Annotated in this window: 50 protein-coding genes and 2 pseudogenes (2 of these 52 running past the window's edge); 25 read left to right on the top strand and 27 right to left on the bottom strand. The window is 70.0% G+C overall.

The features are described 5' to 3' along the window. Both ACWC0C_RS15845 and ACWC0C_RS15840 read left to right on the top strand, forming a co-directional pair. A protein-coding gene (locus ACWC0C_RS15845; protein WP_450864516.1) for a GMC oxidoreductase crosses the window boundary here: on the top strand, positions 1-145 show its 3' end. It extends 1,466 nt beyond the left edge of the window; the window shows 145 of its 1,611 coding nt (coding positions 1,467-1,611); its start codon lies beyond the left edge, outside the window; the stop codon is at positions 143-145. A gap of 89 nt (positions 146-234) precedes the next feature. Beyond that, on the top strand, positions 235-1,002 hold the full coding sequence (locus ACWC0C_RS15840; protein ID WP_450864501.1) for a thioesterase II family protein: 768 nt from the start codon (positions 235-237) through the stop codon (positions 1,000-1,002). 55 nt (positions 1,003-1,057) lie between these two features. Here ACWC0C_RS15840 and ACWC0C_RS15835 read toward each other — a convergent pair whose 3' ends face one another. From ACWC0C_RS15835 to ACWC0C_RS15800, 8 genes are all read right to left on the bottom strand, one after another. Next, complete coding sequence (locus ACWC0C_RS15835; protein ID WP_450864500.1) at positions 1,058-2,992, bottom strand: ABC transporter ATP-binding protein; 1,935 nt, start codon at positions 2,990-2,992, stop codon at positions 1,058-1,060. Between the two features lie 3 nt (positions 2,993-2,995). Continuing rightward, the gene (locus ACWC0C_RS15830; protein WP_449196099.1) at positions 2,996-3,412 is read right to left on the bottom strand and encodes a lasso peptide biosynthesis B2 protein; all 417 of its coding nucleotides are present in this window, start codon (positions 3,410-3,412) and stop codon (positions 2,996-2,998) included. 73 nt (positions 3,413-3,485) lie between these two features. Further along, positions 3,486-3,746, bottom strand: a complete 261-nt coding sequence (locus tag ACWC0C_RS15825) for a lasso peptide biosynthesis PqqD family chaperone (RefSeq protein ID WP_450864499.1) — start codon at positions 3,744-3,746, stop codon at positions 3,486-3,488. A 126-nt stretch (positions 3,747-3,872) separates the two neighbouring features. Then, the gene (locus ACWC0C_RS15820; RefSeq protein WP_450864498.1) at positions 3,873-5,726 is read right to left on the bottom strand and encodes an asparagine synthase-related protein; all 1,854 of its coding nucleotides are present in this window, start codon (positions 5,724-5,726) and stop codon (positions 3,873-3,875) included. Between the two features lie 159 nt (positions 5,727-5,885). Then, complete coding sequence (locus ACWC0C_RS15815; protein ID WP_449196102.1) at positions 5,886-5,993, bottom strand: keywimysin-related RiPP; 108 nt, start codon at positions 5,991-5,993, stop codon at positions 5,886-5,888. A 446-nt stretch (positions 5,994-6,439) separates the two neighbouring features. After that, a complete protein-coding gene (locus ACWC0C_RS15810) occupies positions 6,440-6,742 on the bottom strand; it encodes a putative quinol monooxygenase (protein WP_450864497.1) in 303 nt (100 codons plus the stop codon). Positions 6,743-6,757: 15 nt separating this feature from the next. Continuing rightward, positions 6,758-9,319 carry a GH32 C-terminal domain-containing protein gene (locus ACWC0C_RS15805; RefSeq protein WP_450864496.1) on the bottom strand — a complete coding sequence of 854 codons (2,562 nt, stop codon included), beginning with the start codon at positions 9,317-9,319 and terminating at the stop codon, positions 6,758-6,760. Positions 9,320-9,542: 223 nt separating this feature from the next. Then, on the bottom strand, positions 9,543-10,508 hold the full coding sequence (locus tag ACWC0C_RS15800; protein WP_450864495.1) for a carbohydrate kinase family protein: 966 nt from the start codon (positions 10,506-10,508) through the stop codon (positions 9,543-9,545). 223 nt (positions 10,509-10,731) lie between these two features. Here ACWC0C_RS15800 and ACWC0C_RS15795 point away from each other — a divergent pair, with 223 nt between their 5' ends. The 4 genes from ACWC0C_RS15795 (at position 10,732) to ACWC0C_RS15780 (ending at position 14,822) form a co-directional block, all read left to right on the top strand. Continuing rightward, positions 10,732-11,748, top strand: a complete 1,017-nt coding sequence (locus ACWC0C_RS15795; RefSeq protein ID WP_450864494.1) for a substrate-binding domain-containing protein — start codon at positions 10,732-10,734, stop codon at positions 11,746-11,748. Positions 11,749-11,881: 133 nt separating this feature from the next. Then, entirely contained in the window at positions 11,882-12,877 is a 996-nt protein-coding gene (locus ACWC0C_RS15790; protein WP_450864493.1) for an ABC transporter permease, read from the top strand. Continuing rightward, positions 12,874-13,710, top strand: a complete 837-nt coding sequence (locus ACWC0C_RS15785; protein WP_450864492.1) for an ATP-binding cassette domain-containing protein — start codon at positions 12,874-12,876, stop codon at positions 13,708-13,710. Before ACWC0C_RS15790 ends, ACWC0C_RS15785 begins: the two co-directional genes overlap by 4 nt. A 74-nt stretch (positions 13,711-13,784) precedes the next feature. Continuing rightward, on the top strand, positions 13,785-14,822 hold the full coding sequence (locus ACWC0C_RS15780; RefSeq protein ID WP_450864491.1) for a LacI family DNA-binding transcriptional regulator: 1,038 nt from the start codon (positions 13,785-13,787) through the stop codon (positions 14,820-14,822). 113 nt (positions 14,823-14,935) lie between these two features. Here the strand turns inward: ACWC0C_RS15780 and dacB are convergent, their stop codons facing one another. The 6 genes from dacB to ACWC0C_RS15750 all read right to left on the bottom strand — a co-directional run bounded on the left by dacB (position 14,936) and on the right by ACWC0C_RS15750 (position 21,743). Next, a complete protein-coding gene (gene dacB / locus ACWC0C_RS15775) occupies positions 14,936-16,303 on the bottom strand; it encodes a D-alanyl-D-alanine carboxypeptidase/D-alanyl-D-alanine endopeptidase (RefSeq protein ID WP_450864490.1) in 1,368 nt (455 codons plus the stop codon). Positions 16,304-16,403: 100 nt separating this feature from the next. Next, positions 16,404-17,126, bottom strand: a complete 723-nt coding sequence (locus ACWC0C_RS15770) for a L,D-transpeptidase (protein ID WP_450864489.1) — start codon at positions 17,124-17,126, stop codon at positions 16,404-16,406. Continuing rightward, entirely contained in the window at positions 17,119-17,625 is a 507-nt protein-coding gene (locus ACWC0C_RS15765; RefSeq protein WP_450864488.1) for a SigE family RNA polymerase sigma factor, read from the bottom strand. The genes ACWC0C_RS15770 and ACWC0C_RS15765 overlap by 8 nt, the downstream gene beginning before the upstream one ends. 95 nt (positions 17,626-17,720) lie before the next feature. Continuing rightward, entirely contained in the window at positions 17,721-18,728 is a 1,008-nt protein-coding gene (locus ACWC0C_RS15760; RefSeq protein WP_450864487.1) for a L,D-transpeptidase, read from the bottom strand. Positions 18,729-18,954: 226 nt separating this feature from the next. Then, positions 18,955-20,232: a vanadium-dependent haloperoxidase gene (locus tag ACWC0C_RS15755; RefSeq protein ID WP_450864486.1), complete on the bottom strand. Its 1,278-nt coding sequence runs from the start codon at positions 20,230-20,232 to the stop codon at positions 18,955-18,957. Between the two features lie 479 nt (positions 20,233-20,711). Continuing rightward, positions 20,712-21,743 (bottom strand): saccharopine dehydrogenase family protein, encoded by a 1,032-nt coding sequence (locus ACWC0C_RS15750; protein ID WP_450864484.1) that lies wholly within the window; start codon positions 21,741-21,743, stop codon positions 20,712-20,714. Positions 21,744-21,846: 103 nt separating this feature from the next. Between ACWC0C_RS15750 and ACWC0C_RS15745 the strand changes: the two genes are divergently transcribed. Beyond that, positions 21,847-22,791 (top strand): helix-turn-helix domain-containing protein, encoded by a 945-nt coding sequence (locus ACWC0C_RS15745; protein WP_450864482.1) that lies wholly within the window; start codon positions 21,847-21,849, stop codon positions 22,789-22,791. A 178-nt stretch (positions 22,792-22,969) separates the two neighbouring features. On the opposite strand, the gene ACWC0C_RS15740 is transcribed toward ACWC0C_RS15745, so the two are convergent. After that, on the bottom strand, positions 22,970-25,840 hold the full coding sequence (locus ACWC0C_RS15740; RefSeq protein WP_450864480.1) for a helix-turn-helix transcriptional regulator: 2,871 nt from the start codon (positions 25,838-25,840) through the stop codon (positions 22,970-22,972). A 320-nt stretch (positions 25,841-26,160) separates the two neighbouring features. Here ACWC0C_RS15740 and ACWC0C_RS15735 point away from each other — a divergent pair, with 320 nt between their 5' ends. From ACWC0C_RS15735 to ACWC0C_RS15720, 4 genes are all read left to right on the top strand, one after another. Beyond that, on the top strand, positions 26,161-26,697 hold the full coding sequence (locus tag ACWC0C_RS15735) for a hypothetical protein (RefSeq protein ID WP_450864478.1): 537 nt from the start codon (positions 26,161-26,163) through the stop codon (positions 26,695-26,697). A gap of 423 nt (positions 26,698-27,120) precedes the next feature. Then, the gene (locus ACWC0C_RS15730) at positions 27,121-28,578 is read left to right on the top strand and encodes a carboxylesterase/lipase family protein (RefSeq protein WP_450864476.1); all 1,458 of its coding nucleotides are present in this window, start codon (positions 27,121-27,123) and stop codon (positions 28,576-28,578) included. Positions 28,579-28,854: 276 nt separating this feature from the next. Next, positions 28,855-29,706 carry a hypothetical protein gene (locus ACWC0C_RS15725; RefSeq protein ID WP_450864474.1) on the top strand — a complete coding sequence of 284 codons (852 nt, stop codon included), beginning with the start codon at positions 28,855-28,857 and terminating at the stop codon, positions 29,704-29,706. 114 nt (positions 29,707-29,820) lie between these two features. Beyond that, positions 29,821-30,651, top strand: coding sequence for an NmrA family NAD(P)-binding protein (locus tag ACWC0C_RS15720; RefSeq protein ID WP_450864472.1), 831 nt, complete (start codon positions 29,821-29,823; stop codon positions 30,649-30,651). Between the two features lie 427 nt (positions 30,652-31,078). Here ACWC0C_RS15720 and ACWC0C_RS15715 read toward each other — a convergent pair whose 3' ends face one another. Then, positions 31,079-31,702: a TetR family transcriptional regulator gene (locus ACWC0C_RS15715; protein WP_450864470.1), complete on the bottom strand. Its 624-nt coding sequence runs from the start codon at positions 31,700-31,702 to the stop codon at positions 31,079-31,081. 160 nt (positions 31,703-31,862) lie between these two features. Between ACWC0C_RS15715 and ACWC0C_RS15710 the strand changes: the two genes are divergently transcribed. Beyond that, positions 31,863-34,067 carry an MMPL family transporter gene (locus tag ACWC0C_RS15710; RefSeq protein ID WP_450864468.1) on the top strand — a complete coding sequence of 735 codons (2,205 nt, stop codon included), beginning with the start codon at positions 31,863-31,865 and terminating at the stop codon, positions 34,065-34,067. Positions 34,068-34,458: 391 nt separating this feature from the next. Further along, positions 34,459-34,716 carry a hypothetical protein gene (locus ACWC0C_RS15705; protein ID WP_450864466.1) on the top strand — a complete coding sequence of 86 codons (258 nt, stop codon included), beginning with the start codon at positions 34,459-34,461 and terminating at the stop codon, positions 34,714-34,716. Between the two features lie 180 nt (positions 34,717-34,896). Here the strand turns inward: ACWC0C_RS15705 and ACWC0C_RS15700 are convergent, their stop codons facing one another. After that, positions 34,897-35,571: a hypothetical protein gene (locus ACWC0C_RS15700; RefSeq protein WP_449196125.1), complete on the bottom strand. Its 675-nt coding sequence runs from the start codon at positions 35,569-35,571 to the stop codon at positions 34,897-34,899. A 431-nt stretch (positions 35,572-36,002) separates the two neighbouring features. Between ACWC0C_RS15700 and ACWC0C_RS15695 the strand changes: the two genes are divergently transcribed. The 3 genes from ACWC0C_RS15695 to ACWC0C_RS15685 are packed head-to-tail and all read left to right on the top strand — an operon-like array spanning position 36,003 to position 40,522. Further along, positions 36,003-36,830, top strand: coding sequence for an FAD binding domain-containing protein (locus ACWC0C_RS15695; RefSeq protein ID WP_450864464.1), 828 nt, complete (start codon positions 36,003-36,005; stop codon positions 36,828-36,830). Beyond that, a complete protein-coding gene (locus tag ACWC0C_RS15690) occupies positions 36,827-39,544 on the top strand; it encodes a molybdopterin-dependent oxidoreductase (RefSeq protein WP_450864462.1) in 2,718 nt (905 codons plus the stop codon). The genes ACWC0C_RS15695 and ACWC0C_RS15690 overlap by 4 nt, the downstream gene beginning before the upstream one ends. A 6-nt stretch (positions 39,545-39,550) precedes the next feature. Then, positions 39,551-40,522, top strand: a complete 972-nt coding sequence (locus ACWC0C_RS15685) for an antibiotic biosynthesis monooxygenase (protein WP_450864460.1) — start codon at positions 39,551-39,553, stop codon at positions 40,520-40,522. Positions 40,523-40,628: 106 nt separating this feature from the next. On the opposite strand, the gene ACWC0C_RS15680 is transcribed toward ACWC0C_RS15685, so the two are convergent. Further along, positions 40,629-41,708, bottom strand: coding sequence for a S8 family peptidase (locus tag ACWC0C_RS15680; protein WP_450864458.1), 1,080 nt, complete (start codon positions 41,706-41,708; stop codon positions 40,629-40,631). Between the two features lie 253 nt (positions 41,709-41,961). Between ACWC0C_RS15680 and ACWC0C_RS15675 the strand changes: the two genes are divergently transcribed. Further along, entirely contained in the window at positions 41,962-43,233 is a 1,272-nt protein-coding gene (locus ACWC0C_RS15675) for a hypothetical protein (RefSeq protein WP_450864456.1), read from the top strand. 4 nt (positions 43,234-43,237) lie between these two features. Here ACWC0C_RS15675 and ACWC0C_RS15670 read toward each other — a convergent pair whose 3' ends face one another. After that, positions 43,238-43,666, bottom strand: a complete 429-nt coding sequence (locus ACWC0C_RS15670) for a VOC family protein (protein ID WP_450864454.1) — start codon at positions 43,664-43,666, stop codon at positions 43,238-43,240. Between the two features lie 314 nt (positions 43,667-43,980). Here ACWC0C_RS15670 and ACWC0C_RS15665 point away from each other — a divergent pair, with 314 nt between their 5' ends. Both ACWC0C_RS15665 and ACWC0C_RS15660 read left to right on the top strand, forming a co-directional pair. Continuing rightward, positions 43,981-44,553: a PadR family transcriptional regulator gene (locus ACWC0C_RS15665; RefSeq protein WP_449196131.1), complete on the top strand. Its 573-nt coding sequence runs from the start codon at positions 43,981-43,983 to the stop codon at positions 44,551-44,553. Between the two features lie 97 nt (positions 44,554-44,650). Beyond that, positions 44,651-46,375 (top strand): acyl-CoA dehydrogenase family protein, encoded by a 1,725-nt coding sequence (locus ACWC0C_RS15660; protein WP_450864452.1) that lies wholly within the window; start codon positions 44,651-44,653, stop codon positions 46,373-46,375. A gap of 220 nt (positions 46,376-46,595) precedes the next feature. Here ACWC0C_RS15660 and ACWC0C_RS15655 read toward each other — a convergent pair whose 3' ends face one another. Further along, positions 46,596-46,988, bottom strand: a complete 393-nt coding sequence (locus ACWC0C_RS15655; protein ID WP_449196133.1) for a hypothetical protein — start codon at positions 46,986-46,988, stop codon at positions 46,596-46,598. 26 nt (positions 46,989-47,014) lie between these two features. After that, the gene (locus tag ACWC0C_RS15650; protein WP_450864450.1) at positions 47,015-47,836 is read right to left on the bottom strand and encodes an FHA domain-containing protein; all 822 of its coding nucleotides are present in this window, start codon (positions 47,834-47,836) and stop codon (positions 47,015-47,017) included. A 276-nt stretch (positions 47,837-48,112) separates the two neighbouring features. Here ACWC0C_RS15650 and ACWC0C_RS15645 point away from each other — a divergent pair, with 276 nt between their 5' ends. Together ACWC0C_RS15645 and ACWC0C_RS15640 are read left to right on the top strand one after the other, a co-directional pair. Further along, complete coding sequence (locus ACWC0C_RS15645; protein WP_031161015.1) at positions 48,113-48,316, top strand: cold-shock protein; 204 nt, start codon at positions 48,113-48,115, stop codon at positions 48,314-48,316. Positions 48,317-48,403: 87 nt separating this feature from the next. Continuing rightward, positions 48,404-50,134, top strand: coding sequence for a DEAD/DEAH box helicase (locus ACWC0C_RS15640; RefSeq protein ID WP_450864448.1), 1,731 nt, complete (start codon positions 48,404-48,406; stop codon positions 50,132-50,134). Positions 50,135-50,479: 345 nt separating this feature from the next. On the opposite strand, the gene ACWC0C_RS15635 is transcribed toward ACWC0C_RS15640, so the two are convergent. The 3 genes and pseudogenes from ACWC0C_RS15635 to ACWC0C_RS15625 form a co-directional block, all read right to left on the bottom strand. Continuing rightward, positions 50,480-51,301, bottom strand: coding sequence for an SCO6745 family protein (locus ACWC0C_RS15635; RefSeq protein ID WP_450864447.1), 822 nt, complete (start codon positions 51,299-51,301; stop codon positions 50,480-50,482). 3 nt (positions 51,302-51,304) lie between these two features. After that, positions 51,305-52,027 (bottom strand): alpha/beta fold hydrolase, encoded by a 723-nt coding sequence (locus tag ACWC0C_RS15630; protein WP_450864515.1) that lies wholly within the window; start codon positions 52,025-52,027, stop codon positions 51,305-51,307. Positions 52,028-52,094: 67 nt separating this feature from the next. Continuing rightward, positions 52,095-52,250, bottom strand: a pseudogene (locus ACWC0C_RS15625) (alpha/beta hydrolase); the annotation flags it as partial. Between the two features lie 173 nt (positions 52,251-52,423). Between ACWC0C_RS15625 and ACWC0C_RS15620 the strand changes: the two are divergent. From ACWC0C_RS15620 to ACWC0C_RS15610, 3 genes are read left to right on the top strand one after another with little or no spacing between them, the layout of a single operon-like run. After that, complete coding sequence (locus tag ACWC0C_RS15620; protein WP_450864445.1) at positions 52,424-53,623, top strand: acetyl-CoA C-acyltransferase; 1,200 nt, start codon at positions 52,424-52,426, stop codon at positions 53,621-53,623. 42 nt (positions 53,624-53,665) lie between these two features. After that, positions 53,666-54,313, top strand: coding sequence for an HAD family hydrolase (locus tag ACWC0C_RS15615; protein ID WP_450864443.1), 648 nt, complete (start codon positions 53,666-53,668; stop codon positions 54,311-54,313). A gap of 53 nt (positions 54,314-54,366) precedes the next feature. Beyond that, complete coding sequence (locus tag ACWC0C_RS15610) at positions 54,367-55,059, top strand: TetR/AcrR family transcriptional regulator (protein WP_450864441.1); 693 nt, start codon at positions 54,367-54,369, stop codon at positions 55,057-55,059. A gap of 40 nt (positions 55,060-55,099) precedes the next feature. On the opposite strand, the gene ACWC0C_RS15605 is transcribed toward ACWC0C_RS15610, so the two are convergent. The 3 genes and pseudogenes from ACWC0C_RS15605 to ACWC0C_RS15595 form a co-directional block, all read right to left on the bottom strand. Continuing rightward, a complete protein-coding gene (locus tag ACWC0C_RS15605) occupies positions 55,100-55,789 on the bottom strand; it encodes an SDR family NAD(P)-dependent oxidoreductase (RefSeq protein ID WP_450864439.1) in 690 nt (229 codons plus the stop codon). Next, on the bottom strand, positions 55,782-55,925 hold the full coding sequence (locus tag ACWC0C_RS15600) for a hypothetical protein (protein ID WP_450864518.1): 144 nt from the start codon (positions 55,923-55,925) through the stop codon (positions 55,782-55,784). The genes ACWC0C_RS15605 and ACWC0C_RS15600 overlap by 8 nt, the downstream gene beginning before the upstream one ends. Positions 55,926-56,021: 96 nt before the next feature. Next, positions 56,022-56,252, bottom strand: a pseudogene (locus ACWC0C_RS15595) (carboxymuconolactone decarboxylase family protein); the annotation flags it as partial. 32 nt (positions 56,253-56,284) lie between these two features. Between ACWC0C_RS15595 and ACWC0C_RS15590 the strand changes: the two are divergent. Further along, positions 56,285-56,565 carry the 5' portion of a PucR family transcriptional regulator gene (locus tag ACWC0C_RS15590; RefSeq protein ID WP_450864437.1) on the top strand. Its footprint extends 151 nt past the window's final position, so 281 of the gene's 432 nt are visible here — the first part of the coding sequence; the start codon lies at positions 56,285-56,287; the stop codon falls past the right edge of the window.

Below are 56,565 nucleotides of genomic sequence, written 5' to 3'. Positions count from 1 at the left end.
CCGCGTCGCCGGATACAAGAACCTCTACGTGACCGACGGCTCGCTCATCCCCGGCAGCATCGGCGTCAACCCGTTCGTGACCATCACCGCGCTGGCCGAGCGGAACGTCGAGCGGATCATCAAGGAGGACGTCGCGGACTCCTGACGAGCGGCGGGCGGGGCCCGCCCTTCTCCTCCCGGCGAACGCCCCGCCACGGTGGGTGCTCGCACACCGACCGAAAAAGGAACGATTCCGTGAAGCCCCCGCTCACCGAGGACAACGGCCTCTGGATCCGCAGGTTCCACCCGCGCCCCGACAGCCACGTCCGGCTGGTCTGCCTGCCCCACGCGGGCGGCTCCGCCAGCTTCTACTTCCCCCTCTCCCGGGCCATGCCCGACGACGTCGACGTGCTGTGCGTGCAGTACCCCGGCCGCCAGGACCGTCGCACCGAACCGCTCCTGGACTCCGTACCGGCGCTCGCCCACAAGGTCTACGAGGCCATCCTGCCCTGGACCGACCGGCCCATCGCCCTGTTCGGCCACAGCATGGGCGCCTCCCTCGCCTACGAGATCGCCCGACGGCTGGAGCAGGAGCGGGGCATCGCACCCACCGCCCTGATCGCCTCCGGCCGCCGTGCACCGTCCGCGCACCGCGACGAGACCGTCCACCTGCGCGACGACGACGGCCTCGTCGCCGAGATGCGCGGTCTCAGCGGCACCAACCCGCAGTTGCTGGGCGACGAGGACGTCCTGCGCATGATCCTCCCGGCCATCCGGGCGGACTACCGCGCAGCCGAAACCTACACCTGGGAACCCGGGCCGCCCCTGCGCTGCCCCGTGACCTGCATCGTCGGCGACGACGACCCCAAGGTCACCGTGGACGAGGCCGCCGCCTGGTCCGGACACACCGACGGCCCCTTCACGCTGAGGGTCTTCCCCGGCGGCCACTTCTTCCTGGCCCACCACCAACCCGAAATCGTCCGCCTCATCGCCTCCCAGCTGCACGCACCCGACCGGACGTGAGGACCGGCCCGCCCCGTCGCACCGCGAGGGTGTCGGGCCGGCGCAGGTACACCAGCTACTCGTGGACGCTCCCATCGGCGGGCGTCGGCCCGGCGGTGAGCATCTGAGTCATGGCAAGGTCGCGATAGAGGGAATCGGCCTGGAGCAGTTCCGCGTGGGTGCCCACGGCCCGGACCCGGCCAGCCTCCATGACGATGATGCGGTCAGCGGCGGTGACGGTGGACAACCGGTGCGCCACCACGAGCACGGTGATGTTCCGCGCCGCCTCCGCCACGGTCTCCCGCAGCGCTGCTTCGTTGTCGGCGTCCAACTGCGAGGTGGCCTCGTCCAGGAGGAGTAGCCGAGGGTGGCGCAGGAGGGCCCGGGCGACGGCCACGCGCTGGCGTTCACCTCCGGAGAGCCGGCTGCCCCGGTGGCCGACCAGGGTGTCCAGCCCCTGCGGAAGACGGGCGACCACAGGTTCCAGCCGGGTGCGGCGCAATGTCTCGTGCAGGTCGTCGTCCGGCGTATGCGGTGCGCCCAGGGTGAGATTCTCGCGCAGTGTGCCGGACAGGACGGGCGCGTCCTGCTCGACGTAGCCGATCGCTGCGCGCAGTTCGGCCAGTGGCCACTGTGTCAGGTCGCGCTCGTCCACGAGGATGCGGCCGGTGTCCGGGTCGTAGAAGCGTTCGAGCAGGGAAAAGGTGGTGGTCTTGCCCGCGCCGGAGGGGCCCACGAGGGCAGTCACGCCTCGGGCGGGCACGGTGAAGGAGATGCCGTGGTGGACGGCGGGCAGCCAGGGCTGATAGCGGAAGCTCACTTGCTCGAAACGTACCGTGGCCGCCGACTGCTGAGGCCGCCCCGCGGCCTTCGCGGCGCTCGTGGGCGACGTGCCGGGGGCAGACAGTTCGGCGGTCTCCACGTCCATGTGCTGAACCGCCTCGATGCGCAGGGCGGCGGCCGCGCCGACCTGGAGCTGCCCCACGGCTTCGACGAGTTGGTTGATCCTCGGGGCCAGCGCGAACAGGTACAGCAGGAAGGCGACCAGGGTGGACACGCCGATCGTCCCCGAGGCGACCCGGGCACCGCCCACACCGAGCACCGCCAGGAAGGATGCCTGCCCGGCCACGGCAGAGGCGGCCGCCGACAGGGCCTGCCAGCCGGCGGCGCGTACGCCGGTGCGCCGGGCGTCCTCCGCCATGTGGTCCAGCGCGGCTGTCTCCCGCTGCTCGGCCCCGGCAGCCTTGACCGCGCGCACCGCGCCGAGAGTCCGCTCCAGCGCCGCGCCGATCTCGCCGACCGACTCCTGCGCCTGCCGGGTGGCACGCCCGATGGCCGGCGTCGCAGCCCCTACGACCGCCCCCAGGACCGCCATGACGGTGAGCGTGACGGAGAGCAGGACCAGGTCCAGGAGGGCCATCAGCACCAGCGTCACGACCAGCATGACAACGCCTGTGACCGCGGGTGCCGCGGACTGGGTGGCGGCTTGACGCAGCAGCATGGTGTCGGAGGTGGCGCGGGTGATCAGGTCACCCGGTTCGTGCCTGTCCAGCTCGGGCACGGTCAGCCGGAGCAGGCGCCCGGTGATCCACCGCCGGGCGGAACACACGACGGACTCGGCGGTGCGGTGCAGGACGTACTGGCCGAGGGCGGAGAACGCGGCAGCGCCGAGCAGGAGCGCGGCCAGGACCAGTACCGGACCGATGGCCGTGCGCCCCGTGCCCAGGTTGTCGATCAACCACTTGGCGGCCAGGGGCTGGGCCAGGCCCAGGGTGCTGCCGATCGTTCCGAGCAGCGCCCCGGAGAGCCCGGCGCGACGGTGGGGCCGTAGCGAGGCCGCCAGGGCCCGGTAGCCGGATGGGGTCCTGAGGGAGCCCGTGGGGGAGGCAGCGCCTTCGGCTCCGATCGTGGCCGGCACGCCGGGCCGGGCCCCGTCTCCTGAGACGGCCGTCGTGGCCCGGGCCGCCGTCCTGGTGCTGGGGCGTGTGGTGCCGGGCGGCAATCCGGCCATGGGTCAGTCGACCGCGAAGAAGCGCTGGAAGTAATCGGCAGGGCAGTCCTCGCCGACCGGTTGTGCATCCGCCTCCACCCAGGCGTGCGCGGCGAACGGCGGCTGCATGCGCACACCCACGCACCAGGTGGGCCACTGGCCGCGCATCCGGCACAGCAGAACCGTCGCCAGCGACCTGGGCAGGCACCCCTTGCGGCCACCGGCGGTCAGGCTCACGGCCATGACGGTGTCCAAGGCGGCCGCGGTCTGTGCCACCGAGGCCGGGCGTGCGCCACGGCGTACCTGGCGCAGCAGGGTGCGTATCCGGGCGGGTGGTTGAGTCGCCAGCAGGTGGGCGCACCCCACGGCGAGGCGGGCCGCCAACCGGGTGGGCAGCGGTACGGAACGAGGCCGGTAAGGGACCGCTTCGGGCGTCGACATGGCTTTCCTCTCTGCACGTTCGGACGTCGTGAGGGGGTGCTCCGGCTTCCTGGGCCGCCGGCCGCTGTGCCTGTCAGGTCCCGCTGACGAGCCCGGCCGACCGCAGTTCCGTGAGGATGCGGTCGACGTCCTGCTGGGCGAGGCTGTCGCTGACGTCGTACCGTTCGGTCAGGGCATGCACCGCCTCTTCCGTGCCCCGGCCCGCCAGCATGGTCTCCAGGACCACGGCGGCGGTGGGGTTGAGGGTCCAGTACTCGCCGCTGTTCTCGTCCAGCAGGGCAAGTCCGTACTCGGTCTCGGCCATCAGGATGCCGCCGCGCAACTCCAGGTTCATCGGAAGACCTCCGTAGCGAGGGACGTTCGTCGGTGGTGGCAGGGGTTGACGGATGCCACGGGTGTCGGTCGGTGGCGTCCGGGCCGTCGAAGGCCACATGGCCGGTGGCACGTGGCAGCTGACGCATCAGCCGTCCGAGTGGCGGTGCAGCGTCTCCCGAGTACGCAGCCACACCTCGCAGCCGACGGTCGGGTGAAGGAGTACGTTCTCATGCTCCGCCGACACCGGACCGGAGCACCATGTGCGCCACGCGTCCGCGTCGATCAGGCCCAGCCCGGCCAGCCGCGAGTCCTCGCACAGCGCCAGCAGCGCTTCACGGTGCCGCCGCAGCCCGACCTCCTCCTCCAAGGTGGCGTTGGCCTTGGTGGCGCGGGTGCGGCTGGCCTCGGGGACGACGCCGCGCATGGCCTCCACAACGAGCGGCTTGTACCGCCACGGAGTCACCCGTTCCTCCGGGCGCACCGCCAGGCCGGTTTCCACCACACGGTCGTCGTAGAAGGGGGAGGCGAAGAGGATGCCGCGCTGACGTGTCATCTGGTTGAGGTGTCGGGCGAACCGGGACACCGCCTGCATCGTGGCCAGTTCGCGGTGCTCTCCGTGCCCGGGGCCCAGGGGCCGCGCCTCGGCAGCCTCCTGCCGGATGAGTGCGCGGACGGCCTCGACGGCGTCCGCGGTGGCCCACGGCGGCATCCGGGCGGGCGAGCACCACTGGAACAACGGCTCCTCCAGCGAGGGCAGCGGGCCGGTCAGGTCGGTTGCGATCTGCTCCAGCCACGCTCCGTACGGACGCCGGTCCATGAGCTGGCGTGCGGCTCGCCGCCGCGACCAGCGATACTTGGCCAGGTATCCGCGGGCGTGGCGGACCGCGGTGCGCGGGTGGCGCAGCAGCAGGTCGTGAACGCGGGCGGAGGCGCCCGCAAGCAGCTCGTCACCACCGAAACCGCTCAGGTGGACGGTGGATCCCCGATCTGCGGCAAGGTCGAGAAGACTCATCCGCCGGTTGCGGTCCACGGCGTACAGCGACGGAGCGTCCAGTACGTCGGTCAGCGCGTCCACGCCGTCGAAGGTGAGGGGAAAGTCGTCGGCCGGAACGATGTGGTGCTCGATGCGCCCCTCGCCGCCCGCCGATGACAGCTCTTCGACCGTGCGACGAGCCCAGTGGACGTCGTCGCCGCGAGGGTCGAGGGTCGCCGCGGTGTAGGCGACGACCTTGGCACCGGCACCTACCGCGGTGCACACCACGGCGGTGGAGTCCAGACCGCCCAGATCGGCGGTGACCACATCCCGGTCCCGGACACGGATCTCGACGGCTCGGCGCAGCTCCTTCCTCAGCATCGCCGCGCCCTCGGCCAGGGGCACGTCGCGACGCGGCAACCACCACCAACGCTTCTGGTGTGCCCGGCCGTCGCGTTCCAGAACCAGGTAGTCGTGGCCGGGCAGGGCTTCCACTCCGCGCCACAGGGGTCGCGCGGACAGTGGGTGGAGCACGCCCAGACTGAGCATCTGGAGGGCGAGCCGACCCTCGTCGAGGGGTGCCCCGATCAGGTCGGCCAGGACATCGGCCCGGTCGGCCGCCAGGTGAGCCGGGTGCGCCCCGCCATGGAACAGAGACCGGACACCGGTCACCGTGCCCTGAGCACGTACCTGGCCGTGCAGGCTGGCCAGTAGGTGGTAACTGCCGTGCCAGGAACGGGCGAAGCGGTCAAGGGAGGCCGGATCGGTGGCCGCGGCCGCCGCGCGGGCCGCTTCCTCGGAGGTGACGGCGTGCTCACCCAACACCGCGAGACGCACTCCGCCGCACTCGCCGACAGCCAGCTCCGCTGGATTCCAGCGTCCCATCAACCACGGCCGGCCGGACGCATGCGGGTGGCTTTCGGCGGCGTGCGGAAGAGCCCTCGCCGCCACGGCTGCCGCTTCGTCGGTGTCAGGCAGCACCACGAACCAAGCGGGCACCACGGCGAGTAACGCAGGGCTGTTCATGGACTCACTTACCTCCGGTCGACGGCGCGTCGGCGGGTGAGGGAAGGGCAGGCCGGGTGGGAGCGGCGGAGGACAGGGGGTGACCGCCCTCCGCCGCCATGCACGGGCCCCGGTCAGCTCACGCCGAAGGGACGAGAGAAGGGCCCGGTCGCCTCGCGGTCAGATGAGCTGGTGACCGCCGGCGAGGTCCTTGGCCGTTCCGCCGGCCAGGCCCGTCGTCTTGCGGAAACCGCCGGCCTTGGTGAGGGTCGGACGCTCGTACGTCATGGCCACACATCCTTTCGTCTACGACGACTTCAGCTGTCGCCGTTTCCGTCGGTTGAAGGGAACGTTGGCACAGGTACCTGCTCGAATCAGCCTGCTTTCACCGCGGTTCCGGACACGCGGACGGCCAATTCGGAAGTCACCCTAGGGGCGGTAATCAGATCATCACAACAGTGCACGGCGGGAGCGCTGAACCACACGAGAAGCGAACTCTGCATCTTTTCAGAGGCGGATGCCGCCGAAAGTGCCAGAACGCGGGCCATGGAGACGGGGCTTGCGGGTACATGGAAAGGTTTTCCCGCTGTCCCCGAGCGAAATCGGCAGCGTCCGAGGCGCGCAGACCACCTCGCCGCGACCATTTGCGCAGGTCAACTGCTGTCCCATGACTCGGTGGGCATGTTTATGGCTGGACCGGAAACGGCCCCAGCCATCCAGGACGGGTTTCCGGGTCACCTACCGTGGGCCAAGGGGTCGAGGAAAGTCAGGACAGAGGTGTCCTCCTCGATCAGCGGAGCGAGGGCGGCGTTGAACGGGCCGCCGTACGGGGCCTTCAGATGGGCCTGGAACGCGTCCTCGTCCCGGTAGACCTCGTAGATCCAGAAGGCGCGCGGGTCGGACTCCTTGGTGTACACGTCGAAGGTGAGGTTGCCGTCCTCGTCGCGTACCTTCTGTGCGTACTCCCGTATCAGGCGGGCGACTTCGCCCTCTGCTCCCTCGCGGGCGGTGAACTCGGCGAGCAGGGTTTTCTTCACGGGCTTGTGTCCTTGTCAGTGGTTCGCGGAGCCGAGGTGCCAGACGACGGCCTTGTCGAGACGCACCGAGCCGTTCTCGGCGAAGACCCGCACTCCCTGGCTGTCGGGGCGGGGGAAGATCTGGTCGGTGATCACGGCCTCGCCGCTGCCGCCGAAGACCTCGACGGACGACCGGTCGACCAGGATCCGCAGCTTCACCTCGCCGTTCGTGGCCTTCAGCGGCGCGGTCTGGATGCCGGGGAAGGCGCTGCTGAAGTCGACGGCACCGGAGCGGGTGCGGTCGACGTACAGCTCCTGTGTGGTGGTGTCGTATCCGATGACGGTTTCCTCTCGCCCGGTGCCGGTGCGCACCTTCAGGCCGAAGCGTTCGGCGTCGTTCAGGGTGAACGTCGCCTCGATGTCGAGCGCCTGGCCCTCGGCCGCGGGGCCGATCAGGGGCTGTGAGGTGTTCGTGACGGTGACGTCGGTCGCCGTCGCCGCGGATCCCTCGCGCAGCGAGACCAGGCTCGGCACCGGCTCGCTGGTCAGCCGGATACGGCCGCCGATGGTCCGCAGGGCCGTCTGGCGGGGGATGCTCTGCGCGCCGCGCCAGGGCGAGGTGGGGATGGACGCCCCGTACTCCCAGTCGTTCATCCAGCCGATCATGTACCGCTTGTCGCCGGGAACGTTCTCCCAGGACACGGCCGCGTAGTAGTCCTTGCCGTGGTCGGCCCAGTCGGCGCGTTGTACGACGGACTCGGCGGGGGCGTCGGCGGTGGTGAACTGGTCGGCGAGGATGTGGCCCCAGCCGCCGGTGTTGCTGTCGACGATCTGGATCCGCGCCTCCTTGCCGGCGTAGGGACGCATGTCGAAGGAGGCCCAGTCCAAGGTCTCGCTGTTGGAGCCGGTGGCGCTGCGGACGACCTCGCCGTCGACGAGCAGGTTGACGGACGTCTCCCAGGAGAGCGGCCGGGCCTGGGTGTCGGACAGTGTGATCCGGTCGACGTTGATGTGGCCCCAGCCACCGGTGTTGTCGTCGACGATCCTGATCCGCGCCTTCTTGCCGCCGAGGTCGCGGACGTCCCAGGATGCCCAGTCGAGCGCCTCGGCGTCCTGTCCGGTGGCGCTGCGGACCACCTTGCCGTCGACGAGGAGTTCGACGGCGGTGGGGTTGTCGTAGCCGGCGGGGTGGTGGCCGCCGCCGATGAGGAAGTCGACGTAGTCCTTGTCGATGGTGAACTCGGGCGAGGTGAGGGTGCCGGTGGTGGAGTCGCCGTTCAGGTAGGTGTTGACCAGGCCGCTGCCGCGGAAGCCGGAGACCTCCTGCTGGTCGGGGAGGGTGCCGGTGGCCGGTGCGGTGCCGAAGGCGTCGCCGGTCGTGGTCCAGTCGCCGTAGGTGCCGCCCTCGAAGTCGGCGAGGACCGTGCCCGCGGGCGGCGGGCCCTGCTCCAGGACGGTGCCGGTCTCGTGCGGGTGCCGCCCGCCGCCGACCTTGAAGTTCAGGTACTTGCTGTCCACGGTGAAGGGGGGCGAGGTGAGGGTGCCGGTGGCGGAGTCGCCCGGGTGGAAGCTGTTGGCGAGGCCCTTGCCGTCGAAGCCGGTCACCGTGCTCTGGCCGTCCAGTGCCCCGGCCGCCGGACGGTCGCCGAACGCGGTGCCGGTGGTCGTCCAGGTGCCGTAGTCGGCTCCTTCGAAGCCCTGCACGACCTGGCCGGCGGGCGGGGTGTAGGTGCCCTTGTCGTCGGCGGTGAACGTCTTGCCGTCGAAGTCACCGACGAAGTACTGGGCGCCCGAACCGCCGGTGATCCCACCGGGGTTGATGTTGACGACCAGGACCCACTTGATGTGCTTCTTGTCCCCGTCGACCGCGAGGGGGAACAGGTCCGGGCACTCCCACACACCGCCCGTCGCGCCGGCCGGCCCGAACTCGCTGAGCGGCTCCCAGTCCTTGAGGTTCTTGGACGAGTAGAACCGCACCTTGTGCTCGGTGGACAGCGACACCGTCATCAGCCAGCTCCTGGTGGGGGCGTACCACTGGACCTTGGGGTCGCGGAAGTCCTTGGAGCCGATGTCGATGACCGGATTGCCCTGGTACTTGGTCCAGGTACGGCCGCGGTCGGTGCTGTAGGCGAGCGACTGGGCCTGTGTGCCGGTGGACTTGGAGTAGCTGGTGTAGATCGCCACCATGGGCGGGTTCCGCTCGCTGCCGAAGCCGGTGGTGTTGTTCCAGTCGACCACCGCGCTGCCCGAGAAGACCATCTCCTTGTCGTCGTACGACAGGGCGAGCGGGAGCTGCTTCCAGTGCACGAGGTCCGTGCTCACCGCGTGGCCCCAGGACATGTCGCCCCAGGTGTTGCCGTTGGGGTTGTACTGGTAGAAGAGGTGGTACTCACCCTGGTAGTACACGAGGCCGTTGGGGTCGTTCATCCAGTTCCTCTCCGGGGTGAAGTGGAACTGGGGGCGGTAGGTCTCGGTGTACGGCGGGGTGTCGGCCGCCACGGCCTGGGGGCCGAGCGGGGCCGCGGACAGGGCGCAGGCGGCCGCCACGGCCGCGATCGTCCGCACACGGGCATGCCGGAACACACGTCGAGAGCTCATCGGGTCTCCTGTACCGCGACCGTCCGTGCAGCGGAGAGTGCGACTCTGACACGGACGGACCGAAAGGTGGCGTCCCCGGCCGGCGTCGTCGTCCACGCCACCGACCAAGGGTGTCATCGTTGACTTGTGTCATCGATGACATCAAGTGGCCCGATGATGCGCGCAATCCGGTCAACGCGTCAACAGCCGGGGCGTGGTTGACCCCGCGCGGGTCCCGGTCGCGTCAGCTGCCGCCGACTGCCGTCAACCGGTCCAGGTGGCTCTGCCAGGGCGGGTTGGGACCGGCGACCGAGCAGGTCAGGGCCGCGACCCGAGCCGCGAACCGGCATGCCTGGGCCACCTCGCCGAGATCGAGGCCCGTCAGCCGACCGCCGAGGTGTCCGCGGGTGCCGAGGTGGTGCAGCAGGCCGGCGGTGAAGGAGTCCCCTGCCCCGACCGTGTCCACCACCCGCGTCGCGACCGCCGGCACCTGCAGCCGTTCGCCGTCGAGGGAGGCCAGGGCGCCGTCGGCCCCGCGCGTGATCACGACGAGCCGGGCTCCGGCAGCGTGCCAGATGTCGCAGGCCCGCTCGGGCGGGGTTCCGGGCAGGAGCAGTTCCAGGTCGTCCTCGCTCAGCCGCAGTACGTCGGTGAGGGCGCACCAGTGCGCCAGGCGGGCGCGGTAGACCTCGGGGCGCACCAGCAGCGGCCGTACGTTGGGGTCGATGCTGATGGTGGACCGGGCGGAGGCCGTCGCCAGGAACTCCTCCACCACCGCCGCGCCGGGCTCGCGGACGAGCGCGAGGGAGCCGGTGTGCACACAGGCGGTTGCGGACAGAGCCACTCCCGCCAGTTCCTGAGCCGTCCACTGCCAGTCGGCCGTGTTCTGCGCGTGGAAGGAGAACGCGGCCTGCCCCTGGGCGTCCAGCTCCGCCACGGCCAGCGTGCTGGGTTCGGCGGCCGGGACGGCGTACGAAAGGTCCACCCCGGATTCCTCCAGGTGGGCCCGGAACAGGCGGCCGAACACATCGCCGGACAGACGCGCGAGGAGCCGGGCGCTGGTGCCGAGCCGGGCCAGGGACACGGCCGTGTTCGCAGGTCCGCCGCCGGGCAGCACCCGCAGGGCGAGTTCGTTCGAGGCGCCGGCGGGTTCGGCGAAGGCGTCGGCGACGCACTCTCCCAGGACGGTGATCTGACGCGGGCTGCTCATGGGCGGCTCTTCTCTGCGAGCGTACGAACGAAAGCGGGCACGAAACGGGCAGCCGCCGGGCACGTTACGGACTTGTGTCCTGTGCGGGGCATTGACGTTGCCGGGACGCGGAGTCCATCATCCTCGCCATGCAGTGTCAACGATGACATAAGTCAACGATGACATCCCGGGACGGCATCCTCCGATGCCGACCGCGCCGCTCGTGATCCCGCAGGAGTCGTTCATGTCGCGCACCACTCGTCTGACCTCGTCCCTCCTCAGAGTCGCCGCCTGCACGGGCATCGCGGCCCTCACCCTGACGGCCTGCGGATCCGGCTCCGGATCGGGCTCCGCGGGCTCCGGATCGGGCAGTGTCAAGGTCGGTCTGATCACCAAGACCGACACGAACCCGTTCTTCGTGAAGATGAAGGAGGGCGCGGAGAAGGCCGCCAAGGCGGACGGCGCCCAGCTGATGACCGCCGCGGGCAAGTTCGACGGGGACAACTCCGGTCAGGTCACCGCCATCGAGAACATGGTCGCCGCCGGAGTGAAGGGCATCCTCATCACCCCGAGCGACTCCAAGGCCATCGTGCCCGCGATCCAGAAGGCCCGTGCCAAGGGTGTCCTGGTCATCGCCCTGGACACCCCGACCGAGCCGCAGAGCGCGGTCGACGCCCTCTTCGCCACGAACAACCTCACGGCAGGCCGGCTGATCGGCGAGTACGCCAAGGCCGCCATGAAGGGCAAGACGGCGAAGATAGCCACCCTCGACCTCGCGCCCGGCGTCTCCGTCGGCGTCCAGCGGCACGACGGCTTCCTGAAGGGCTTCGGCGCCACCGACAAGGACGTCGTCTGCGCCCAGGACACGGGTGGCGACCAGGCCAAGGGCCAGACCGCGATGGAGAACTGCCTCCAGAAGTCGCCCGGCATCAACCTCGTCTACACCATCAACGAGCCGGCCGCCCTGGGCGCGTACACCGCGCTGAAGGCCAGGGGCCGGGAGAAGGACGTCCTGATCGTCTCCGTCGACGGTGGCTGCACCGGCACCCAGGCGGTCAAGGACGGCAAGATCGCCGCGACCTCGCAGCAGTACCCGCTGAAGATGGCCGCCGAGGGCGTCAAGGCGGTGGTGGCGTACGCCAAGAACGGCAAGAAGGCGTCCGGTTACACCGACACCGGCGTCACCCTGATCACCGACAAGGCGCAGACGGGCGTCACGTCCAAGGACACCGGCTACGGCTTGGAGAACTGCTGGGGCTGAGCCGCCCACGAGGACCGTAATTCCGCCGCCTCTCCCCTGAGCCGGGCGGCCGGCCCCGCACCTCCCCACCCGGGACGGCCGCCCCCCCCATGTCCTGACGACAAGGACATCTGTCTTCCGACAAGGACTTCGCATGACAGCCACGACGACGCCGTACGCCGAGCTCAAGGCACCGACCACGGTCCGCAGACTGCTCACGGCACCGACCACCGGCCCGCTGGTCGCCCTCCTTCTGGCCTGTGTCTTCTTCTCCCTCTCCACCGACCAGTTCCTCACCGGCGGGAACTTCTCCCTGATCGTGCAGCAGGTGATGGTCGTCGGCACGCTCGCCATCGGCCAGACCCTGATCATCCTCACCGCCGGCATCGACCTGTCGTGCGGTGCCGTGATGGCGTTCGGCAGCATCATGATGGCCAAGATGGCGGCCGAGGGGACCCTGCCCCCGCTCCTCGCGATCGCGCTGGGCCTGGCCGTCTGCGGCGGCTTCGGCCTGGTCAACGGGCTGCTGGTGCAGAAGATCCCGCTGCCGCCGTTCATCGTCACCCTCGGCATGCTCAACGTCGCGTTCGCGCTGACGCACATCTACTCCAAGGAGCAGACCGTCACCAGCCTGCCCGGCTCGCTGACGGCCCTCGGGCAGACCTTCCCGCTCGGCCACACCGACATCACCTACGGCTCCCTGGTCACCATCGCCCTGTTCCTCCTCCTCGCGTACGCGCTGAGCAGCACCGGCTGGGGCCGGCACGTCTACGCCCTGGGCAACAGCCAGGAGGCGGCGCGGCTGAACGGCATCCGTACCTCCCGCCTGACCATCGGCATCTACACCGTGGCCGGCCTGTTGTACGGCATCGCCGCCCTGCTGCTCATCTCCCGCACCGGCGTCGGCGACCCACAGGCCGGGCAGACCGACAACCTCGACAGCATCACCGCCGTGGTCCTCGGCGGCACCAGCCTCTTCGGCGGACGCGGCTCGGTGCTGGGCACCTTCATCGGCGTCCTCATCGTCGGCGTGTTCCGCAACGGCCTGCAGCTGATGGGCGTCGCCTCCATCTACCAGACCCTGATCACCGGCGTCCTGGTGATCCTCGCGGTGACCGTCGACCAGATCTCCCGGAAGAAGGCACGATGACCGCCACCACGCCCCCCACCCCTGTCCTCCAAGCCCGCGGCCTGGTCAAGCGCTACGGCCATGTCACCGCCATCGACGGCGCCGACTTCGACCTGCTGCCCGGCGAGGTCCTCGCCGTCATCGGCGACAACGGCGCCGGCAAGACCAGCCTCATCAAGGCCCTCACCGGCGCCCTGGTCCCCGACGCCGGCGAGATACGCCTGAACGGCGAACCCATCACCTTCTCCGGTCCGCAGAGCGCCCGCGCCCACGGCATCGAGACGGTGTACCAGGACCTCGCGGTGGCCGCCTCCATGGACATCGCCTCGAACATGTTCCTCGGCCGGGAGCTGCGCCGCCCCGGTGTCCTCGGCAGTGTCTTCCGCATGCTCGACAAGAAGCGCATGCGCCAGGAGGCCGCCGAGCACATGGCCGACCTGAAGATCGGGCTGCGCTCGCTCACACAGGCGGTCGAGACGCTCTCCGGCGGTCAGCGGCAGGCCGTGGCGGTGGCCCGTTCCGTCGCCTGGGCCCGCAGCGTCGTCGTCATGGACGAACCCACCGCCGCCCTCGGCGTCAAGGAGTCCGGCCAGGTCCTGGACCTCATCCGCCGCGTCCGCGACAAGGGCATGCCAGTCGTGCTCATCAGCCACAACATGCCCCACGTCTTCGAGATCGCCGACCGCATCCACGTCCACCGGCTGGGCAAGCGCGCCGCTCTGATCAAGCCGTCCGACTACTCCATGGCCGAGGTCGTCGCCATCATGACCGGCGCACTCGGCGTCGACGAGGCCGGAGGTACTGTCGTAGCGGATTCGGAGGCCGCGAAGGCCGCCGGAGTCCAGGCCACCTGACAACACGACTCAGCTCTCACACCTCCGGCCGAGGCCGCGGCCGGAACCGAGGGCTCACAGGAGACGGTTTCTCCATGGCAGCGAACCGCCGCCCTACCCTGGCCGACGTCGCCCGCGAGGTCGGCGTCAGCGCGAAGACGGTCTCCCGCGTCCTCAATGAGGACGGACCCGCCTCTGCGCAGACCAGGGAACAGGTACTCGCCGCAGTGGCCAAGCTCGGCTTCCAGCCGAACCTCATGGCCCGCAACATCCGCGTCGGCGGCCCCGACACCACCATCGGCCTGGTCATCCCCGACCTCGCAAACCCCTTCTTCGGAGCCGTGGCCCGGGCCATCGAGGACACCGTCCGCGAACGCGGACTGACCCTGCTCATGGGCTCTTCCGCGGACGACCCCGACCGGGAACGCGCCCTGACGGACAAGTTCCTGGCCCGGCGCGTCAGCATCCTGATGATCGTGCCGTCCGTCGGCGCCGACCACTCCCATCTCAAGAGCCACCGCACGGCGGGACTGCCCGTGGTGTTCCTCGACCGTCCGGGAGCCGGCCTGTCCGCAGACAGCATCGTCAGCTCCAACCGTGCGGGGGCCCACGACGGCGTGGCCCACCTGATCGCCCACGGCCACCGGCGCATCGGCTTCGTCGGCGACCTGCCCCTGAAGCTGTACACCCGCCGCGAACGCCTGGCCGGATACCGTACGGCCCTGCAGGAGGCCGACCTGCCCTACGACCGTGCGCTGGTCACCAACGCCCACGACCAGCAGGGGGCGGCGACCGCCACCTCCCAGCTGCTCGGCCTGGCCGATCCGCCGACCGCCCTGTTCGCCGGAAACAACATCGTCGCGCTGGGCATAGTCGCCGAACTCGCCCGCAGCAAGCGGAAGGACATCGCCGTCGTCGCCTTCGACGACGTACCGCTCGCCGAGGCACTCGAACCCGCCCTGACCGTCGTCGCCCAGGACCCCGAGGAAATCGGCCGGGAGGCCGCGGCCATCGCCCTGGCACGACTCGACGGCGACCGCTCCCGCGCCCGCACCATCACCGTTCCCACCCGACTGATCGTCCGCGGATCGGGCGAGCAGCCCGCCCCTGCGCTGCAGGAGGCTGCCTCGTAGAACGGATTCGGAACCATGGAGGCCAGCTCTGATGCCGCCGCAGATCGCAAACGGTCGGCAACGATCTGGCGAGAGTTGAATACCCGAGCCCACCAGCACCGAGGCTGAATGCCTTACGCGTAGCACCCGTTGACCGTCGCCGCGAGGTCGTCCATGGCGTCCTTGATGGCGTTCGGGTCGGCCGTGGCGCCGTTCTCGACGAAGGAGAACACCTTCCACTTGCCGTCCTTGCCCTGAGTCAGACCGCTCAGCGCGATGGCGCCGGTGAGGGTGCCGGTCTTCGCGCGCACCTTGCCCACCGCGCACTTGGAGTTGGCGTCGTCGAAGCGGCCGTACTCCGGGCCGAGTGTGCTGCCGGCCTCGCCGGAGACGGGCAGGCCGTCGAGGACGGAGGCGAGGGTGTGCGCGTAGCGGGGCAGCGTCGGCAGTTCGAGGATCTGCGCGAGGGTGGCGGCCGGGATGCGGTCGGCCCGGGACAGGCCGCTGCCATCGTAGAGCTCGAAGTTCTCGAGCGAAACGCCGTACACCCGGCTCAGTACCTGCCGCACGACCTTGGTGCCGCCCTCGAAGGTGGCCGGGCGGCCGGCGCCAAGGGCGGTCATCCGCAGCAGGGTCTCGGCGATGTCGTTGTCGCTGTGCTTGAGCATCGTGTAGACGATGTCCGACAGTGGCGCCGACTTGTGCTGGGCCACCGGAACGTCCGTCGGGCGTGCCGTGGCGCGGGTGACACCGCCGGTGACGGTGACGCCGTCCGCGGCGAGGTGTTGGGCGAAGACCTGCCCGGCGTCGATGGAGGTGTCCTGGACGCCGTGCCCGTCGACGACCAGCGTGCGGACCGGGGCGACGGTGTCGGGGTAGTAGCCGTCGTTCCAGCCCTTGGCCAGGGTCGGCTCCGGGAACAGGCTGTCGTCGACGGTGACCTTGACGGTGGTCCGGCCAGCGGCCTTGAGTCCGGCGATCGCGGTCTTCGCCAACTCTGCGAGGTCGGCGGTGGTCAGGGTGCGGTCGCCGCCACCGACGAGGGTCAGGGTGCCGTGGCCGTAGACGACCTTCGTGGTGAACCGGTGCTGCGGGCCGAGCACGGTCAGGGCGGCGGTCGAAGTGGCGAGCTTGGCGTTGGACGCCGGCATCAGCGTGGTGGAGGCGTTGTGGCCCCATACGGTGGTGTTCGAGTCGGCGTTGAGGACCACGCCGCTCACGTTCGAGCCCAGCCGCTGATCGAATACCCGGGTCTCCAGGTTCTTGGCCATCTGCTGGTCGCCGGTGTCCAGGTCGTGGGTCCTGGCCGTCGTACCGACACCCTTTGGGGCGGCGAAGGCGGACGGACCCGCCAGGGCGGCGGACGCCGTGGGCACGGCCATGGCGAGGACGAGGGCCCGGCGAATGCCGGTTCCCGCGCCACTCTGTCTGGGCTTGCGGTGCCGTCGTCGGCCACCCGGAAGGAAGGTCTTCTCGGATGTGCTGGCAGCTATTTCGGTCATCGGGATTCGAAGCTTTCAGGAATGGGGCCTTGGCTAAAGGGGAGTCAAAAGCGCGCTGCATCAGCCATCACGCATGACCCTGGCCGTCACCGGCGTGGCATCAGTGGTTACCGGTGACCTGCCGGCGGTCGTAGCACACGGAGTCGGGGTCCGCGCTCGCGGCCTGCCGGCCCTTGATCTCCACTCGCGCGCCGGGCTTGATGGCGTCGTACACCCACTTCCCGTCTCGCGGTGACAGGGCGATGGAGCCGGAGCCGGAGTCGTTGCCGATGCTGTTGAGACCGGCGGAGGGGTCCAGCGCCCACATCAGCAGCCGCTCGTGGTGACGGCGGTCGGTGAAGGTGACGGCCCACTGCCTGACGTCCACATACTTGCTCAACTTGATGTACTTGTTGGGGGGCATTGTCAGGGTGGGGTACTTGGCGGTGACCGTGACCGTCGTTTCGCCGATCGGGCAGTTGTCCTGCAGCCCGCTGATGGGGAACCTCCTGCCCTTGACGGTCAGTGTGTAGGCGTCCAGGTCGATCGTCACCCGCTGGACGGGCGCCCGGGACGGGGCGGGTGTGGGGGTGCGGGACACGGACGCCGCAGGGGGTGCGGCCGCCTCGGTGGCGGAGCCGAGGGCGCCGGAGGCGACGGCGGTGAGGGCCGCCGCGGCCAGCGCGGTGGTGGAGAGCACAACGCGCTGGTTGCGGCGGCGGCGTTGCGCCCGGCTCCTGGCCTGTGCCCCCGTGGCCGGTGCCGCGCCGTGCGCGGCCAGGCCACGGAGCCGGGCCGACAGCTCCGCCTCGGTCAGGGGATGCGGTGGCAGCTGGTCAGACACAGGCTTCCTCCGTGGAGTGGGTTTCCTCGCTCACCAGGTGAGCGGCGAGTGCCGAACGGCCGCGTGACAGGCGTGCCTTGATGGTGCCGACGGCCGCACCGGTCTCGGCGGCTATCTGCTCCACGCTCAGATCGCACAGGTGGTGCAGCACGATCGCGGTCCGCTGGGCTTCCGGCAGGCGCCGCAGAGCGGCGACCAACGCCACATGGTCGGGGTTCGGTTCGGGCACCGGCCGCGGCCCGGACTCACCCCGGACCAGCTCCCACCAGCGGCGCGCCCGCCGCCAGCGGCTCATCGCCAGACGGTGTGCCACCGTGCGGATCCACGCCTCGGGATCCCGGTCGCCGCTCAGGACGGACGAACGCCGCTCCCAGGCCCGTGCGAACGCCTCCTGCACCACGTCCTGGGCTTCGGCGTAGTCACCCGTCAGGGCGTAGAGCTGACCCACCAGACGCGGGCAGGCAGCCGCGTAGAAGAGGTCGAACTCGTCCTCGGTCACGTTGTCGTACTCTCTTCTCACGGCGCCGGGCGCGTGCGGCGCGGGGCCGGTGCGGCGGGGTCATGCGGTGGGGTCATGCGGTGGGTGGGCAGCGGTCACGCGGTCGTGGTGACGCCGGCGGCGCTGTGCGCGAGCCACTGCTTCCAGGTCAGGTTCCAGTCGCCGTAGCCGTTGCCGGCGGCGACGGTGTCCTTGTCCGCCCCGGTGACCGTGACGACGTCGCCGACCCGTACCTGGTCGTAGAAACGCTGGGCGGTGCCGTCGGTGGCGAGGCCGACACAGCCGTGGGTGACGTTACGGTGTCCGGCCTCGGTGTCCGCCCGCGGGTTCTGGTGCACGTATGTCCCCGACGTCGTCAGGTGCACGGCCCAGAAGTAGTCGCCGCGGTACTCGTTCCCGAGGCCCACGGTGCGGGAGTCCATGAGCACCTTGCGCTGCTTGTCCATGACGACCATCGTCCCGTTCCAGGTATCCGTCCCCGGCGCTCCGGTGGTGACCGGGATGTGCCGCGTCGTACCGCCGGTGCGGACGGTCATCATGTGCGTCTTCGCGTCGACCGTGGCCACCAGCGACCGGCCGATGGTGAAGTGCCGGGTGCCGTGCGAGCCCAGACGGAGAGTGACCCGGGTGCCGGACTGCCAGTAGGTGGTGTCAGGGCGGAAGTCGACACGTTGCCCGTCCAGGAGGCTGCTGTCCTTCACCCAGCTCCACGCCCCCCTCGTGCCCGACGAGGTCTGTACGCCCAGCCAGCTCTCCACACCCTTGCGCTCGGCAGTGGGCACCGACCGGGAGAAGGTGACGGATATGGGCATGCCCACCCCCACCGTCTGCCCTTCGGATATGTTCACCCGCGCCTGCGCAAGCACGGCGGGCTCCGGCATGGACGGAACCGGGCGCGCGCCGGACGTCTTGTCGGCGCCGTCGTTGTCCCTGCCCGCGGCCTTTCCGGCCGCCGCGGCGGAGGCCCGGGCGTCCGGCGGGCCAGCGGCCACCCTGACGCCGGAACCCGCGTCCGTCGAACAGCCGGCGGCCGAGAACAGGGCCGCACAGGCCACGACAACAGCGCCGAAACGGCCGACGGTCCGACCGGTTGAACGGTCCACGTACATGCAATCCCCCCGGATGAGGTGCGGTATCGCCTCTAATACGCGCGGGCTCAAAGGCAGGTTGCATCGGAGTGAAACCTTTTTGCCGGGCAGCTGGACGCGGGAGGCACAGCATGCTTGCTACCGGTGCTCCGCCAACCAGTCCACCACTCCATGCTCGGCATCGCCCGCCTGCACAACCCCCTCCAGGCTGCGGCGCATGGATGTCACCCGGTGCGGACGGTCAGAGCTGACCTGCCACGAAGTCGGCGACACGCGTGCCGAGTTGCCGGCCGACGTTGTTGTCGAGAGAGGTGTGCTGGCCGGACCAGATCCTGCTGAGCCACGCCTCGGTGGCGGCGTCCTGGAGGCCGGTGAAGGTTCGGGTGCTGCCTTTCGATGTCACCGAGAGGCGATGCCGCGCACCGTAGAACCCGGCGAGAGCCGTTGCCGCCGCCTGGCTGAGGGCGGCGTGAGCGCTGGGATAGGACGGATCCGGGGCGGTCGTCAGCAGGGGGGTCCAGGCGGGATCGCCGACGATGCGCGGGTTGTAGTGCGTACCGCCGAGCCGTATGGCGGTCACGGGCCGCCACACGCGGTAGGTGTACTTGGCGTCGTACATCGCGATCGTGGTGTCGGCGAGGGACAGGTCGAGCCTGGCGAAGACCTTCACCGTCTTGTCCAGGCTCGCGTTCTGGGAGGTGAGAAGGTTCTGCGCGATCTGGTTCCAGACGTTCCAGACGGGCGCCGCCGCCCAGAACCTGGCGGCCGCGGTCTGGTCGGAGGTGCGGGTCGTACTGGTCTTGCTCCCCAGGCCCTTGACCTCGTTCAAGGCGGTGGCGTACGCGGCGCTGCTCACGGCGGGCGGTGCCGCCGGGCGGAACTGGTGCCCGCTGGCCAGCACGAACGGCTTGACCGAGCCCCAGTTGGTGAACACCGGTGTCGGGAAGTCAGGAGGGGTTGGCCGGTAGTCCCCGGCCTTGTCGCCGGCCCGGAAGCGCGGCGGCTTCGTCGAGGATCCGTCGTGGGACCGCAGGCTCATCAGCCGACGGGCGACCGCGGCTCCCACCGTCATACCCGCCTGCTTGCCCGGGCCGCCCGGAATCGCGGACAACTGGCTGCTCAGCCGCTTGTCCACGCCCGCGCGCTTGGCCGGGTACAGGGCGACCAGCACATCATGGGCTGCTTGGTCCGCCGCGGCGTCCGCACGAGCGCCTCGCGGCGCCGCCACCGAGAACATGTATGCGGGGCCGGCCCGGGTGATCGATACCACCGCGTCGTACTCGGCAGCCTGCAGGAGCGCGAAACTGCGCGTGGGGTGGACGGTGGCGGGCTGCGCCTTCGGATCGCCGAGGATGGTGATGAGCTCGCGGTTCCATTCCACGACCGACGCCCCCGGCCCCGTGGCCGCGGTGGGCGGGGCCGGCGAGTGAGCGGTGCCGACACCGAGGGCGGGGCTGGTGAGTCCGGCTGCCAGCGCGGTTCCGGTCAGTATGGCGAGTGTCCTCTGCTTTCCTCCCATGCTCCGTGGCTCCTTGTCGGTGGCTCCTTGTCGCTGGTGGCGGGCTGTGGCGACCGTGGTCGTACACGTCACCATCTGGGCTACGGCGGACCACAGCGTCAGCGGACACCACGGATGGGGCAGGGAGTCCGCAGCGCGTGCCAGCTGGACTCACCGGGATATCGGCACATGAGGCGGCACGCGTCACTCCCGCCAATGTTTCCGAGGGCTGACCGGGCGCGCATGGTCCTGCAACCCGACCGGATCACCTCTTCATGTCATCAAGGTCGTGCCAAACACAGCCTGCCGGGACCCGATCCACGCCGCAACTCCGGCAGCGTGGTCATGGGCGCGGGTCGCATACGGCGGTAGCGCGCAGCAGCAAGGCCGGCGTGTGACCACCAGGGCCGATACCAGGGCCCACCACACCACCCCGCGGCGAGCGGCCGCTTCAGAGCTCTCCGGCCGTTCAACCTTGAGGAGCGCACGACCTGGCGCGGTTACGGGCGCAGTTCCAGGGTGATGTGCGGGGCCAGTGCGCCCAGGAAGTCGGGTGCGTCGAAGATCTCGCCGGCGGAGGCCACGCCGACCGTCTTGGTCTGCCCGGCGAGGATGCGGTCGACCGCTTCCACCGCGAGCGGTGCCGTGACGGCGTAGATGTCCTGGCCCCGGGCTACGGCGCGCCGTTCGGTGTCGCCGGAGCGCACGACGACGTCGACGAGGAAGGTCTGTGCGGACCGCCCGTGCTCGTCGACCGCGGTCGGGGTCGGCGCGTCCGGCGCCACGACGCCGTCAGCCGCTTCGGTGGTCATGTACGTGCGCACCTCGGGGATCGACAGGTGGCTGGGGATCGTCACGACGTCGGCCATCGTGAACTCGCCGATGACCGCCCTGGTGCCCAACGGGTCGGGGAAGGACCAATCCAGGGTGGGCAGTTCGTCGTCGTGGTACTCCAGCTGCCCGTTCGCGAAGCGGACGCGGCGGCCACCACGCCGTTCGACGGAGACCTTGCCCGCGGCGCGCGTCCCCTCCGTGGGCTCCCAGCTGTTCAGGCCGTACGCGATGTGCGCCTCGTCGGCCTCGGTCCAGTCGCCCATGGCGGCGGTGGCCAGCAGGTCGCCGAGGCCGCCGTAGAAGGCCATCGCGGGGACGATCACCGTGCCCGCGTCGCGGGCACGGTCCGCGAAGTGCGTGAAGGTGTCGGCGTTGGCCTCGATCTCCGCCGCCACATCGACGTAGGGGATTCCCGCGCGCAGGGCTGCTTCGATCACGGGGGCGGCCGTCGTGGCGAAGGGCCCCGCACAGTTGATCACGGCTGCCACGCCGTCCAGCGCGCGGTCGAGCGAGACCGGGTCGTCGACCGACGCAGGACGGACGTCGAGTCCGGGGTGCTCGTCCGCCAGCGCCTTCAGCTTGTGGACATCGCGCCCGGCCAGGACCGGGACGAATCCGCGCTCCTGGAGGTGTGCCACAACGAACCGGCCGGTGTGCCCGTACGCGCCGTACACCGTCACTGTCTGCCCCGTTGCCATGACTTCTCTCCCGTGCTCCGAAACGATCAACTGCGACCATCCTGGCGTGGTTGAAGCATCAACCGTGAGCGTCTGGAACGACATGCTCCGTACACTTTCGGACATGAAAGCTGTCGCGCTGGCCGTCACCGACGGGATGCTGCACTTCGAACTGTCCGTGGCCCACGAGGTCTTCGGCTCCGCCCCGGCTGCGGTCACCGTCCCCTGGTACGACCTCACGGTCTGCGGCCCGGACATCGTGCCCTTCGGGCGGTTCCGTCTGGAGCCCGACCACGGCCTCGACCGCCTGCAGAGCGCCGACACCGTGATCGTCCCCGGCTGGGCCGACATCGACGTGAACCCGCCCGCCGAACTGGTCGACGCGGTGCGCGCGGCCCACGACGCGGGCGCCCGTGTGGCCTCCCTGTGCACCGGCGCGTTCGTCCTGGCCGAAGCCGGCCTGCTGGACGGGAAGCGCGCCACCACCCACTGGGCGCACACCGAAGTCCTGGCCGCCCGCTACCCCGAGGTGGAGGTTGACCCGGACGTGCTCTACGTGGACAACGGGAGCGTGCTCACCTCCGCCGGCAAGGCCGCCGCGCTGGACCTGTGCCTGCACCTGGTCCGCCTCGACCACGGTTCATCGATCGCCAACGCCGTCGCCCGCCGCTTGGTTGTCCCACCGCACCGGTCCGGCGGCCAGGCCCAGTTCGTCACCGCACCGGTGCCCGCCCAGGGTGAGCACCCGCTCACCGCCCTGTTCCCCTGGATCATCGAACGGCTCGATCAACCGCTGACCGTGGAGGACCTGGCCCGCCAGGCCCGGATGAGCTCACGCCATCTGGGCCGCCACTTCCGCGCGGCAACCGGCACAACTCCCCTGCAATGGCTGCTGGCCCAGCGGATCCGTCACGCCCAGGAACTGCTGGAGAAATCCGACGACAGCATCGACACCATCGCAGCGGCCACCGGCATGGGCACCGCCACGACACTGCGCCGCCACTTCAACCGCACCCTCGGGGTCCCCCCGGACACCTACCGCCGCACCTTCCGCTCACGAACCCGCTAGTCGCCGAACTCCGGCAACCGCCCCAGCAGCGCGGGGTGGGGAGGGGCGGCGGGCAACGGCAAGTCTGCCCGTGGCCTGGCGGCCGGGGAATCCTCGAGGAGCCGGTGCAGGCATGGCCCCGCAGTGTTCTCCGCAGATCCCTGTGCACGCGGGGCAGCCCCTCGTACACGAGTCGGTTCTATAGACCGAGGCGTGTCATGAGGCTGGCCAGGGCGGAGCGGGACGGCACGGACGTCTTGCGGTAGATGGCGGAGAGATGGGTCTCGACGGTGCGCCGGCTGAGGTGGAGCCGGGCGGCTATGTCCTGGTTGCTCAGGCCCTGTGCCACCAGCTCGGCCACCTCCCTTTCACGAACCGTCAGTTCGGCCAGCTCCGAAGGGACCTCGGGCACCTCGTTCATGATCTGAGGGCGAAGCAACTCGGCCAGGTCCACCAGCAGGCGCGCGCCGCCGGCGACAGCGGTCCGGTGCGCGTGCTGCCACATCGCCACGGCCCGCGCGCGCTGCCCGGTGCGCTGTACCAGCGGTGCGGCACGCAGCAGGCAATAGGCCTCCCACAGGCGCTGCCCGCAACGGGCGTACTTCCGGGTGGCCCCGTCCAGCAGGCGTACGGCCTTGGCGAGGTCGCCGCGGTGCTCGGCCAGCGCCGCTTCGGCCCGCAGAGCGGCTGCACGCTGGCCGTCGAGACCCAGCCGGTTCGCCTCGCGTGTCGCCTGTGTGGCCCAGTGTCCGGCCTGCTCGACGTCCCCTTCGGAGAGTGCGGTTCCCACAAGGGTGTCCAACTGGCCCGGCCGGACGGATGGTTGCAGCAGCGGCAGTTCCGGACCGCCACCGGCGGTCATGATGGCCTGTTGGGCGCGATGCGGGTCACCGCTCACATGGGTGGCGTGGCCGAGCATGCACCAGGCCAGGGCGGCCCACCATCCCTTGCCGCCACCCGCTGTCGCGACCGCTTCCTCGCCGGTGGCCAGGGCTGAGCCGTCCCCGAGCGGACGGCTCAGCAGAAGGACCAGAGTCTTGATCGCGAGCGTGAAGGCCAGGAGTTCGCCGCTGCCGGCCGTGCGGGCGATGGTCTCTGCCTCCTCGGCGGATTCCAGCGCGGACGGCAGGCGACAGGTGTGGACACAGAGGAATGCCTGACACACCAGCAGGTGAGGCAGGACGTGGAGTTGTCCGCTGCGGCGGGCGATGTCCAGGCCACGGATCAGGTGTCGTTCGGCGTCGGCGTACTGTTCCAGCAGCGCTTCGGCCCAGGCCAGCCAGACCAATGCCTCGCACAGATCGGTGAGGTGAGGATCGGTCAGTGAGTCGGTGAGGGCGCGGGCGGCGTCGGCGAACCGGGCGGCCGCTTCGGTCTGGCCCTCGTAGGCCTCGCCCAGAGCCGCCAGCGCAAGGGCAGCGGCCTCGCCCGTCGCGTCGTCGTCCGAGCGCGCGACCGAGATGGCCTCGCCTACACCCGCGCGTGCCTGCGGGTAGGACGCCGTCAGCAGGGCGGACATGCCCAGGGCCAGCCGCAGGGAGACCGCCTGGGCGGGGGACGGGCCCGGCGAGCGGGCGAGCTCCCGGCGCAGCAGGGCGGTGGCCTCGGGGGAGTGGCCGAGATGCCGCTCCATCACGGCGCACTGGGCGACGGCCTGCGTCCGTAGTTCGGGATGGTCCTTGCCCGCCGACTCGATCAGGGTGTGCAGCAGGTCACGACTCTCCCGGAGGCTGCCGCTGACGCCGAGTGCCCGCGCTCGCGCCAGGACGAGTTCGCCCCGTCGCCGGTCGTGGTCGGATGTCTTCGGCATGTGGTCGAGGACGACGCCCAGCAGGTGAGCGGCGGAGGCGGGCGCGGTGGAGGCCCGCTGAGCGGCGGCCTCGCAGAGTACCTCGGCGGCCTGGGGATCCCAGCCGGTCAGCGACCGTTCGACATGATGGGCCCGCTCGGTGGGCGAGGCATGACCGCGGGACAGTTCCCGCGCGGCTCGGCGATGGAGGGCGCCCCGCACGGCGGGTGAGGTGTTCTCGTAGACCAGGGCACGCACCAGCGGGTGCCGAAGCACCCAACGGCCGCCCGGTGCGGCACGCAGCACATCGCGTCGTGCCAGAACGGAAGTCTGCTCCTCCACGTCGTCGACGGGAAGCTCGGTCGTGGCGGTGAGCAGGATGCTCGTGGCGTGGTCGCCGAGCGCCGCCACGGCTTCGACGACGCGCAGTTGAGGATCCGTCAGAGTGCTCAGCTCGTCGAGCAGCAGCGCGGTGAGCCCGCTGGGCACCCCCACCTCGTCGGTGCAGCCGGCTGGGGTGGTGATGCCGTGCAACGGTGCCCCGTTGCGATAGGCGTGTACAAGTGCGAGCAGGTACAGGGGATTGCCCTCGCTGGCGGCGTAGAGCCGCCGGGCGTCCTTGTCGGGGACGTCGTGGGCCAGCGCCTGCAGGGACTCCTGCTCCGGCAGCGGCTCCACGGGGAGATGGAGTACCGCGCGGTTGTCGGCACCACGCGTCAGCGTCGCCGTCAGGGACGTCGACGTCTGGCGGGTCCTGCGGGCCACCACCAGCAGGACCGGGCCGCGGAGGGGATGCCGGATCAGATGGTCCACGAGCTCCCGCGAGGCGGGGTCGGCCCAGTGCAGGTCGTCGATGGACAGAACCAGACCTCGTGTACCCCGCTCACCGAGGCGTGTGAGGAGTGCGGCGACGGCGCGGTGCAGTCCGAAGCGGGCCGCGGCACCCGTCGACGATCCCGCGGAAGCCGCCCGGAGGGTCTGCAGTACCGTGCCGGCCGTGGCCAGGGCGGGATCCGTGGACGACAGGAGGGGGTCGGCGTCGGCGAGTGCATCGCTGAACGCCTGAAAGGGCACGTGCTGTTCGTACTCCGTGGCGCGGCCGCTCAACACGGTGAATCCGGCCCGCCGGGCCCGGGCGCACAGTTCACCGAGCAACCGGCTCTTTCCCATGCCCGGTTCACCGGCGAGGTCGACGACCGTGGGCGCGTCCGGCCGGCCCACCTCGGCGAGCAGGGCGTCGAGCAGGGCGAGTTCCGATGACCTGCCCACCAGTGGTGCCATGCCCGCCCCCCGTCGTACGTCGCCTTTCACTCGTCACTCTACGATCACGCACTGACAGGGGGGTGCCGCCGCGGCCCCGGCGTCCACCCTGACGCGCGTCGGCTCGGCTACGTGGCGGACTGCGTGCTTTCACGGAGGTGCCGCGGCGCGCGATGAGTCAGGGTGTTCCTGGCTCTCGGGTGTGCCTAGGGGCGGTGGGCCATGAGGCTGGTGATCGCAGACGTCTTGGGGGCAGTTGTCCGTCCGGGGGCAGACGTGTGCCGCGAAGGCGGCCGGCAGGACGCTCTTCCCCGGGCCGCCTGGTGATGGAGGAACCACGCATGACTCAGCAGAAGTTCGATGGGGTACCACAGGTCGAGGCGCCCGGCGCCTACCTGGAGGTGGTCCGTGAGCGGCTGGCGGCCGACGGATGCAGGCTGACCGCGACCACGTGGGCCGGGTACCAGGTGCTGATCGGCAGTCGATCGGACCGCAGGCTGCGCTGGTTCGGCACAAAGGTGGAACTGATCGTCCTGGCCACCGCTGTTCCGGAGGTCGACAAGGACTCAATGGTCGAGTTCACCAGGTGGGCCATGAGCTACGTGAAGGGACTCCAGGGCGGCCTGCCCGGCGCCCGCAACGCCGCGATGGTCCTGCCCGCCCTGGTCAGCGGCAGCGTCCAGGCTGCTGCCAGGGAGTGGGCCACCCAGGACGCCAGGGTCGTCGGGATGTCGGTGGTCGGCTGGCCCGTCACGGCACAGACATCGGCATCACGGGCCACCCTGGTCACCATGTACCGGGGCCGGGTTGCGTACGGCGGGATGTTCAAGCGCCACGTACTGGAGAAGGCATCGCTGTATTTCCCCTCAGTCTCCTAGTTCGTGACTGTCGGTCCTCAGGCACCTTGCTCGGGCATCGGTGTTTCCGCGGAGAACGGGGCGGGCCGGAAGGTGTCGAGGGGCCGCCCTGTCCGCATCACGCCTTCCAGTTGGCGGTGTATGTGCTCAGCGGCGTCACGAACCCGCGCGGGCACGTCACCACGCTCGGCGACGAGCTTGTGGTAGATCGGGGCGTCTTGGAACACGTGGCACGAGACCTTTCCGTCGGTGAAGTCACTCCGCATTGCAGCTGCCGAGTGTACGCGGCGGTCGCGGCCGCCCATGGCCACCTACGGGTGAACTGGCAGCCGGCAGGGCGAAGTCGACGGAGGTGAAGGGGGACGCACTTGCGCATACCCCAACCAATAGAATGCGCGCCGGCCTGCCATGGCCAGGAGAATCGCCTTGGCCTGGGAGGCCTGCATGAATCCAGTGGTCAGCACTTCCGCGGGGAAGGTCCGCGGGAGCATCAGGGACGGGATCGCGTGCTTCAAGGGGATCCCCTTCGCCGCGCCGCCCGAGGGTCGGCTGAGGTTCCAACCGCCCACACCGCCCGAGGGGTGGGACGGGATCCGGGACGCTGCCGTGTTCGGAGCCGCGCCCCCGCAGACGGCCCCTGCCTCGGGAGCCCCGGCGATGTGGCGGCCCGGCGACGGGCTGGACTGCCTGACACTGAATGTGTGGACCCCCGACCCCGGTGACGCCGGTCTGCCGGTCATGGTGTGGATCTACGGAGGCCTTTGGAAACACGGCGCGGCACGCATGCCGCACTACGAGGCCACCACGCTCGCCGGCTCCGGAGTCGTCGTGGTGACCTTCGACTACCGGGTCGGCTTCGAGGGCTTCGGGCACCTACCGGGTGTCCCGGACAACCGCGGGCTGCGCGACCAGGTCGCCGCCCTTCAATGGGTCCGGGACAACATCGCCGCCTTCGGTGGCGACAGCGGCAACGTGACCGTCTTCGGCCAGTCTGCCGGAGCCGCCTCCACTGTCCTTCTCATGGCCGCACCGGCAGCGCAGGGCCTGTTCCGGCGGGCGATCGCCCAGAGCGTCCCAGCGGGAGCCCGCACCCGCGCCGAGGCCGAGACGGTCACCGCCACGATCGCGCAGGCCGCAGGCGCCGAGGCGTCCTGGGAGGCGCTGGCCGGCCTGCCGCCCGAGGCGCTCCTGGCGGTCCAGGACGCGCCGCTGCGCGGCCCCCAGGACGGCTTCACCGCCTTCGGTCCCGTCGTCGACGGGGACCTGGTGACGGGGGAGCCCTGGGCCGCTCTCGAAGCGGGCGCGGGCCGCGATGTCGACCTGGTCTGCGGGTTCACCCATGAGGAGTACCGGGGCCAGGGCTCAGTCCCTGCCGAAGGAGTGGACCTCCGGCTGGTTGCCGAGGCGATGGCCCTCGGCAGCCACGCGGCTACCGCCTATCGGGAGAGTCACCCTGGGCTCACCGACACGGACCTGTTCACGGTGATGCTGTCCGACGCGCTCGTCCGAATGCCGACCACCCGGGTCGCCCGCGCCCACGCAGGTGCGGGAGGCCACACCTGGCTGTACGACTTCACCTGGCAAGGCCCCACCCTGGGGGCCGCCCACGGCATCGACGTCCCGTTCGTCTTCGGTGATGCCACCAGCCGTTTCGCCACCCGGTTCCTGGGCTCGACGGCGCCCCGCGACTTCGCCGACCTGTCCGGGCACCTACGCACCGCCTGGACCTCCTTCGCCGCAACCGGCGACCCGGGATGGCCCCGCTTCACCCTGGACCGACAGACCACCAGACTCTGGGACCTCCCACCCACCGACACCGCCTACCCGCTGGAAGCATCCCGACTGATCTGGGACCGAGCCGCTTCCGAACAGCACCGAGAACGCCCCCACCGGCCATGCTGACCCCGAAGGCGACAGCGCGTGCAGCGGGTTTTGCGGCGGACTTGCGTAGGGGACTGCGTGATTGCACGGATGCGGGGCCGTGCCTTGCGCTGCGTACTGTGCACCGGTGAGATTCACGCCCTTCAACGTGCAGTGGCCGAAGCCATCGTGTCGCTGGACGCCGACACCCTGGCGCTGAAGGGCGATCTCTATCGGTTGTCGACCGATTCGCACACGTCAACAGGCCCGGCCGGAAGGTACTTCGGCGGGCCACTCTCGATACCAGGGGGGATTCACATGCGTATGCATGCCACGGCCGCCGTTGTTTCCGGTGCCATCGTTGTGTCCGCGCTCGCTCTTCCGGCAGCCGCTCAGGCAGCGGAGCGTCCCGGTGCGTCCGCGAGGCTCGGCGCCTTCACCGCGAGGACCGCCCACCCGGACACCTCGCTGGGCAACATCACCTTCTCGAAGGCCGTCATCAACGGCGGCAAGGACATCGTCCTGGGCGCCACCACCAAGAAGACCGTCATCGTCACGTACACCGCCACGAGTTCGAGCGGCGTCGCGCTCACGGAAGCCTTTCTCTGGCAGGGCACCGACAGCTCCAGCACGGACACCATCACCGGTTCTCTGGGTACCGGCGACGACCCCGTCTGCACCGAGTCGACGACCCGGACCGGCGTCTACAGCTGCAAGGCCGTCTTCCACATCAACGCGGCTTCCGATCTGAAGAACAACGGTGTCGCCGGGACCTGGAAGCTGTTCCTCGGCGGCTACGACCTCTACGCGAACGCCAGCTACGACGACGACGTCGCCACCACCAAGATCAAGGAGGCCTCCCAGCTGACCCTCGACGCCACCCCGGAACCGGTGAAGAAGGGCAAGACCATCACCGTCACCGGCAAGCTGAAGCGCGCCAACTGGAATGACGGCACGTACGCGGGCTACACCGGACAGAAGGTGCTGCTGCAGTACCGCAAGAAGGGCAGCCAGACCTACACGACCTTGAAGACGGTCACCAGCGGCGCCGTCGGCGCGCTCAAGACCACCACCAAGGCCACGGCCGACGGCTACTACCGCTTCTCCTTCGCGACCAACACCACCACCGCTGCCTCCACGTCGGCCGACGACTACGTAGCCGTCAAGTAGCGCCCGGCGCTGCAGATCGCTCAGGACGTACATTTCCCACGCTGGACGATGACAAAGGCAGTTGCGACGTTCTCCCATGGATCGTCTACATGCCCTTGGAGTTGGCTGGACGGCATGAAGAACATTCTCGTCCTCGGCGGCACCGGCAAGACCGGCAGCCGCATTGCCCGGCAGCTGAAGGCCGCCGGACAGCCCGTCCGCACCGCGTCCCGCACCAGCGGTGACATCCCCTTCGACCTGGACGACCCCACGACCTGGGAGCCCGCGCTCGACGGGGTCACCGCCGCCTACCTCGTGGAGCCCAACCTGCGGGTCGGCATGGACCGTCAAGCGCGCATCCCCCAGTTCGTGACCGAGGCGGTGACCGCGGGCGTGCGGCGGCTGGTGCTGCTGTCCGCCCCGCGCGCCGGTGAAAAGGATCACCCCCTGCACGCCGCCGAGCAGGCCGTGCGCGGCTCCGGCGTCGACTGGGCCATCCTGCGCCCGAACTGGTTCTCGCAGAACTTCAGCGAGGGCCCCTGGCTGCCCGGCATCCTCGCCGGAACCCTGGCTCTGCCCACCGGCCACGGGCGCGCGCCATTCGTCGACGCCGAGGACATCGCCGAGGTCGCGGCGTCGGCGCTGACCGAAGCCCGTCACAGCGGCCACATCTACGAGCTGACCGGTCCGCGGGCGATCAGCTTCGGTGAAGCGGCGAACCTCATCGCCAAGGCAACCGGGCGCACGATCCAACACGTCGACGTCGATCCGGATGTCTTCGTCCAGCGCCAGGTCGCGGCAGGCGCGTCACCCGACGTCGCGCGACTGCTCGCCGACATCCTCGTGGCTGTCGGCGACGGCTCGGGAGCCGGGCTCTCCGACGGAGTGGAACGCGCCCTCGGCCGGCCGCCCAGGACCTTTGAGGACTTCGTCACCGAGGCCGCTGCCATGGGCCGCTGGAGCTGAAGGTTCCCGCAGCACCGACCACGCCGACACTGAGGTCCGAAGGGAGGCCGCTGACGGGCGGCTGACCCCGTGGGTCCTGCGGACCGGAGCGTCCGGGGCGAGGACAGCCTGTGGGGCGAACAGGGGGGATGTGTCCGCTGCCGACGCTGGTCACCCGCGATGTGCGAACACCCGAGTCGGCCGGCTACGGGTTCGGCGTCGGCGTCCTCTCGGCGGCGATGCCGATCGCGATCCGCGACATCGCGCGGATACTGCCCTCCAGATGTGCGGCCGACCTGATCTCCGGGCACTGGCGACTACTGCTCCCATTCGCACACGGCCCGGGGGAGTTGGGAGATGTGTGCCGATCGTGGCCCGGCTGCGAGGAGGGCCGGCCGTGCGTCCGGGCCCCGGCCGAGGCTCCTCTCCTCCTCTCCGCCGCCCGCCGTCACGGGCGTTGGGGGGAGCCGATCTCGCGCAGGATCCCGAAGGCCCGCAGCAGGGGCGCCGGGCCCGTGTCCGCGATGCCGGACGCCCGGCGCGCCCGGCGTGTCCTCAGCACGGCACGCACCGCGGAGAGGGCCGCGCAGGCGATCACGGCCGCTTTGAGGTCGGCGTCGGGTGTGTCCGGGGGCAGCCTGCGGTGCACCAGCGCGGTCAGCCGCTCCTCGAAGTCGGAGAACGCCTGGACGAGGCGGGCCGTGATGACGTTCTCGATGTCTTCGAGCGGATGGCCGAGGGCGGTCAGGGTGGAGGCCGAGAACGGTTCGGCCGCCGCCAGCAGGGCGTTGCACACCGCGTCCAGGGGCTCCTCGTCGGCCGGACGCTGCGACAGCGCGTTCTCGACGTAGGCGAAGATTTCGACGCCGTCGGGCAGCAGCAGGGCTTCCTTGCTGTCGAAGTAGCGGAAAAAGGTGCGCACGGAGACGTTCGCGTATGCGGCGATGTCCGCAACGGTGGTGGCCTCGAAGCCGCGCTCTTTGAACAGGCGCGCGGCCCCTTCCGACAGCAGGCGCCGCGTCTCCTCCTTCTTGCGTTCGCGCAGTCCAGCGGGGGCGATCTCACTCGGCATGTGTCGAAGCCTCTGCCATTGGTGTCGCGACTGTCAATTGGCACGCATGTCAGGTGACCGAGGGGTGCGACTGCAAACTGGCATGCATGCCAATTGTCATTCATGCCATTTCTTCTCTAGAGTACGTGTCACTCGTGACACTTTTTCTTGGGAGACCACGGTGCCCCGACCCTCGCAGCACCTCCTGCCGCAGGCCGCAGCGCACGCCGACGCCCGACCTTCGTCGGATGACGCCCCGACGCACGGCGGCCTCGGCCGCCTCGGCGGCTTCTGCGCCCGGCATCCGGCCGCGATCATCGCCGCCTGGCTGCTTGTCCTCGTGGCGGCCCTGGCCGGGCGGCACATCGCCGCACCCACCTTCAGCGACGAGGTGAGCCTGCCCGGCACCGCCTCCCACACCGGCGCCGACCTCCTCGCCACCTCCATGCCCCAAGCGGGCCGGCCCAACGGCAAGGTGGTCTTCCACATCGACTCCGGCACCGTGGCCGAGCGGCAGTCCGCACTCGACCGAACGCTGGCCGACCTGCGTGACCTCCCGCACGTCACCGCCGCCTCCACGCTCGTGACCAGCGACGACGGGCGCACCGCGTACACCACCGTCTCCTTCGACGAGCAGCTGAAGAATCTCGGCCACGACTACACCGCGCGACTCGATACGGCGACGCAGCCCGCCAGGGCGGCCGGGCTCGGCGTGGCCTACGGCGGCGACCTCGAACAGGTGGTCAGGGAACCAGCCGACGACAAGCTGAGCGAAGGCGTGGGCGTCGCCACCGCCCTCGTCATCCTGCTGCTGGCCTTCGGCAGCGTCCTCGCCGCGCTGCTGCCGCTGGTCACCGCGCTGATCGGCGTCGGAATCGGCCTCGGCGTCGTGGGCATCGTCGCCACCACCGTGTCCTTCGCGACGTCCTCCACGACCCTCGCCGGCATGATCGGCCTGGGCGTGGGTATCGACTACGCCCTGTTCCTGACCACGCGCTTCCGCCAGGACCTCGTCGACGGTCACGATCCGGTCGAGGCCGCGGCCCGCACGGCGCACACCAGTGGACGCGCCGTCCTCATCGCCGCCCTGACGGTCGCCGTCGCCATGCTCAGCCTGTATGCGTGCGGGCTGAGCTTCATAGGCAAGATCGGCCTGGCGGCCACCCTGGCCGTCGTCGTCACCGCCGGTGCCGCCCTCACCCTGGTTCCGGCAGCCCTGGGCCTGGCCGGTCGGCGCATCGACCGGCTCCGGCTGCGCCGCCCCGTCGCCGAGAGCGCGGGGGCGCACGACGGCTGGCACCGCTACGCCGGACTCGTCTCGCGGCGCCCCTGGACGTTCCTGGCCATCGGCCTCGCCGTCCTCGGCATGTGCTCCGTTCCGCTGCTGTCGATGCGCCTCGGCCACGTCGACGCCGGCGCCGACCGGCCCGGCAGCAGTACCCGTACCGCCTACGACTGGATCGCGCACGCCGACGGGCAGGGCTTCGGAACCGGGGCGAACGGCCCGATCCTCACCGTCATCGATGTGAGGAGGACCAAGACCCCGATCCCCCGGATCTCCGACGACGTGACCGACGCTCTCCGGGGCACCCATGGCGTGGCTTCCTTCACCCCTGTCGAGCCGAGCGCCGACGGGAAGGTCCTCGTCACCACGGTCACCCCGACCACGGGCCCGCAGGACGCCGCGACCGACGCTCTCCTCGACACCCTCTCCGGGCAGACGCTGCCGAAGACCCTCGACGGCACCGGCGCCCAGGCCTATCTCACCGGCAGCGTGGCCGGTCAGGCCGACTTCCGCGACACGGTCGGCGAGCGGCTGCCGATCGTCATCGGCATCGTCCTGGTCCTCGCCTTCCTGCTGCTCATGACGGTCTTCCGCAGTGTGGTGATCCCCCTGAAGGCCGTCGTCCTCAATCTGTTCACCACAGCCGCGTCCTACGGCGTGCTCGTCGCGGTCTTCCAGTGGGGCTGGGGCGACTCGCTGCTGGGGCTGTCAGAGCCGGTGCCCATCGAGTCGTACGTCCCGATGATGATGTTCGCGATCGTCTTCGGCCTGTCCATGGACTACGAGATCTTCCTGCTGTCCCGCATCGCCGAGGCCTGGCAGCGCACCGGTGACAACCGGGTTGCCGTGGGCGAGGGGCTGTCCGCGACGGCGCGCGTCATCTCCGCCGCGGCGTTCATCATGACCGCGGTGTTCCTCTCCTTCACCGCCTCGCCGACCGTGGTCGTGAAGATGCTCGCCCTGGCACTGGCGATCAGTGTGATCGTCGACGCCACCGTGGTCCGCCTCGTCCTGGTGCCGTCCGCCATGTTCCTCATGGGCAAGGCGAACTGGTGGATCCCCCGCCGACTCGACCGGCTTCTCCCGAAGGTGTCTGCCTGACCCCCTCACCCGCCCGCCCTCGTGTGCGCGACCGACCTGCTCATCGAGCACAGGACCGAGGAGCGCAGCGCGGCCCGGGCAGCGACCCGGCTGAAACCGGACGGGCCGGTGCACGCCGATCTCACCACGCCGCTCTCGGGACTTCGGACCCTCGCCGGGGACGTCGGCGACATCGAGGTCAGCGCCAAGGGGGTACAACGTCAGCACACCGTCATGGACGTGTCCGTCCGGCTGAAGGACGTCACCACGGGCGGCGAAAGCGCCGGCGGCACCGGGACCGCCACCGTCGGATACGACCAGGTGACCCGGCGCCTGGGCGCGCTGGGCGACGACGGACTGACAGCCGGCGGTCAGGACGGCGCCCTGCTCCTGAGTCACCGTGCGGGCCGAGGTGTCCACGACCGCGCACGCGCTCACCATCACGCCCACGACCGTCAGCGTCCTCGGCCGCAGTGTGGCGGTCGACGACCTCGCGGCCCGCCCCGGGGCCTTTGGGCTGCGCGACGAGTTCGCGCCCCGGACCCTGCCCGTCACCGGCCTGCCCCGCGGCGTCGCGCTGACCTCGGCACACGCCACCGACCACGGCCTCGTCCTCGCTTTCTCGATCGCGGCCGGCCCAACAGGGGCCGCGGCCAGGGGAGCCGCTTGACAGTCCGGTCCACCGTCCGCTGCCCCTGTCCCGACCGCCGGGCAGACCGGTGACGCCCACATGGGGGATGTGACCGGCGGCCGCGATCTCAGGACCATGTCCAGCACGAACCACAGCGCGCTGCCCCGGCTGCCTCGCGGGTATACGGACCGCGAGGCAGCCAGGCGCGCGTTCGGTGGATCAGCCTTGGACGACGAACGTCCGGGCCTTACGGGAGCGGCCGGCGCAGGACCGCTTCTCCTCAGCGGTCATCTTCCTGGACTTGACGACGACCGCGTTGCTCTGGCCGTCCGTCCCGTTCGGGGCGGGCCCGGTGATGACGTCGGGGACGAACCAGAAGTAGTGACCCCACTTCCGGCTGTCGTAATGGGTCTGCCACGTGCCGGAGACGGTCTGCATCACCTGCGCACGGGAGATCCAGCCGACCTCACCGGGTTTCACCGTCATGTTGACGGAGCTGGTCTCCGAGTGCGTGCTCGACCAGGTGTGGCTGTAAGTCGCCGTCACGCTGAGGTCGATGATTCCGGCTATCTTGCCGCCGGCGGTCACGGATACGCCCGCCGAGTCCGTGGAGCCGACCGTGTCGGACCAGGTCATCGACTGGGTGGCAGGCGAGGTGCTGCAGTTGTAGAGCGAGTCGGAGACCCGGTGGAAGTCTCCGAGATACGCCTGACCCAACTGTGGGTCGTTGAAGGTGCACTTTCCTTCGCCCGAGTCGCAGTCGGCTATGAGCTGTGCTCGGGTGGGCTGGTCATCGGCCGAGGCCGGAACGGCTATCGCCGCGACCATGCCCAGGGCAGCCGCTGAGAGCGCCAGCGTTCGTCCGCCGTAGCGCATCATGCGGTTGTTCGCCATACATGTGCCTTTCGCTGTGCATGAGGGGGGTCGGCGATCGCAGGAAGAGCGACTGAAGTTGCCGCGATCACCGCCTGTCGCGATCTAGGAGTCGCAACAACTGACCTATTTACACCACCAGTTGATGAAATCCCAGCCGTGGCCGGCCTTCCGCCCGTAAACGGGCGCCGGACCCGACATCTCACGAGGCGGCAAGCGAATTCCATTACGGTCCGGAGCGTGTCGGCTACTTTCAGCTGTCTTCTGCCGGGTCCTCATCCGCGTGCTGCGATAAGCTGTGACCAACGTGTCTGTGCCCTCCGGCCCTCGCGGCCCAGCCGCCCCGAGCGGTGCGGCATGGCGGCCAAACCTGCTCGGTCAGCGGGAAATCCACTCAACAACGCCAGGGGACAGTGCCTTCTCTAGGCCCGTTCTCCCGTAGGTCGGTTTTCATGGACCTGAACACCATCACCGAAGTAATCCGGCGACCGTCCGAGCGGCCAGGCATGGACTGGCACGAGGGCGACGCCTGGCTCGCAGGCGGAACCTGGCTCTATTCCACGGAGCAGCCGGACCTGCGACGGCTGATCGACCTGACGGAGTTGCGTTGGGAGCCCCTTGTTCCGACGGACGAGGGCCTGGAGATCAGCGCCACCTGCACCATTCACGACCTGTATGCCTTCCCCTGGCCGAAGGTCTGGACCGCCGGAATCCTCTTCCGGAAGAGCTGTGAGGCATTCCTGTCGTCGTTCAAGGTCTGGAACGCGGCGACCGTCGGCGGAAACATCTGCATGTCCCTGCCCGCCGGCCCGATGATCACATTGACGGTCGCGCTGGAGGCGCGTTACGAACTATGGGCGCCCGATGGCTCCGTGCGTTTCGTCGACGCCCTCGATTTCGTCACCGGCGACCACCGCAACATTCTCGCCCCCGGGGAGATCCTCCGGCGCATCACCGTTCCGGAGCACGCGCTGCGCAAACGCACCGCGCACCGTCGCTTCACGCTGACCCGGCTCGGCCGGTCGACGGTGTACCTCGTCGGCACGCAACGGCTGGGAGCGAACGACCTGTTGCTCACCGTCACCGCGGGCACCACGCGGCCGGTCCGCATCGCCTTCGACTCGTTGCCCGATGCCCGAACCCTGCGGCAGAGCATCGACGCCGTGCCGGCCGACGTCTGGTTCGCCGATCCCAACGGGACCCCCGACCACCGCCGGCATCTGACCCGCCACTTCGCCGAAGAGATTCGCCGCGAACTCACGGCTGGGGACCTGGCATGAGCTACATCGTGAACGGCAAGGCGTTCGACCGGGAGCCGGCCCCCGGCCAGTGCCTGCGCACCTTCCTGCGCGAACTCGGCCACTTCGGCGTCAAGAAGGGGTGCGACGCGGGCGACTGCGGCGCCTGCACGGTGTGGCTGGACGGCGTACCGGTACACAGCTGCATCACCCCCGCGTTCCGCGCGGATGGCCGCGAGGTGACCACGATCGAGGGCCTCGGACGGCCCGGCGCCCCGCACCCCATGCAGCGGCAGTTCGAGGACGCCCCGGGGTTCCAGTGCGGTTTCTGCACCGCAGGGATGATCATGACGTCGGCGACCTTCACCGAGGAACAGAAGGCGGATCTGCCCAGGGCGTTGAAGGGCAACCTCTGCCGCTGCACCGGATACCGGGCGATCGAGGACGCCGTGAAGGGCGTCAGCGCGGTGGAGACGGCGGCACCGGGCAAGGCCGTCGGGACGAGCGTCGCCGCTCCCGCGGGCCACGACGTGGTGACGGGCCACGCCGAGTTCACCATGGACACGCACATCGACGGCATGCTGCACCTCAAGGTGCTGCACTCACCCCACGCGCACGCCCGGATCCGCTCGATCGACAAGAGCGCCGCGCTCGCGGTGCCCGGCGTGCACCGGGTCTACACCTGGGAAGACGTACCCCGCAGACGCTTCACCACGGCGATCCACACCGACCACCTGGTCGACCCGGACGACACCTACGTCCTCGACGACACGGTCCGCTTCGCCGGCCAGCGCGTCGCCGCGGTCCTGGCCGACACGGTCGGGGCGGCCGAGGAGGGCTGCCGGCGTCTCACGGTCGATTACGAGGTGCTGCCGGCGGTGTTCGACCCCGAGGCGGCGATGGCCGACGGCGCACCCCAGCTGCACGGCTCCCACGATCCGTTCGTCCGTGACCCCGTCCACAACATCCTGCTCGAACTCCACTCGCACATCGGCGACGTCGACGCGGGATTCGCCGCGGCCGACGTGATCCACGAAGGCACGTACTTCTCACCACGGGTGCAGCACGCACATCTGGAGACCCACGGTTCGATCGCGTGGATGGAGGACGGACGGCTGAACGTCCGCACCAGTTCGCAGTCACCGTCGATCGCGAAGGTCAAACTGGAGTACCTGTTCGCGCTGCGCCCGGACCAGCTGAGGGTGTTCTGCAAGCGCGTCGGCGGCGGATTCGGCGGCAAGCAGGAGGTGATCGCGGAGGACCTGGTCGCGCTCGCCACCCTGGACACCGGGCGGCCCACCTGCCTCGAGTACACCCGTGAGGAGGAGTTCACCACCGCCTCGCCGCGGCATCCGATGACCCTGACGGTCAAGCTCGGCGCGAAGGCCGACGGAACGCTCACCGCGTTCCAGGTGCGCAACGTGTCGAACACGGGCGCCTACGGCAACCACGGCGGCGAAACGGTGTACGCGGGCGGAGCCGCCGTCATGATCTACCGCTGCCCCAACAAGAAGTACGACGCGTACTCCGTCTACACGAACACCGTGCCGAGCGGGGCGCTGCGGGGTTACGGGATGACGCAGCCGGCGTTCGCCGTGGAGTCGGCGATGGACGAACTGGCCCGCGCCCTTCACATCGACCCGCTGGAACTGCGCCGACGCAACATCGTGCGGCCGGGTGAGCCCCTGGTCGCCATGGACGACGGCCCCGACGACGTGCTCTTCACCGAGGACGGACTCGCCAAGTGCATCGACCTGGTGGGCGACGCGTTGGCCCGCACCGCCGACCGGCCCCCTCCCGGCCCCGAGTGGCTCGTCGGAGCCGGCGTGGCCAGTTCCCTGCACGAGACCGCGCCCCCGACGGAACACCTCTCCGAGGCCTGGGTCACGCTGGGCGACGATCTCATCTACGAACTGGCCGTCGGGACCCCCGAGTTCGGGGAGGGAACCTCCACGGCCCATGTGCAGATCGCGGCCACCCAGCTGGGCACGACACCCTCGCGGATCCGTCTGGTGCAGTCCGACACCGACCGCACGGGATTCGACACCGGTGCCTTCGCCAGTGCGGGCCTCTTCGTGGCGGGCAACGCGGTCCTACGGGCGGCCAACGCTGTACGCGACCGCATCCTGCACTTCGCCGCGGCACACACGGGCGTCCATGTCGTGATGTGCACGATGGACGACGACGGTGTGGTCTGCGGGGACCGTCGGGTGTCACTGGCCGAGCTCGTCGCGCTGGCCCGGACGCGTGGAATCCGATTCACCGCCGCACGCAAGGCATACGGCTCGCCCCGGAGCGTCACCTCCAACACGCAGGGGTTCCGGGTCGCCGTGCACCGCGTGACGGGGGAGATACGGATCCTGTACAGCGTGCAGGCGGCGGACGCCGGAGTGATCATCAACCCGGCGCAGGTACGGGGGCAGGTGGAGGGCGGTGTCGCCCAGGGAATCGGCTTCGCGCTGACCGAGAACCACCAGGTCGACGACAGCGGCGCCATGATCAACCCGAACCTCCGCAACTACCGTATCCCCACCTACGCCGACGTGCCCCGTACCGAGGTCCTCCTGGTGGGCTCGACGGATTCGGTGGGACCCATGCGGGCGAAGGGGATGGCCGAGTGCTGTATCAACCCGGTGGCCCCCGCGCTCGCGAACGCGGTGCACGACGCCACGGGCGTCCGCTACCGCGCGCTGCCGCTGACTCCGGAACGCATTTACGGCCGGCTCCCAGCGGAGCAGTCGGTGTCGACAGGTTGAGCCACCATGAACACCGCGAAGAACGTAGCCGCCGCAGCGACGGCGATCATCGGCCAGAAGGTCCTGCCCGGGATGGAACGGGAGTTCGAGGCATGGCAGGGCGACCTCAACGCCGCGGCCGCCTACTACCCCGGCTTCCTGGGCGCCGAGGTCTCCCCGCCGACCCCGCTGCAACCCGACTGGGTCGTCGTGTACCGGTTCGACTCGGTGGCGCATCTGCAGACGTGGATCAACAGCGCGACCAGGCAGACGTATCTCGACGTCGGCGCCAAGTACTTCGACGGCCCGGCGACCCAGCAGGTGGTCAGCAGCGGCACCCAGTCACTGGATCCGCTGGTCACCGTGGTGGTCACCCACCGCGTCGCCCCGAACCAGGTCGACGACTTCCTCGCCTGGCAGCACCGTATGGTCCAGGAGGAGAGCAAGTTCGAGGGGTTTCGCGGGACGGAGCTCTTCCGCCCCATCGAGGGGCTCCAGGAGGAATGGACCACGCTGTACCGTTACGACAGCGCCGAGCACCTGGACGCCTGGCTGACGTCGCCAGAGCGGCAGGAGATCCTGGCCGAGGGCGAGAGGTTCAGCGACTTCAAACTGCGCACCATCGACAACTCGTTCGGCAGCTGGTTCGCCTTCGAGGGCAACGGCAAGGAGGCACCGCCGCCGCCCTCCGAGACCAGGACCTCCCTCGCCGTCTGGGTCGGCCTGTACCCGACGGTCGTGCTGCTGACGCTCGCTCTGTCCCCGCTGCACATGCCGCTCTGGATCGGCCTGCTCGTGGGCAACCTGCTGTCGAGTTTCCTCATGAGTTTCCTGACCATGCCCTACTACGTGAACCCATTGCTCGGGCGATGGCTGCGGCCATCGCCGGACGAACCGGCGAGGGCCAACCTCCGTGGCATCGGTGTCGTGGTGGGGGCGATGGCCTTCTGGGCTGTCGTCTTCTACCTCGTCACGGTCCGGTTCTGGACGCTGCCCTGACCGGCGACCGTGATCGCCGGAAGCTCCTGTCCGCCGAGCCCGATGGGCCTCCCGAGCAGGGGACGCCGCGTGGGCACAGGGCTGCTGGCGCTGCGGCTGCGGCAGGTCAGAGGCCGCCGGTGTTGAGCAGCCGGTTGGGGGTGCCGGAGGGGACGCCGCGCACGACACCGCGGGTGGCCGTGTGGTCGAGCCAGACGTGGACCTCATTGGCCGTGGCGTGGGGGTGTGCCGACAGGTACAGCGCGATCACGCCCGTCGCATGCGGCGCGGCCCAGGACGTCGCGCCGCCCTCCTCCGTGGTCGTACCGCCGCCGGCGAGGGCGGAGGTCACCTTCTGGCCGGGGGCGTACAGGTCCACGCACCGTCCGTAGCCCGATCCGTAGGAGCTGGTGTCGCTCCATGCGCGGTCGTTCGAGGTGGAGGCCGCCACCACGATCGTGCCGGGGACGCCGGCCGGGGAGTGCTTGCAGGCGTCGTCATGGAAGTTGCCGGCCGACACCACCGTCGGGATCCCCGCGTCGACCATCTTCTTCACGGCGGACTCCAGGGCCGCCGACCGGTGGTCGAGGTTGAGCGACATGTTCACCACCGCAGGCTTCTGCGCGTGCGCGGTGACCCACTTGACCGACTTCACCAAGGCCGCCTCGGCCGCCCCCGGGGAGCCTTCGCCCTCGCTCTCGCACAGGATGCCCTGGACCCGTACGAGGTCCGCCTTGGGCGCCACCCCGTACCTCGCGCCGCCGATGATGCCCGCGACGAACGTGCCGTGGCCCATCCCGTCCTCGCTGAAGCAGTCACCGGAGTCCTTCGCGCCCACGAAGTCGGCGCCGAGGTGGGCGCGTCCGCCGAACTCCTTGTGGGTGATGTCCATCCCGGTGTCGATCACATAGACGTGAACGCCCTTGCCCGTGGCGGTGGTGGTGAACTTCCCGTTCAGCGGCCGCGACCGCTGGTCCAGAATGTCCAGGTTCCACGGCACGTTCCGGGTGATGGGCGAGGACCCGGTCCGTGCGGCCCCGGACAACTTCCCCACGGTGCCGGCAGACGTCAGGGCCGAGTCGGACGCGGGGAGCTTCCCGCCGCTCCCCCCGGCCGCCGCGCCGGCTTGTCCGCCACAGGCCGAGGCCCCGAGCACCGTCGCCATGGCCAGCACCACGAGACCGGCCTTCGTCACGTTCCGCGTCACAACGTCCCCCACATCCCCGCTTCGTACACAGTCAGCGCACAAGACGTTCACCGGGGGCGGGCGGTTGCAGCGGGGTGTGCGGGTGGGTGGGTTCGCTGTGGGCGACCGGGGTACGCGGGGAGCGATCCGGGCCGCGGGCGCTGCGGCAATTTCGCTTGTTCGTCATCTTCAGGCCGCCCCGGGGACCATGGAGCGCTAGCTGTGGGCCAGTTCACTGGAGCGCCCCCCTCAACCGGACCTGAAAGAGGGACGCATGTCGAGACGCATGCCAAGGCGCGGGCTGGTCACGCTCGTTGCCGTCGGCCTTGCCTCCTCCGTGATGTCGACCACCACGGCATCGGCGGTCGGCACCCCGCTGACGCTCGCCGTGTTCGGAGACTCGCCGTACGGCCGGTCTGCGTACGCACCCGCGGGCCAGGGCGCCGACACGGCGCAGTTCCAGAAGACCCCGGCGTTCATCGGCACCATCAACGGTGACCCGACGATCGGCGACGTCATTCACGTGGGTGACATCCACTCGGGCAAGGAGTTCTGCACCGAGGACTACGACGCCTCGATCGCGTCCACGTGGCAGACCTTCACGAAGCCGCTCGTCTACACGCCGGGCGACAACGAGTGGGCCGACTGCCACAAGGCGTCGAGCATCACCTCACCCGGTCAAGGCGGCGGCTTCTACGACAAGGCCTCCGGTGCGATCAACTACATCGGGACAAGCGGCCTGTCGACCAACCCGGCGGACTGCGTCAGCTACCACTGCGGCGACCCGCTCGACAACCTCGCCGAAGTCCGGAAGGACTTCTTCGCGCGGCCCGGTCACACCCTCGGCAGCGGGACACTGAACGTGGTGTCCCAGGCCACCGCCTACGACCCGAGCCACCCGGCCGACGCGCAGTACGTCGAGAACGTGAGGTGGGAGCAGAACGACATCGTCTTCGTCACCATCAACGCGCCGGGCGGCTCGAACAACGACACCGACCCCTGGTACAAGGCGCCGGCCGCGACTCAGGCACAGACCGACGAGCGCACCAACCGGACCGCCGCCGACGTCCGCTGGCTCGATGCCGCCTTCGCTGACGCGCAGGCCGAACACGCCAAGGCCGTGGTGATCTCGGTGCAGGCCGACATGTGGGACCTCGACGGCAAGTCCAAGGACCACTTGACGAACTACGAGCCGGTCATCAGCGAGGTCGCCGCGAAGACGACCGCGTTCGGCCGCCCGGTGCTGATGCTCAACGGTGACTCACATCTGTACCGCTCGGACAACCCGCTGTCGCCGACGGCGCCGTGCACCGGCGAGACGGATCCGGCCACCGGCACCGGCGTGTGTGCCCACGACCCGGACAACAGCGCATGGAACGAGCACCCGTACTACAACGTCCCGAACTTCCACCGGATCGTCGTGCACGGCAGCACCACCCCGCTGGAGTGGCTGAAACTGACCGCCGACCCGAACGCCAATCACCCCGTCACCGACACAACTTACGGCCCATTCAGCTGGCAGCGCATGCAGCAGCCTCAGCTGTGATCCGCTAAGGGCGGACGTAAGGCCGCGTCATGATCTCCATGTTGTGGCCGTCCGGGTCGTCGAAATATGCCCCGCGACCGCCGAACAGGCGGTTGATCTGTCCGGGTTCGGTGTGGCCGGGGTCGGCGTAGTAAGTGACCCCGACCGCCTCCAGACGGGCGATCATGGCGTCGAACTGCTCGTCCGGCACGAGGAAGGCGTAATGCTGCGACTGGATCGGCTCGTCCCGCTTCTCGTAGTAGTCGAGCGTCACGCCGTTGCCGAGGTCGACGGGCAGGAACGGCCCGAACGGGGCGCCGACCTTCAGGCCCAGGATCGCGCCGATGAACTCGGCGGACAGGTGCCGGTCGCTTGCGTAGACGGCAGTGTGGTTCAGCTGGACGCAGGCCGCCGGCAGCTCGGATTCATGTGTGTACCGCTGGTCATAGGACATCGGTGAGGTGTCTCCGGTCTTGGGATCCGCAGGAAGGCGGCGCCGCACGCGGGCGCCGGGAACAAAGACGAGGAGATGGGGGCGGGCCTCTTGCCCGCCTCGCGCTCACGCGGAGGCCGGGGAGCTCACTCGTGTATGGCCCAAGGCCGACCCGGCAGTCACCCGACCGACCCTAGTGACCGCCACGGACCGGGGCAACACCGTTTCTCGGCCGCGCTTCGACGCCGGGCTCTCGCCCCGCCGCTGGGGTGAGCCGTGTCGCATCGGGGCAGGCGAGGTTGCTATGCAACGAGTTGCATAGAAGGATCGGCGTCATGGCGCTCGAACACGCGATCTTGGTGTCGCTTTTGGAGAAGCCGGGATCCGGCTATGAGCTGGCCCGGCGCTTCGAGCGGTCCATCGGCTACTTCTGGACCGCGACCCACCAACAGATCTATCGCGTGCTCAAGCGCATGGAGAACGACGGTTGGATCGACGTCCGGGACGTCCCGCAGCAGGGCCGGCCGGACAAGAAGGAATACAGCGTCGCCGACCTCGGCCGGGCCGCGCTGTCCTCCTGGTTGCACGATCCGATCGAGCCGGAGAGCGTCCGCCACGACCTGGCCGTGAAGATCCGGGGCGCCGCCTTCGATGACCCGGCCGCCCTGATCCGCGAGGTGGAGCGGCACCGGCAGGCGCATCGGGACCGGCTGGCGCACTATCTCGCAGGAGAGGTGCGGGACTTCACGGGGCCCGAGGCGAACGCGGCCGGTCCGCAGTCACCGCTCGACGCGGAGCGGGAGCTCCAGCACGTCGTACTGCGCGGCGGCATCGCGTACGAGCGGATGATGATCGACTGGCTGGACGATGTGCTGGCCACGCTGGCCCGGTTCGGTCCGGGCCGCTGATCACCGCCGCACCCGCCGCCGGTCCTCCCCATGCGGCCACCGCGGCCGCCAGACCTCCCGATTCCCACCCGTCCACCAGCCGAAAGGCGTCCTGACCATGGCTGACCAGCTGCTGTTCAACCCGCGCACATACGACCCCGCCCACTTCGACCCCGAGACGCGCCGCTTGCTGCGCGCCACCGTCGACTGGTTCGAGGAGCGTGGCAAGGGGCGGCTGATCGAGGACTACCGGACCCGCGCGTGGCTCGGCGACTTCCTCGCCTTCGCGGCGAAGGAGAACCTGTTCGCCACCTTCCTGACGCCGTCGTCCGCCGCGGGGGAGGGGGAACCGGACAAGCGGTGGGACACCGCCCGGATCGCCGCGCTCAACGAGATCCTGGGCTTCTACGGCCTGGACTACTGGTACGCCTGGCAGGTCACGATCCTCGGCCTCGGTCCGGTCTGGCAGAGCGACAACGCAGCCGCCCGCTCCCGCGCCGCGGAACTCCTCAGCCAGGGAGAGGTGTTCGCGTTCGGTCTGTCCGAGAAGGCCCACGGCGCGGACATCTACTCCACCGACATGCTGCTCGAACCCGACGGCGACGGCGGCTTCCGGGCGACCGGCTCCAAGTACTACATCGGCAACGGCAACGCCGCCGGACTCGTCTCCGTCTTCGGCCGCCGTACCGACGTCGAGGGCCCCGACGGCTACGTATTCTTCGCCGCCGACAGCCGTCACCCGGCCTACCGCCTGGTCAAGAACGTCGTCGACTCGTCCAAGTACGTCAGCGAGTTCCGCCTGGAGGACTACCCCGTAGCGGCCGAGGACGTCCTGCACACGGGCCGTGCCGCCTTCGACGCCGCCCTCAACACCGTCAACGTCGGCAAGTTCAACCTGTGCACCGCCTCGATCGGCATCTGCGAGCACGCGATGTACGAGGCGGTCACCCACGCCCACAACCGCATCCTCTACGGGCGCCCCGTCACCAGCTTCCCGCACGTGCGGCGCGAGCTGACCGACGCGTACGTCAGGCTCGTCGGCATGAAGTCCTTCAGCGACCGCGCCGTCGACTACTTCCGCTCCGCCGGCCCGGACGACCGCCGCTACCTGCTCTTCAACCCGATGACGAAGATGAAGGTGACCACGGAGGGTGAGAAGGTCATCGACCTGATGTGGGACGTCATCGCGGCCAAGGGCTTCGAGAAGGACAACTACTTCGGCCAGGCGGCCGTGGAGATCCGCGGTCTGCCGAAGCTCGAGGGCACCGTCCACGTCAACCTGGCACTGATCCTGAAGTTCATGCGCGGCCATCTCCTCGACCCGGTCGAGTACCCCGGCGTGCCGACCCGCCTCGACGCGGCCGACGACGACTTCCTGTTCCGGCAGGGACCGGCCCGCGGCCTCGGCTCGGTACGCTTCCACGACTGGCGGCCCGCCTTCGACGCGTATGCGCACCTGCCCAACGTGACCCGCTTCCGCGAACAGGCCGACGCACTCTGTGAGTTCGTCGCCACGGCCGCTCCCGACGCGGAGCAGAGCCGCGACCTCGACCTCGTCCTCGCGGTCGGCCAGCTCTTCGCCCTCGTCGTGCACGGACAGCTCGTCCTGGAGCAGGCCGCCCTGACCGCGCTCGACGAGGACGTGCTCGACGAACTCTTCGCCGTCCTCGTGCGGGACTTCTGCGCACACGCCGTCGAACTGCACGGCAAGGACTCGGCAACCGAACAGCAGCGGGACTGGGCGCTGGGTGCGATCCGGCGACCGGTCGTCGACGAGGCACGTACGGAGCGGGTCTGGCAGCGGGTCGAGGCGCTGTCCGGAGCGTACGAGATGGCTCCGTAGCCGCGCCTGCGCAGCACCGGTGGCCGGGCCGTGCGGGCCCGGTCACCGGTCGGTCCGGCAGGGTCGGCACGCCCTTGGTCGCGGCGCTCGCTCCGGGCTGTAGGCGGCCCGCTCGGTGCCCGAGGCCCCCGACATCGGCGACTCCCCGCTGGCCCAGCGACGTCCGGCTCTCCTTCCGGAGCTGGGTCTACGACCCGGCCGCCCCGCTCGACAGCGGCGTTCAGTGGTCGAGGAGCCGGAGGATGGGCTCGCCGAGGACGCCGAGCCAGCCGGCCAGGGCGGACAGCGGGGTCAGCAGGCCGGTCGCGGACGCGACCAGGGCTCCGGCCGAGGCCAGCAGCCGGGTGATCCGTGTGAGGCGGTCGGCCGCGCGGCGCTTGTCGGGTTCGGGCTGGGCCAGGTCGGTGTCGAGGGCTTCGAGCTCGCCGTGCACCTGGGGCGCCACATCCGGTGGCAGGGGCAGCTGCCGGAGCGCCTCACGCAACTGGTCCACCAGGTCACGGGCCTGCTGGTCGCCCGCGGCGAGGACACCCTGCTGGCCGCCATGGACCGTCTGGTCGCCCTGCACGTTGTTGATGACCCCGGCATCCTGTTTGCCGATGTTGAAGACCATGACCAGCTCCGCTCACTAGTGCGCTCTCACCCGATCCGTGGGGGCCAGGTCGGCGGCGGGGGTGGCAGGGGCCGCTCGGCTGCGACCCGGCGCCGCCGCGCGGTCGCGACGGCATGGAGCAGGATCCCGACGATCAGGAGGACGAGGCCGATCCCCGCTGCGGCGAACCCGATGGCCCCGATCGGCACGCCGTTGATGTCGGGCCCGAAGATCTTCGGGAGCGTCTGGGGAGGCGCCTCGGGCGACGACAGGTTGTTGACCTGGACGACGTACCGCACGATCACCCACGCGTACACGGAGCCGCCGGCCAGGAACAGGAGAAAGCCGATCCAGATAAGCCACCGGGCCCGCGTGCGGGCTGCGGCGATCTCCCGCAGGAAGCTCTCCCGCTCCACGGCTACTTGGTGGATGTACTCGTTGTACTGGTCGCGGCCGACGTTGCTGATCACGTCGGCCCGCTGGTCCTCGACATCGAAACGGGCACTGTGCGACTGGGTGGTGTGGGTCTGCGTCTGGACTTCGGGCCGCGCGCTGCCGGCCTCCTCGTACTTCGCCTCCACGGATCCGAACCCGACGACGTCACCGGACTGCAGTACCTGCGGTCCCTGGACCCGTGAACCGTTGACCAGCGTGCCGCTGCTCAGGTCCTCCACGGTGATCTGGTCGCCGGAGCGCCGCAGGACAGCGTGTTGGTGGCTGACCCCAGGCACATCCACCTGGAGCTGGTTGCTGCTGTCGCGACCCAGGACCTGGACCTCGTCGACAAGAGGCAGGACCGTTCCCGCAAGGGGGGCCGGGCTCCTGAGCACCAGCCTGGGCATGGCCCCGGAGGCTGAGGACGGGGTCATGGTGACCTCCCGCCGATCGCGGTCGCGGCGACGGAACGAATGCTTCCGCCGTCTCTTTCCAGTTAACCCGGAACCCTCCGATCAGTCGACGGGTGCTTGCGTTGCCTACACATCGCAATGGATCAGTGACCCAGTGATGTGTGCTAGGCTTTCGGAGTTGCAGTTGTGGTACCCATGAACCTATGTGCGCCTGACAGGAATGTTTTCCCCTCAGGCGCATTATTTGTTTTTCCGGCATCTCCGGATGGGGCCTCTGCCTACAGAACGGAGAAGGTCATGGCACAGGGAACCGTGAAGTGGTTCAACGCTGAAAAGGGTTTCGGCTTCATCGCGCAGGACGGCGGCGGCCCCGACGTCTTCGCCCACTACTCGAACATCGCGACCCAGGGCTTCCGTGAGCTCCAGGAGGGCCAGCGGGTCTCCTTCGACGTGACCCAGGGCCAGAAGGGCCCGCAGGCGGAGAACATCGTCCCCGCCTGATCGCCGGACGCGTATCCGCTCACCGGGGTCCGCACCGTCATGGTGCGGACCCCGGTTTGTGCTGTTTCCAGGAAGGCAAATAACTGCATGTCCCGCAGGCCCCAGAAGCCCAACCGGCGCGCCTCGTCGCCCCGACCGTCCGCGTCGTCGCCGAGTGAATTCCGGCTGCCGGAAAACACGACACCCGCACTTCCCGCTGTCGAGGACTTCGCCGGTCTGGACATGCCCGCGGGGCTGCTGAAGACCCTCACCGCGCAGGGCGTGACCACCCCCTTCCCCATCCAGGCCGCCACGCTGCCCAACTCGCTCGCCGGCCGTGATCTGCTGGGACGGGGACGCACCGGCTCCGGCAAGACCCTCGCGTTCGGGCTGGCCCTCCTGGCCCGCACGGCCGGACTGCGGGCGGAGCCCAAGGCGCCCCTCGCCCTCGTGCTGGTGCCCACCCGGGAACTCGCCCAGCAGGTGACCGATGCGCTGACCCCCTACGCGACGGCGGTCAACCTCCGGCTGGCCACCGTGGTCGGCGGGCTGTCCATCACCAAGCAGGCCGGTGCGCTCCGGCGCGGCGCCGAGGTACTCGTGGCGACCCCCGGCAGGCTCAACGACCTCGTGGAACGCGGGGACTGCCGGCTCGACCAGGTACGCATCACCGTGCTGGACGAAGCCGACCAGATGACCGACATGGGCTTCCTGCCGCAGATCACCAAGCTGATCCAGCAAGTACGGCCCGACGGACAGCGCATGCTCTTCTCGGCCACCCTGGACCGCAACATCGACCGCTTGGTGCAGCGGTTCCTGACGGACCCCGTGGTGCACTCCGTGGACCCGTCCGCGGGGGCGGTGACCACCATGGAACACCATGTGCTCCACGTCCTGGACGAGACCGACAAGAAGGCCGTCACCACGCGCATCGCGGCCCGTGACGGCCGGGTCATCCTCTTCCTCGACACCAAGAGGTCCGCCGACCGTCTCACCAAGGGGCTCCTGGCCGTCGGTGTCCGCGCGGCGGCACTGCACGGAGGCCGCTCCCAGCCGCAGCGCAACCGCACCCTGGAACAGTTCAAGAACGGCCAGGTCACCGCGCTGGTGGCGACGAACGTCGCGGCGCGAGGCATACACATCGACGACCTCGACCTCGTCGTGAACGTCGATCCCCCCACCGACCACAAGGACTACCTCCACCGGGGCGGACGCACGGCCCGGGCCGGCGGCTCCGGCAGCGTGGTCACCTTGGTCCTGCCCGACCAGAAACGGGACGTCACCCGGCTCATGTCGGACGCGGGCATCCGCCCCCGAACGGCCCGCATCAAGTCGGGCGACGCGGAACTGGCCACCATCACCGGCGCCCGCGAGCCCTCCGGCGTGCCCGTCACCATCGAGGTCCCCCAGCCGGCGACACCGGCGGTGTCCCGCTCGGACCGGAAGACCGGCACCGAGCCCGGCAGGCGATCCGGCCGCCGACGCCGCAACGGCGGCGGGGCACAAGCGGCGACAGCTGCCGCGGCCACGACGGGGAGCGGGGGCTCCGGCCGCCGGGCCGGGGCCGGGGCGACAGCGTCCGGTGGCGCGCCCGCCACCGGCGGGCGCGGCTCTGCCCGCCGAGCGGGATCCGGCGGGGCCACGGGAGGTGCCGTCGGAGCGGGCGGCCGCGGTTCCGACCGCCAGCCCGCGACCGGCGCGGCGACCGGCGCTGCCTCCGGCAAGGATGCCCGCGGATCCCGCCGCCGAACGGCGGCCGGCGGAACCACGGGCGGCGCTGCCGGCACCGGCGGCCGCGGTTCCGACCGCCGAGGCGGCCGCCGCACCTCTGCCACCTAGGCCGCAACAGGCAACTTTGGCCCTGGTGAGGACTTTTCGGCCGGAGGCCGTGTGCCAGTCGCCGCGTTCGGCACACTGGCGGTCCGGGTGGGACTCGAGGGTGAGCGAGCCGAAGTCGTCCAAGCGGACAACGACTTCTGACTCGCCGTTCTCGGGTGCGTGCGCGGGCCCGCCGGCGTGGTCAGCACCGTGTCCTTGGCATTCCGGTTGCCGACCGTGAGCCGGAGTCCCTCGCCGGGGTAGTGGCGCGCCTGGACACCGGCGTCGGTTCGCGCGCCGAGCGATCAGCGATGCGTGAGGCAGCTCATAGGACGGCGCCGGGGTGCGGAGTCGAGCCGTCCCGGGTCAGCCGAGTGTGAGAAGGCCGGCTTCGACCACGGCGCGGCCGAAGGGGCTCGCGAGTTCGGCGAGACGCTCACAACCGGCGTCGCCCAGGGCGGCGTAGGCCGGAAGGGCCAGCCGGTCGGTGCGGTCCTCGATGCGCTTGCGCAGGAGTGTGCCTTCCGAGCTGAGACAGTCGCCGTCGAGAAGGCCCCGCTCGCGCAGGCGCTCCCGGGTGCCGGCCCACTCGTCCTCGGGCCAAGCGCGGCTCACCTTGAGGAAGTCGACGGGAATCTCACCGGTGGCGGCGTGCAGGACCAGGGCCTCCAAGCCCCCGACGCCCTCGCTCAGCAGGCACGCGACATGGCCGTCGCCACGGAACTCCCGGAGCAGCGTCTGGGCGTGCCACAGCTGCAGCACCGGCTCCTTCGGCCAGGGCAGCGCGGCGTGCGCGGCGAACAGCGGGCGGCCCTCCGCGTGTTCGCAGGCCGCCTCGGCTGCCCGGCGGACCAGCGTCAGGACCTCCGCCAAGTCGGGCTGCTCGTGGATACCCGCCCGCCGCAGGGCTTCGTCCGCAGCGGCGTACCGCGCGTCCAGCACCTGCTGCGGCGTCGTAGCGTCCCAGGCCCCGTCGAGTGACTGGCGTACCAGATCGGGATTGAAGTTGTAGAAGGTCGAGATGACCAGCTCGGCGGATGCCCGGCCGAACGCGGCGCTCCGCGAGGCGAAGTACCCGGCGCGTGCGCTCAGTCCGAGGTCCGCGTACCGTCGCCTTGCCTCGGGGACGAAGTAGATCATGCCGTGTACGGGCTCGAGGCCGCGCCAGGCCGCGCGAGCTGTCTTCATGGGTCACCTCTTCGGAGAGTTGACGAACGGGGTATGCGCTGCTGTTCCGTGCTCACCGTGCGTTCGCAGGTGTTCGAGCAGCAGGCGGCTCAGCGTCCCGGGCGCCTCCTCGGGGACCCAGTGGCTGACGCCCTGAAGGGTCTCGAACCGGAACGGCCCGCTGACCCACTGCCCGGTCCGCCGCGCGGCCGCCGGGCCGAACGCGCTGTCCTCGGTGCTCCAGACGTACAGCGTGGGCACGTCGATGACGCCGATCGCGCCGTCGGGGCGGCCCGCCCGGTACCAGTTCAGCGCAGCGGTGAGAGCGCCCGGCTCGGACAGGTGCCGTATGTAGGCCTCGGCGCTGGCCTGGGGGACCTTCCCGGCGTAGAGCGCGCGAAGCTCCTGGGCGTCGTGGGCGAGCATGCGCTCTTCGGTCGCGGGTGTTTCGCGCCAGTCGATCATGTAGTGGGAGCGCTCACGCTGATCCTGGTCGCTGCGCAGGGCGGTGGCCAGAGCGCCCGGGTGAGGGGTCGACACCACGGTCAGGGTGCGTACGCGGCCGGGGTGGGCGTGGGCGGTCCACCAGGCCACCGCGCCTCCCCAGTCATGGCCGACCAGGTCGAACGCCGCCCAGCCCAGTTCCTCGGTGATCGCGACCACGTCGTCGACGAGGAGGCCCATGCGGTAGTCCTCGGCCCGCTGGGGGCGGGCGCCCGGCGAGTACCCACGCTGGTCGGGCGCCACCACCCGGTAGCCGTGCGCCCGGCGAGTACCCACGCTGGTCGGGCGCCACCACCCGGTAGCCGTGCGCGGCCAGCGTCGCGAGCTGCCGTTGCCACACGAGGCCCGTCTGCGGGAAGCCGTGCAGCAGCAGCGTCGGGCGGCCCTCGGGCGGACCCGCCACGATCGCGTCGAACACGCCCGCGACGGTGGAGATCCTCAGCTTGTTCACCCTCCGCCTCCTCATACCTACTGGTCGGTAGCCTTCAGGTGGGGGAGTGGTCTGTCAAGGGGGCGAGCACGTGGCATGGGTCCAATTGAACCTGACGTCGGATTCAACTATACCGGATCTGGTGTGCGGAGCACGGAACTCCCCCGACGCGCCCGGCGAACCGGACCAGCAGGAGACAGTGAGGCGACATGAGGGAAGCAGTCATCGTTTCGACGGCACGGACGCCGATCGGAAAGGCCTACCGCGGCGCGTTCAACGACACCCAGGCGCAGGAGCTGGCCGCCCATGCCCTTTCTCACGCGGTGCGGCGCGCCGGGCTCGAAGGAGGCGAGGTCGAGGATGTGATCTTCGGCTGCGCCGCGCAGCAGGGGTCCTCCGGCTTCAACGTCGCGCGTCAGGCCGTTCTCCGGGCCGGGCTTCCGGACACCGTGCCGGGAATGACGATCGACCGGCAGTGTTCGTCGGGCCTGATGGCCCTGGCGACGGCCGCCAAACAGATCGTCGCGGACGGCATGCAGATCGCTGTGGGCGGCGGTGTCGAGTCGATCTCCCTGGTGCAGAACGACCACATGAACACCCACCGCATGGCGGATCCCTGGCTGGTCGAGTACAAGCCGGGCATCTACCTGCCGATGTTGCAGACGGCGGAGATCGTCGCCGAACGCTACGGCGTGAGCCGGGAACGCCAGGACGAGTTCGCGCTGGTGTCGCAGCAACGTACCGCGGCGGCGCAGCAGGCCGGCCGGTTCGACCGGGAGATCGTCGCGCTCAGCAGCGTCAAGAAGGTGCTCGACAAGCAGTCCGGGCAGGTGCGGGACGAGGAGGTCACCCTGACCCGGGACGAGGGCAACCGCGCGTCGACGACGCTCGAAGGCCTGGCCGGGTTGGCGCCGGTGCTGCCCGTCGGCCAGGTGAGCGCGCAGTCCAGCGTGACTGCGGGCAACTCCTCGCAGTTGTCGGACGGGGCTTCGGCGTCGGTGTTGATGGAGTCGAGGGAGGCCGAGCGCCGCGGACTGGAACCGCTGGGCCTCTACCGGGGTATGGCGGTCGCCGGGTGCGGACCGGACGAGATGGGCATCGGTCCGGTGTTCGCCATCCCGAAGCTGCTGAAGCAGCACAACCTCACCATCGACGACATCGGCCTGTGGGAACTCAACGAGGCGTTCGCTTCCCAGGCGCTGTACTGCCGCGACGAACTGCACATCGACCCGGAGCGGTTCAACGTCAATGGCGGCGCGATCTCGGTCGGTCATCCGTACGGAATGACCGGTGCCCGCCTGGTGGGGCACGCACTCATCGAGGGCAGGCGCCGAGGGGCCCGGTACGTGGTGATCTCGATGTGCGTCGGCGGCGGAATGGGCGCGGCCGGACTGTTCGAGATCGCCTGAACTCGGCAGCCCCGCCGGATGCAAGCCAACTACGAGAAAGGCGTGGATATCGTGTCGAACGTGGTGGAGAAGACCCGAACCGCGGTCCTGGTGGACTTCGGCGGCGTCATCACCTCCAGTGTGTTGCAGGCCTTCACCGACTTCGGCGCCTCACTCGGCGGCGACCCCCGCCTGCCGTTGGACCTCCTCGGCCGGGACCAGCCGTCCCGCGCCCTCCTGGCCGACCACGAGTGCGGCCGTATCGACACGGAGGCCTTCGAGCGGGGATTCGCCGAACGTCTCCGCGTCCACGGCGCCGACGTACCGGCCGAGGGTCTCACGGCCCGGATGCAGGCGGGATTGTCGATCGACCAGGACATGCTCGCCCTGCTCGGTGACCTCCGGGCCGCCGGCCATCCGGTTGCGCTGGTGTCCAACTCGTTCGGTACCGGAACCTACGACGGCGTCGACCTCGCCGCTGTCGCCGACACGGTCGTCATCTCCGCGCAGGTGGGGATCCGCAAGCCCTCCCGGCGGATTTACGCGATCGCTTGTGAACGCCTCGGTGTCGATCCCGGGGAAGCCGTCATGATCGACGATCTGCAGCAGAACCTCGACGGAGCGGCCCGGATCGGAATCGGGGGTGTCTTGCACACCAGCGCCGCCGACACCCGCCGCCGACTCGCCGAAGGCTTCGGGATCACGGCCTGACCTTGCCTTTCGGATTTCCGGCCATGGCGTCGGATTCAAGTACAGTCTCCGGGATGGACAGCACGTCGCCCGAGGAGATCGACGGCGAGAAGGCACCGCCCATGGCGCCCCTCTCGCACCTTCGCGAGCCGCCCACGACGAAGCGAGGAGCGCGGACACGGGCCGCTCTGGTGGCGGCCGCGCGCAAGGTGTTCGAACGGGACGGTTATCTCGACACCCGCCTGACCGACATCACCAAAGAGGCCCAGTGCGCCGCGGGATCCTTTTACACCTACTTCGCCAACAAGGAAGAGGTCCTCGCGGCCGTCCTCCTGGAGGCGCAGGAGGACATGATGCACCCCGGCATGGGCCGGGTGCAGGGTACCGACGATCCCTATGCGGTTCTCGAGGCGAGCAATCGCGCGTACCTCGAGGCATACAAACGGAATGCGAAGCTGATGGCGCTGCTTGAGCAGGTCGCACAGGTGGAGCCGGAGTTCCGCGAGTTCCGAAGCCGGCGCGCCGACGCCTTCATCCTCCGCAACGCCCGCGGCATCGCCGACCTGCAGGCGCGGGGTGTCGCCGACCGTGAGGTCGACCCGATGATGGCCTCCCGTGCGTTGTCGGGCATGGTCAGCGTCATGGCCTACCACGCCTTCGTGCTCGGCGAACGGCAAGAGCACAGTCCTCGGGCGGACTTCGAGGAACTCGTGTCCACGGTCACCCGGCTCTGGGCGAACGCCCTGCGGTTCCCCGGCCACCGCTGACCCGGACGCGGACGCCACCATCGCGACAGGCGCCACGTGCTCAGACGGCGCTCAGCCCTCCGTCGACCACCAGGCTCTGTCCGGTGATGTAGGAGGCGCGGTCGCAGATCAGGAAGGTGACGGCTTCGGCCACCTCCCAGGCGGTGCCCTGGCGCCCGAGTGGTATGTGGCGGGTGAGACCGAACAGGCCCGCCTTGGAGCTGTCGTAGGCGGGCGAGTCGGTGGCGGCGCGCAGCCCCGCCACGGAACCGACGAAGACGATCGATCCTCCGTCGGTGATCGCGGGCAGCCCGTACTTGGCGGCGAGGAAGTGAGCGCTCAGGTTGAGCGAAAGCACGCGTTCCCACTCCTGCGGTGAGGTGTTCGCCAGGCCCGCGCCGAGTCCGATGCCGACGTTGACCACCAGCGCGTCGAGCGAGCCGAGTTCGCGGACGGCCTCGGCGACCATGGCCGAGGAATCGCCGGGATCGGTGGCGTCACCCACCACGGTCAGGCCACGGGTGCCCGACTCACCGACCAGGGCGGCGGTGGCCGCCGCGGCGGAGGCGGAGATGTCGGCGCAGGCCACGGACGCTCCCTCGCGGGCGGCAAGCACGGCCACCGCCCGCCCGTTGCCCACCGGGGCCTCCGGATCGTCGCCCGGGCGGGTGCCCGCGCCGATGACCAGAACGTTCCGGCCGCTCAGGAGGCCGTCGGCCAGGCGGGTCGCGGGGTGGCGGGGCTCAGGCATCGCCGTGTGTCCCTTCCGCCGCGTCCGCGCCGGCTCCGGTGGGCGGGGGCAGGACTTCCGTGTCGTAGCCGGGCTCGAGCGCGGTACCGGCGGAGTTCAGGAAGAACGCGACCATGTGGTACTGGCCGACGAGCATGGTGATTTCGATCAGCTGTGCCTGGTCGTGGTCGGCGGCGAGTGCGGACCAGGTGGCCGCGGACAGGCGTGCGGTGCGGTGCAGTTCGTCGGCGGCACGCAGCAGACGAGCGTCGGCCGGCGTCCACCCCTGGTCGTCCGGGCCCGCACCGACCCGCCGGATCTCCTCTCGGGTGACCCCGGCCGCCCTGGCCAGCGGTACGTGCCGTCCCCATTCGTAACCGGCCCGGGTGGTGTTGTACGCGGTACGCAGGATCAGCAGTTCCCGGGTCCGGTCCGGAAGACGGCCGTCGCGCAGCAGATGGCTGCCGAACGGCAGGAAGTGCCGGAAGAGGCCGGGGTGCCGCGGACCTGGCCGCGGTGCGCCGCTCCTTCCGCGGCGCCGGCCGGATGCTGGAGGTCGCCCGTGGGTACGGTCTGCGTGGCGTGTACGACCTGAGCGACCTGTCCTGGCGGGTGGCGGTCGTCGCCGAACCGGAACTCGCCGAGCTGCTGCTCGACCGCTATCTGCGCCCACTGGAGGCGGAAGGGGAGTTCGGTCAGCTCATCGAGGAGTCGGTGCGGGACTATCTGAGGACGGGACGGCGCATCCGTGAAGTCGCGCGCAGCGCACACGTCCACGTCAATACCGTCCGTTACCG

This window comes from Streptomyces sp. NPDC001709, assembly GCF_053596375.1.
This window is presented reverse-complemented; position numbering and strand designations above follow the sequence as displayed.

What these genes read in the sequence shown, in the direction of transcription:
- ACWC0C_RS15835 (WP_450864500.1), bottom strand. Translation starts at nt 2,992, where the DNA reads ATGGCCGGATTGCCGCCCGGCACCACACGCCCCAGCACCAGGACGGCG.
- ACWC0C_RS15830 (WP_449196099.1), bottom strand. Translation starts at nt 3,412, where the DNA reads ATGTCGACGCCCGAAGCGGTCCCTTACCGGCCTCGTTCCGTACCGCTG.
- ACWC0C_RS15825 (WP_450864499.1), bottom strand. Translation starts at nt 3,746, where the DNA reads ATGAACCTGGAGTTGCGCGGCGGCATCCTGATGGCCGAGACCGAGTAC.
- ACWC0C_RS15820 (WP_450864498.1), bottom strand. Translation starts at nt 5,726, where the DNA reads ATGAACAGCCCTGCGTTACTCGCCGTGGTGCCCGCTTGGTTCGTGGTG.
- ACWC0C_RS15815 (WP_449196102.1), bottom strand. Translation starts at nt 5,993, where the DNA reads ATGACGTACGAGCGTCCGACCCTCACCAAGGCCGGCGGTTTCCGCAAG.
- ACWC0C_RS15805 (WP_450864496.1), bottom strand. Translation starts at nt 9,319, where the DNA reads ATGAGCTCTCGACGTGTGTTCCGGCATGCCCGTGTGCGGACGATCGCG.
- ACWC0C_RS15800 (WP_450864495.1), bottom strand. Translation starts at nt 10,508, where the DNA reads ATGAGCAGCCCGCGTCAGATCACCGTCCTGGGAGAGTGCGTCGCCGAC.
- ACWC0C_RS15795 (WP_450864494.1), top strand. Translation starts at nt 10,732, where the DNA reads ATGTCGCGCACCACTCGTCTGACCTCGTCCCTCCTCAGAGTCGCCGCC.
- ACWC0C_RS15790 (WP_450864493.1), top strand. Translation starts at nt 11,882, where the DNA reads ATGACAGCCACGACGACGCCGTACGCCGAGCTCAAGGCACCGACCACG.
- ACWC0C_RS15785 (WP_450864492.1), top strand. Translation starts at nt 12,874, where the DNA reads ATGACCGCCACCACGCCCCCCACCCCTGTCCTCCAAGCCCGCGGCCTG.
- ACWC0C_RS15780 (WP_450864491.1), top strand. Translation starts at nt 13,785, where the DNA reads ATGGCAGCGAACCGCCGCCCTACCCTGGCCGACGTCGCCCGCGAGGTC.
- dacB (WP_450864490.1), bottom strand. Translation starts at nt 16,303, where the DNA reads ATGACCGAAATAGCTGCCAGCACATCCGAGAAGACCTTCCTTCCGGGT.
- ACWC0C_RS15755 (WP_450864486.1), bottom strand. Translation starts at nt 20,232, where the DNA reads ATGGGAGGAAAGCAGAGGACACTCGCCATACTGACCGGAACCGCGCTG.
- ACWC0C_RS15750 (WP_450864484.1), bottom strand. Translation starts at nt 21,743, where the DNA reads ATGGCAACGGGGCAGACAGTGACGGTGTACGGCGCGTACGGGCACACC.
- ACWC0C_RS15745 (WP_450864482.1), top strand. Translation starts at nt 21,847, where the DNA reads ATGAAAGCTGTCGCGCTGGCCGTCACCGACGGGATGCTGCACTTCGAA.
- ACWC0C_RS15740 (WP_450864480.1), bottom strand. Translation starts at nt 25,840, where the DNA reads ATGGCACCACTGGTGGGCAGGTCATCGGAACTCGCCCTGCTCGACGCC.
- ACWC0C_RS15735 (WP_450864478.1), top strand. Translation starts at nt 26,161, where the DNA reads ATGACTCAGCAGAAGTTCGATGGGGTACCACAGGTCGAGGCGCCCGGC.
- ACWC0C_RS15730 (WP_450864476.1), top strand. Translation starts at nt 27,121, where the DNA reads ATGAATCCAGTGGTCAGCACTTCCGCGGGGAAGGTCCGCGGGAGCATC.
- ACWC0C_RS15725 (WP_450864474.1), top strand. Translation starts at nt 28,855, where the DNA reads ATGCGTATGCATGCCACGGCCGCCGTTGTTTCCGGTGCCATCGTTGTG.
- ACWC0C_RS15720 (WP_450864472.1), top strand. Translation starts at nt 29,821, where the DNA reads ATGAAGAACATTCTCGTCCTCGGCGGCACCGGCAAGACCGGCAGCCGC.
- ACWC0C_RS15715 (WP_450864470.1), bottom strand. Translation starts at nt 31,702, where the DNA reads ATGCCGAGTGAGATCGCCCCCGCTGGACTGCGCGAACGCAAGAAGGAG.
- ACWC0C_RS15700 (WP_449196125.1), bottom strand. Translation starts at nt 35,571, where the DNA reads ATGGCGAACAACCGCATGATGCGCTACGGCGGACGAACGCTGGCGCTC.
- ACWC0C_RS15695 (WP_450864464.1), top strand. Translation starts at nt 36,003, where the DNA reads ATGGACCTGAACACCATCACCGAAGTAATCCGGCGACCGTCCGAGCGG.
- ACWC0C_RS15690 (WP_450864462.1), top strand. Translation starts at nt 36,827, where the DNA reads ATGAGCTACATCGTGAACGGCAAGGCGTTCGACCGGGAGCCGGCCCCC.
- ACWC0C_RS15685 (WP_450864460.1), top strand. Translation starts at nt 39,551, where the DNA reads ATGAACACCGCGAAGAACGTAGCCGCCGCAGCGACGGCGATCATCGGC.
- ACWC0C_RS15675 (WP_450864456.1), top strand. Translation starts at nt 41,962, where the DNA reads ATGTCGAGACGCATGCCAAGGCGCGGGCTGGTCACGCTCGTTGCCGTC.
- ACWC0C_RS15670 (WP_450864454.1), bottom strand. Translation starts at nt 43,666, where the DNA reads ATGTCCTATGACCAGCGGTACACACATGAATCCGAGCTGCCGGCGGCC.
- ACWC0C_RS15665 (WP_449196131.1), top strand. Translation starts at nt 43,981, where the DNA reads ATGGCGCTCGAACACGCGATCTTGGTGTCGCTTTTGGAGAAGCCGGGA.
- ACWC0C_RS15660 (WP_450864452.1), top strand. Translation starts at nt 44,651, where the DNA reads ATGGCTGACCAGCTGCTGTTCAACCCGCGCACATACGACCCCGCCCAC.
- ACWC0C_RS15655 (WP_449196133.1), bottom strand. Translation starts at nt 46,988, where the DNA reads ATGGTCTTCAACATCGGCAAACAGGATGCCGGGGTCATCAACAACGTG.
- ACWC0C_RS15650 (WP_450864450.1), bottom strand. Translation starts at nt 47,836, where the DNA reads ATGACCCCGTCCTCAGCCTCCGGGGCCATGCCCAGGCTGGTGCTCAGG.
- ACWC0C_RS15645 (WP_031161015.1), top strand. Translation starts at nt 48,113, where the DNA reads ATGGCACAGGGAACCGTGAAGTGGTTCAACGCTGAAAAGGGTTTCGGC.
- ACWC0C_RS15640 (WP_450864448.1), top strand. Translation starts at nt 48,404, where the DNA reads ATGTCCCGCAGGCCCCAGAAGCCCAACCGGCGCGCCTCGTCGCCCCGA.
- ACWC0C_RS15635 (WP_450864447.1), bottom strand. Translation starts at nt 51,301, where the DNA reads ATGAAGACAGCTCGCGCGGCCTGGCGCGGCCTCGAGCCCGTACACGGC.
- ACWC0C_RS15620 (WP_450864445.1), top strand. Translation starts at nt 52,424, where the DNA reads ATGAGGGAAGCAGTCATCGTTTCGACGGCACGGACGCCGATCGGAAAG.
- ACWC0C_RS15610 (WP_450864441.1), top strand. Translation starts at nt 54,367, where the DNA reads ATGGACAGCACGTCGCCCGAGGAGATCGACGGCGAGAAGGCACCGCCC.
- ACWC0C_RS15605 (WP_450864439.1), bottom strand. Translation starts at nt 55,789, where the DNA reads ATGCCTGAGCCCCGCCACCCCGCGACCCGCCTGGCCGACGGCCTCCTG.
- ACWC0C_RS15600 (WP_450864518.1), bottom strand. Translation starts at nt 55,925, where the DNA reads ATGCTCGTCGGCCAGTACCACATGGTCGCGTTCTTCCTGAACTCCGCC.